Raw genomic sequence first — 57,097 nt, 5'->3', positions numbered from 1 at the left:
TGTGCAGCGCCAGCGTGCCGCCGTTGTCGCTGGCCACCCGCAGGTTGCGCAGGGTGTCGAGATCGCCTTGCTGCGCCTCGGCCAGTTGCACGCGGATCGGTACCTGGCGGTCGGGGAAGTTGAATCGCGCGGAATTGGCATTGATATCCCCCAAGGTGGCGATCCGCGCTACGGTACCGATGGCCTGGGCGCTGACACCGGAGCGGGCGGCCTCATCCAGGCGCGGGCGGATCAACAGTTCCGGGCGCGGCAAGGGCTCATTGACCTGGACATTGGCCAAGCCCTTGATCATGCGCATATCGCCTTGCAGCGCGTAAGCGGCCTGGGACAGTTGCCGGGCATCGGCACCGACGAGAATTACCGAGACGTCCCGCGCCGCACTGTCGCTGCGAAAGGCAAAGCGCACATCGGCGAACTGGCCAAGGATCGGGCGTAGCGCGTGTTCAAACGCCTTCTGGCTCATCTCGCGCTGCTCGGGCGGCACCAGGCGCACCAGCAATTGGCCGCTGGCGACATCGGTGGCGCCGGAGGCATCTTCGCCGCCGGCGGTGCTGAAGACGAACATCACCTGCGGCTGTTGGCGCAGTGTCGCAGCCATCTGTTGCAGCGTCCGGTCGGTTTGCGCCAGGGGCGTGCCAGGCGGCAGGGACACATCGATGCGGCTCAGGCTGGTGTCGCTGACCGGCATGAAGCCCGACGGCAGCAGCGGTACCAGGGCAAACGAGGCGAGCAGGAAAGCCGCCGCAATCACCAGGCTCTTGCGTCGATGCGCCAGTGCCCACTCAAGCAGGCGCAGGTAACGAGCGAGCAAGCCAGTGGGCGCTTGCGTTGCCCGGTGCCGATGCTCGATCGACTTGGGCTTGAGCAAGTAGGCGGCCATCAGTGGCGTCAGTAGCCGGGCCACCAGCAGCGAGGTCAGCACCGCTGCCGACACGGTAATGCCGAAGGGGGTGAAATACTGGCCGACAAAGCCACCGATAAAACTCACCGGCAAGAACACCGCAACAATGGTCGCGGTTATTGCCACCACGGCGAAGCCGATGGCGTCCGAGGCGTCAATGGCGGCCTGGTAAGGGCGCTTGCCCTGGTCCAGGTGACGTTCGATGTTCTCGATTTCGACAATCGCATCGTCGACCAGGATGCCGATCACCAGGGTCAGGGCCAGCAAGGTGATGCTGTTGAGGCTATAGCCAAACCAGGCCATGGCCGCGAAGGTCGGCAGGATCGACAAGGGCAGGGCGATGGCCGCCACCAGGGTCGCGCGCCAGTTGCGCAGGAACAGCAACACCACCAGCACCGTCAGTAGCGCGCCTTCGATCAGGGTCATGATCGCGGCGTTGTAGCTGGCCAGCGTGTAGTCGACCAGCGAGGCAACCTGCTGGATCTCGATGTCCGGATGATGTTGCTGCAGGCGCTGTAGCGCCGCCTCTACCCCTGCGGCCACCTGGGTATCGCTGGAACCTTTGGCACGAAACACGGCAAAGCCGACGACCTGCTCACCGTTCAGGCGCGCCAGCGAGCGCATTTCGCCGGCGCCATCGACCACGCTGGCCAGCTCGTTCAAGCGTGCCCAGCGGCCGTCCGGCAGGGCGATGGGGGTGTCGCCCAGGGCCGTAACGGTCAGAGCGCTGCCCAGTGTGCGTATGGACTGCTCGCTGTCGGCGAGAATCGCCCGCCCGCCTGGCACGTTGCTGTTGCTGTGCAGCAGCTGGGTGTTGACCTGGTCGGCAGAGATGCCCAGTGCCTCAAGGCGCTCGGGCTTGAGTTCGACCCTGACCTCACGCTCCAGGCCGCCCAGGCGCTGCACTTTTTGCACCCCGGGCACGCCGAGCAGTTCCCGGCCGAGTACATCATCGACAAACCAACTCAGGTCCACGGCATTGCGGGCGCCGGATTTGACTGCATAGTTGAGGATCGCCCCGCCCTCGACATCAATGCGGGTGACCAGGGGCTCTTCGATGGTCTGCGGCAGGTCCGCGCGAATTTGCCCGATGGCATCGCGGATGTCATTGGCGGCGCGGTCGGGGTCGACGCCAAGCTGGAACTCCACCGTGGTTACCGAGATGGCATCGGCGATCGTCGAGGTGATGTGACGGATGCCGGCCAGGCCGGACACTGCACGCTCGACCCGCTGGGTGACCGCATGCTCAAGTTCGCTCGGCGCGGCACCGACCTGGACTACGGCAACGGTAATCACTGGAAAGTCGACCCGTGGATTAGCGTTGATCGGCAGGCCGACAAAGGACACCCAGCCGACCACGGCCAGTACCAGGAACAATACCAGGGTAGGGATGGGCCGCCGAATGGCCCAGGACGATATCGCCAGGCTCATTGCCCCGACTCCTGTGCCAGGCTGACCACGTCGCCATCGCGCACGAATGCCGAGGCGCTCGCCACTACCCGCTCACCGGCGTCAAGGCCGCTGCTGACTTGCACCTGCTGGCTGTTGCGCTGGCCGAGGACCACGCTGCGCACGCGCGCCTGGCCATTGATATCAAGGACCATGACGGTGGCGCCGCCATCGTCGGCAAAGGTCACCGCCCGTAGCGGAATGACTACCGCAGCGGCGATGGTGCCGGTGTCGATCCTGCTGCTGGCGAAACTGCCCGCGCGCACATCGGCCGTTGCCGCGAGGCTGATGCGCACGCGCCCGAGCCGGGTGCCCGCATCCACCTTGGGCGCCAGCAAGCGCACCGTGCCGGCGACACTCTCGGCCATGCCGGCGACCTGCACTTGTACCGCTGTACCGACCCGAATCGTCTGCAACGCACTTTGCGCCAGCTCGCCATCGAGCTCAAGTTGCCCGTCACGAATCAGCTTGAACAGCGGCTCACTACCGGCCATGGCGCCCAGCCGGGCGTGGCGTTCGGAGATGATGCCGTTGACCGGGGCAAGGATGTCGGCCTTGTCGCGGCGAGTGCGGGCGTCAGTCAGTTGCGCGATGGCTTGCTGATGTTCGGCCCGCGCCGCAGCCAAGGCGGCGGCGCTGGCGTGGGCCTGGGCTCGCTGTTGGTCCAGCTGCTGGGCGCTGACCGCACCGATGCTGCCCAGCTCATTGATCCGCGCCAGGCTGGCCTGTGCCTCGATGTCGAGCGCTTGCTGCTGCTTGATCAAGGCTGCGTTGCGATTGAGGGCGGCCTCGGCCTGGCGCACCTGGGCGTCGAGGGTATCGGTTTCCAGTTGCGCCAGCAGTTGCCCGGTCGCCACCGTGTCGCCTTCCTCGACCAATACCCTGGCAATGCGCGTGTCTTGCAGTGCGGTACCGATGGCCACCTCGTCACGGGCTACCAGGCTGCCGCTGACGTGCAGGGTCTGGCTCACGCTGCCGGGTTCGGCCAGTACGCTGCTGACCTTGAGCAAAGGCACTTGCGCAGGGGCGCTGTCCGTTGGTTCGCTGGCAGGCATCACCAGCACCCAGCCAATCACGAGCAGTAGCAACAAGCCGAGGATCAGCAGGCGGGGTTTGTCTCGCAGCACAGATAGCATCGCGATCAATCTCGAGTGGGCACAGCAAAGGGGAGGTAACAGCGAGCGCAACAGGCCGATGTCGGAAGGCTTATGGCTGAATCTGCAGGAACCTGCGGATGATCGTACGCAACAGCGGTTTATGGGCTTTGGCCTTGAAGCCCGGCTCAAGCACGACGCGGCCGATGCCGCCTTCGGTCAGGGCGATCAACCAGGTCGCGGCCATCGATGCATCCAGTGTCGGGTCAATCTGCCCGGCGTCGATGCCACGCTTGAGCAAGGCCTGCAGATCGGCCTTGACCTTGGCCTCATTGACGGCAAGCAGGGTGCCGACCTCGGGGTTGCGGATGGCTTCGGCGGCGACTTCGAGGCTGATGCGGGCGTAGATGGGGTCGCTGCACAACTCCATCATGGCGATGGCGATGTTCTCGATTGCCGTGAGGCTGTCCTTGGCTTTGGCGTGGTGGGCGATCAGCTCGGCCATGCCATGCTGGTCGTCCTGGGCAATGGCTTCGATGATCGCGTTCTTGCTGGGGAAGTAGTGGAACAGGTTGCCCGGGCTCATGCCTGCAGCGGCGCAGATTTGCGCTGTCGAGGTTGAGTGAAAGCCATTGCGCGCGAAGCATTCGATGGCTGCATCGAGGATCTGCTTGCGTTTGGCGGCGACTTTTTCCGGGTCTACGGTTCTCATGCTTGGCTCATTAATAGACTGACTGATCGATCTATTATTGGCCTGCCGCCGCACGCCGTCAAGCGAGCAAGGCGGCTGGTTGATTACTGCCGGGTGTCGGGCATGTTCTTGCTCACGCAATGAATCCCGCCGCCACCGGCGGCAATCGGGTCGATATTGACCTGCTCGATGATCCGCCCCGGGTACAACTTGGTGAGCAACTGCTTGCCGTGCTGGTCGGCCTGCGGGTCGCCAAACTGCGGGGCGATCACCGCGCCATTGATCGGCAGGTAGTTGATGTAGCCAGCGGCAAACTCCGGGTTGTCGCGGGTGAAGCGGTTGCTGCGCAGTTTGCTCGGCGGCGGCAGCAGGTGCACGGTCAAGGGGCGGCCGTCGGCGTCGGTGGCCTGCTTGAGGATGTCCAGGTGCTTGCGGGTCACCGGGTAGTCGTAGGAGTTCGGGTCGTTGTCGAGGTTGGCGATTACTACCCCCGGTTTGACGAAGCGCGCGTAGAAGTCGACGTGCGCATCGGTGATGTCCTGGCCCTTGATGCCCGGCAGCCAGATGATCTTGCGCAGGCCAAGGTTAGCCTTGAGCTCAGCCTCGACGTCGCTGCGGCTCCAGTCCGGGTTGCGGTTGGCGTTGACCCAGCAGCTTTCGGTGATGATCGCCGTGCCGTGGCCATCCACTTCGATGCCGCCGCCTTCGCCGGTCAGCTCGCTTTGCAGGTAGGGGATGCCCAGGGTTGCGCTGAGCGTTGCCGCCACGCGGCTGTCGTTGCGGTGGCGTTGCTTGTTGCCCCAGCCGTTGAAGTTGAAGTCTATCAGCGCGCTGTGGTCATCGTCGTCGATCACGAAGCAGCCGCCGTAGTCGCGAATCCAGATGTCATCCAGTGCCAGAGGCAGGAACTCGGTATTGCTAGTGCCGCATTGCTGGCGGGCCAGGTTGAGGTCTTCGGGACGGCACAGCACGGTGACCGGCTGGTACCTGGCGATGGTTCTGGCCAGTTGCGCGATGCAGGTGTTGACCGCGTCTGCCTGGTCTTCCCAGACGTTGTCGGCGGCAGCGAAGGCCAGGAAGATCCTCCGCTGGGCCTGGTCTTCTTCGGGCATGAACCAGCGCTCGTCAGCGGCCATGGCCAGGCGCAGCGGGCCGAGCCCGAAGCCGGCGATGCCGGTGGCTACTGACAAGTGCTTGAGAAAGGTGCGACGGGGTGTCATCGGTGCGGCACTCATGGTGTCGGCTCAATGGGCCGAGGAAGTCTTGAGGGTGGTCCAGGTGCGCATGCGCGCGCGCATGTCTTTCTGGGAAATGTCTTTGCCCGGGATCAGTCGCGCGTAGGTTTCGTCGCTGACGTAGATGTCCGGGTTGTCACGCATCAGTGGCTCGACCAGCGGCCGTGCCTTGGCGCTGGAGGTGGGGTAGCCGGTGAACGAACTGATAGCCGCCATCTGCTGCGGCTGCATGACGAAGTTGATAAAAGCGTAGGCGTATTCCGGGTGGGCGGCGTCGGCGGGGATGGCCATGCTGTCCATCCAGATGGTCGTGCCCTCCACCGGGATGTGGTAGCGGAACTCGACCTTTTTACCGGCTGCGACTGGAACTTGCGGATGTACGGCTTGATCGCCCCCAGCATCTGGCGGGCGGCGAGCAGGTCGTCGGCCTTGCCGCTGCGTGGATCCTTGCCCAGGTAATGGAGCGCCACCGCCAGCACTTCGTCGGGGGAGTCGATCATCGAAATGCCGCAGTCAGCCAGCCGTGCGGCGTTCTCTGGCTTGAACAACAGGTCGAGGCTGTTGACCGGGGCATTGGCGATGCGCTGCTCGATGGCCGCGCGGTTGTAGGTCAGGCCGATGCTGCCCCAGGTGTAGGGCACGGTACTCTCGCGCGAGTTGGGGTAGCGCTGGTGCAGGCGCCGGAGGCCCGGCTCGATATCCGCCAGGTACTCCAGTTTGCCCGGATCGAGCTTTTGCAGGGCGCCGGCGCGGGCCAGGCGCTCGGCCACGGTGTCGCTCGGGAAGATCAGGTCATAGCCGCTGTTGCCCGAGAGCAGCTTGGCCTCGAGGGTTTCGCTGCTGTCCATGACGTCGTAGATGACCTTGATGCCGGTCTGGGCAGTGAAGTCCTTGAGGGTGTCTTCGGCAAAGTAATCGGCCCAGTTGTACAGGCGCAGCACTTTGTCTTCGGCGCCGGCCAGGCTGCAGCTCAGGGCCAGGGAAACGGCGATCAGGGTTCTCAGGCTGTTCATGCGCCTTGCCTCCAGGTGGTGTGCGGGTGACGGCCATCCTGGCTCAACAGCGTGCCGTACATCTCCGGGCGGCGGTCGCGATAGATGCCCCAGGTCAGGCGCTCTTCGCGCATGTGCGCCAGGTCCAGTTCGGCCAGCAGCACGCAGGTGGCGTCGCGATCGGCTGCGGCCAGCAGGCGGCCTTTGTGGTCGGTGATGAACGACGAGCCGTAAAAGCGCATGTGCAGGTCGGCATCGCTATGCGCCACTTCAACGCCGGTGCGGTTGGCGGTGATCACCGGGAGGATATTGGCCGCTGCATGGCCGCGCTGGGTCAGTTGCCAATGATCGCGTGAGTCCAGCGCCGCGGCGCCGGGCTCGGAGCCGATGGCGGTAGGGAACAGGAGGATTTCTGCGCCCTGCAAGGCCAGGCAGCGGGCGGTTTCAGGGAACCACTGATCCCAGCAGATGCCCACGCCGAGGCGCCCGACGGCGGTGTCCCAGACCTTGAAACCGGTATCGCCGGGGCTGAAGTACTCCTTCTCCTGGTAGCCGATGGCGTTGGGGATGTGGGTTTTGCGATAGACGCCGAGCAAGCGCCCGTCGGCATCGGCCACGGTCAGCGAATTGAAGTAGGCATTGCCGGCCTGTTCGAACCAGCTCAGCGGCAGCACCACTTTGAGCTCAGCGGCCAGGGCGGCAAAGCGCTGCAACAGCGGGCTGTGCTCGTAAGGCTCGGCCAGCGCCAGGTGCGAGTGGCATTGTTCGATGCAGAAGTAGGGCGTGGCGAACAGCTCCGGTAGCAGGATCAGCCTGGCTCCGGCGCAGGCCGCCTCGCGCACCCGTTGTTCGGCTTTATCGAGGTTGTCTTCAAGGTTCCAGCTACAGGCCAACTGCACGCTGGCGACGGTCAGCGCGCTCATCGCTTGCCTCCCGCCAGGGGCCAGGCCGGTTGCTGTTGGGTGATGCAATGCACGCCGCCACCGCCGTGGGCCAGCTGGTTGATCTGCACCGGCACCACGGTGCGGCCGGGGAAGGCTTTTTGCAGGGTGGCGGCCGCCTGTTGGTCGGCGTCGATGCCGTAGGCCGGCATGATCACCGCGTCGTTGCACAGGTAGAAGTTGGTGTAGGAGGCGCAGAACACTTCGGCGTCGGTATCGACCGCAGCCGAGGCTTCGTACAGGTCGATCAGCTCGAAGCCACGGCCACGGGCGTCGGTGGCCAGCTCCAGGGCGCGGCGGTTGTCTTTGGCCACCTGGGCGTAGACTGAGGTTTTATCGTGAGTGGCATCGACCAGCAAGACCCCGGGCCGGGCGAACGCGCAGACGCCATCGACGTGGCCATCGGTCATGTCGCCGGTGACGTAATCCGGGTCGCCCGGCAGCCAGACGACCTTGTTCACCCCCAGCAGGCGCAGGAAGATTTCCTCGATGTCCTGTTTGCCCAGGCCCGGGTTGCGGTTGGGGTTGAGCAGTACCGATTCGGTGGTAATCAGCGTGCCGTCGCCATCGACATGAATGGCGCCGCCTTCGTTGGCCAAAAAGCTGCCGAAGCACGGCAGGCCCAGGTCATTGAGCACGCGCCGGGCCAGGCCTTCATCGAGGTCATGGGCCGACTTGCCGCCCCAGGCATTGAAGCGCCAGCTGACCCCGGCCAGGCCTTGTTGCGGGTGGCAGATGAAACTTGGGCCGGAGTCGCGGCACCAGCTGTCGTTGACGGCGATTTCGATCAGCTCGATGTTGGCCCCGCACAGCGCCCGGGCCTGGCTGACCGCGCTGGGGTCGACCACCATCTTTACCGGCTCGAAGCGGGCGATGGCGTTGGCGACCCGGGCGAAATCGACCTGCACATCGGCCAGGGTTACGCCCCAGGTCGACTCCCACAGGGCCTGGTTGTGCGGCCAGACCATCCAGGTGGCGGCGTGCCGGGCCCATTCGGCAGGCATGAACCAGCCGTTGTTGTTGGCGTTGTCGTTGTGCATTGCAATAACCTTAAGTTAAGTAATTGTTTTCAGCAGGACTGCCTGGGAGTCCATGCTATAACTGGGCTTTGCACCTGAACAAACGATGGATTTTGCCGATATATGATTAGCTGGGCTTATCGATCATGCTGAAACACTGGCCACCGTTGAACACCTTGCGCGGCTTTGAAGCGGCCGCGCGCCTGGGCAGTTTTCACAAGGCTGCCGAAGAATTGCACCTGACCCAGTCGGCGATCAGCCAACAGATCCGCAGCCTGGAGAACTACCTGGAGCAACCGTTGTTCTTTCGCGAAGGGCGCAGTGTGTCGCTCACCGATGCCGGTCATGACCTGCTCAGCACCACCCAGGTGATGCTGCAGCAACTGACCGTGGGTATTCGCCGCCTGGAGCAGTACCGCAAGCCCAACCAACTGGTGGTCAACACCACGCCGGCGTTCGCCCGGCACTGGCTGGTGCCGCACCTGGGCGACTTTCACCGCCTGCACCCGGAGGTGGACCTGTGGCTGTTCACCAGCGATGAAATCCCGGACATGAGCACCCAGACCATCGACGTCGCGCTACGTGATGACATCAGCGCCCAGGCTGATTGCAGCTTTCGCGTGTTGTTGCAGGATCGGCTGTATCCGGCTTGTCATCCTGGTGTACTTGAGCTTGCCGCCGATGTCCGAACTACGCTTCACGGCGAACGCGAAATGGACTGGAGCTACTGGAATACTCGAGGCGGTTCGGAGGTAGGGCAGCGATTGAATGGCCTTAACTTTTCAGACCCCGGGCAATTGCTTGACGCTGCCTGTCAAGGGTTGGGAATCGCATTGGTAAGTGAGTTGCTGGCTGAGCGTGCACGGCAAGAGGGCGTACTGGTTGCACTGACAACCCAGGCGATTCGCGGTCCCAAATGGGCGTGGTTGGTACATCGCAACAGTGAAGGCGATGTACTGACACAAAGCTTCTGCCGATGGCTCGAAAACAAGCTGGTCAACTGAGCTAAGTGGTCAGGGGAGCCCCTTCTGCAAGGATTGAATAGAAGGAGATCAGTAGTGCTGAAGGATCGTCTGAAACAAGCACTTGAACTGAAGTGTCGAGGCAAACGGTATGCGCTGGCCGTTGAAATAGGGGTGCATCCCAGTTCAGTCGGTCGATGGCTTCAGGGGGGACCGATAACAGTAGAAAATTTGGTGCAGATCGCCACCGCGCTCGACATTTCACTGGATTGGTTGGTGCTGGGTAGGGACGGAGGATGTTCAAAGGCCGACGCACTTAGTTCAATTGAGGGACGCTTGCTTGCTGAGCTCAGATTGATGAGTCCTGCGTCTATCGAACATTTAGCGGTTTTTGTCGAATCCTTGTCTCAAGGGGGCCGAACGGGTTCAGCCGGCCCCGCCAGAGAGATTGGCTAGATCATGATGCCAATGTGTTTAAGCAGGACGATTAGGTTGCTGCTGGAAAACCAAGGTGAAAACGAAGACTGCGAGTTTTCCACACCAGAACTCTGCATGCCTGCGGCGTAATAGCGATTCTGCAGAGCGTCGTAAACCAGCCAGGGGCTGCCACTGCTTCCTTGTTCCATCGTATTGACGGCCTTTAGTACCACTTCAGTTCCATGGACCCTTGTTTCCAAGAGATCACCGTCACTTTGCCACAGTAACGAGCCATTGAAATCGTAACCATTCGCCGGCTTTGCCGGGTAGCCGGGGTCATAGTAGAAATTGAATGGGGTCTGGGTGGGCTGATAGTCAAAGACCGCATGCAATGACGGTGTCGATGGGGGAACGGGGGTGTCCGGAATAATCGCGCCAAGGTCCCAGTACTCCCGCAGCCCGGTCTGATTGATCCATCCGTTCAGGGTACTTGCGTGTTGTGCAGTGAAGACTTGTGCATAGTCCCCGGCTGAGTATTGGCGCATGACATAAAAATCACTGGACCAGTGTCCCTTATCAAAAACGACATGCCCTGAAGTCAGAATGGCCTTGCCATTGTTGGCCTCGACGATCCAACCGCTGGCGACGTAATCCTGACCGTGGTTGCGGTAGAAAATCTTGCACATCGCGTCATATGGCGGGCGGGAAATATCAGGTGGAACAAAAGTGCGTGCGAACGCTGGGTGTATCGGCTCGGCTTCGCCGAGTAGGTCGGCGCTGGGGGCGGGCAGGCCTCGCTCAATCGCGTTTTTCCGGCGAAGCTCGGTCCAGTCGGGTGTGTTGAGCGATTGCTGTGGGGGAGCGTCGACTGGCCTTGAGGGTTCAGTCGCGTCAGTCACTTGCCAGTTTTTGCGGTGAATGGTCATCCCTGTCACTCCTTTGCTAGAGGGCGCCCCGGGGGGCGCCGGTGAGGCGAATTACTTCAGGAAGCAGAGTTTCACCCCGGGATCTTCAGGCGAAGTCGAAGACCTGGACCAATCATCGACGGATTTCTTATCCAGGTTGGCCAACGACGATGCATAAGTCTTGATCTGGTCCGGTAAGACCAGGTAGGTCGTCATGCGCACTTCATAGTCCTGCTCTTGCACATCTGATTTTCCGTTCTGCTGATGGAACATATGTAGCGAGGTGTAATAAATATAGAGTTTCGGGTTGTGCGGATCGCTCATGTCCAGCGTGGATTGGCTGAACAGGTTTTTCCATTGTTCTGAGCTTTTTTGACCAAATACGGATTTGGCCATGTCGGTGATCGACTTTTTAATCTTGTCGAGATCTTGTGAACCCAAGCTGCTGTACAAATTGCTGATTTGGTCAATGAGCAGGTTGTAGTCTTTGCTGTGGAAGACTTGTTTTGTGCTTTCGTTCGAGTTGAGATGGACAAAGGGGCATTTGTCCATTTCATTGATGTACTGGCTAAAGGCTGCAGCCAGTTTATCCGGGGAGGTGTTGGCAGGGTGGAAGTCGGCCCGAATCTGCACATGGTTCATGATGCTGGCCAGCGCTGTAGGCAGGTTTTGTGCATCCGTATAGATGGCAATGCCAGAGGCTTGGGGGTCTGTACTGTCGTACCCCAGAAATACACCTCGGGCTGTCGCGGCAGATTGATCGGTATCCCCCGGTGTTTTAAGGTCGTAAGATGACGCGCCGCTGCTTACCCAGTTTTGCACAATGTTGCGGATATTAATATTGCTCATGTCCATCTCCTTATGAAGTGTGCACCCTGAACGGTGCAATCGAACTGTCGCAGGGTAGACTTTCGATGAGCAACTAGTGCGTAGTGCGCGGCGCGCAATGTGTACGTGAAGTTGTTGCGCACCACGCAAGATGACACAGTGGGTCCTTCCGAAGTGTTCAGGCTTTTATTGACTGATGCCCAATAGCCAGTGCGCTGATAATGCAGATGGAACCGTCGGTGGCAGGTGTGCTGTCGCTGTAGTCGAGTTGGTTGTAGACCCCGCCATGGAAGTTGAAAGTGCGGCTGTTCCAGCTGGAATCCATCTGCAGCGGGCCGCTGCTGCCGGTGCTGCCATTGCAGGTGGCGGCGAGGGTGACCACGCCCTCGGCGGTGACATCGAGGATGATCTCGAACGTCGCGCCCAGCGGCACATTGGCGTGCAGGGTGACGCTGGCCGGGGCGGCCTGGTTGTAGCTCTGGCGAAAACCATACGTGATCTTGCCCTTGTTCCAGAACACCTTGACCGCCGGGCTGTCGTCGTTTTTGACATGCAATTGCGAGATCACCACCTTCTGCGCCGAGTTGACCTTGGTCAGGCTCATGGTCTGATGGTTGTGGTGTTTGGCGGCGCTGCTGAGTGACCAGTAGGTGGCTTCTTTCCACTCGCAGCGGGTGCGCTGGGTGCTTTTGCTTGAGGCGCCCTTGGTCGGCGCAGTGAAGCGCACCGAACCATCGCTCAAGGTGGCGATCACCTGTGGCAGTAGTTCAAGCGCCTGGGCGCCGGGCAGTTCCAGGGCGGTGGGGTCGGTGCTGGACTTGGGCACCGGGGTGGTGATGGTGAGTCGGTCGATATTGACGCTCATGTGTTTCTCCTTCGGTTTTGGATGTGGGCCCTCTCTGAAATGGAAGTGGGCTTGAGCTAATATTTAGCGTCAAGCTAAAGTTTCGTCAATAGCTAAATTGGTCGTGCTGTGGGGCTTGACCCGCGATGAGGCCAGTCCAGCCAACACATCAAGCGCTGACTGGACTACCACCGCGACTAAAGAAACCAGCGATACTCCCGCGCACTCACCTCATGCATGAACGCCAGGTGGTCCTGGCGCTTGTTCTCGCAGTAGACCATGACGAACTCACTGCCTAGCCGCTCGTTGACCTCCGGGTGATGACGCATCGCCGCCACCGCCGCGAGCATATCTTTGGGGAAGTCGATACCGCTGCTGCGGTCTTCGTTGAGCGGCGCGATCGGTTCCTTGCCGGCCTCCAGGCCATACTCCAGACCACTGAGAATCGCCGCCAGCACCAGGTACGGGTTGGCATCGGCGCCAGGCAGGCGGTGCTCGATGCGCAGGTTGCGCGCATCCGATTCGGGAATGCGGATGCACGCGTCGCGGTCTTCAAAACCCCAGCTGGCGCGGCTGGCGGCATTGACCATGGCACCGTAGCGGCGCATGGCATTGTGGTTGGCGGCAAAAATCGGCATGCAGTGCGGCAGCAGTTCCAGGCAGCCCGCCACGGCGTGGCGCAGCGGGCGCTGGTCATCGGCGGCCAGCAGGTTGTTGCCTTGCTGGTCGTAGAGGCTGACATGCACATGCATGCCGCTGCCCGGCGCCTCCAGGTAGGGTTTGCTCATGAAGCTGGCGCGCAGGCCATGCTTGAGCGCCACGCCACGGGTGCTGCGGCAGAACAGTGCGGCCCAGTCGGCGGCGCGCAGGCCGTCGTCGCAGTGGCCGAAGTTGATTTCGAACTGCCCAGGGCCCAGCTCTGCGGTAATCACGTTGGCGTCCACGCCTTGCTCATTGGCGGCTTCGACCATTTCCCGCAGCACGTCGGAGTAACGCGACAGGCGCTCGATGTGCATGTTCGGCTGATCGTCGGCATCACCGCTGAACGGATCGCGGGGGAACTGCGGCAGGCCGTCTTTAAGCGCGCGATCGAACAGATAGAACTCAAGCTCGAAGGCCACCACCGGACGAATGCCGCGCCGTGCCAGGCGCTGCAACACTCGCGCGAGCACTTCACGCGGCTCGAACTCGATCGGTGCGGCGGTGCCGTCGGAACTGATCAGCATCTGCCCCAACGGCTGGTTCTCCCAGCGTACCGGCTTGAGGGTGCCGGGGATCAGCCGCCGTGGCGCGTCCGGGTCACCGTCGTTGAAGCAATAATCGCCAATCGGGTGCAAGCCGCCCTGAACCCCGAGCAGCACGCAGTTCTGCGGCAGTTTCAGGGCGCTGCCGGCCGCGACTTTTTCGAGCATGTCGATGGGGTAGCGCTTGCCATAAAAATGCCCGGGAATGTCCAGGCTGATCAGGTCGACATAACGCACCTGAGGATGCTCGGCGCGGAATGCGCGTACTTCGCTAAGCAGATCAGGGCAGTCATTTGTTGTTGTCATCACGTGCAATCCTGCGCTTGGTTTCAACGGAATACCCAGAGCACCCGGGTAGTGTGTTCAGTCAAGTTGGCGTAGCGGAACTGGCTGTGCGGCGGTAGCTGGAAGCTGTCGTTGGCGTAGAGGGTGACCGGTGTCTGAGCATCGTCGAGCCAGAGGCTCAACTCGCCTTCGAGGACAAAACCGCCTTGCTCGGAGCTGTCGTCCAGGTGCCCGTCACCGCTGCTGGCGCCCGGCGCCAAGTGGCTTTCGAGCATCGAAAAGCCACCGTTGAGCTTGGGCGAGACCAGCACGTCGGTGACTCCGGCGGCGTAGTACAGGGTGCGCCGTTCGCCGGGGCGGGTGACCCAATCCACTTCCCGCGGCTTGCTCAGGTTGTAGAAGTAGGTGGTGGGCACGCACAAGGTTTCGCTGATGGCGGTGAGGTCGGCCACCGTCGGCCGTGACAGGCCACGCTCGACCTGCGACAAGAAACCCACCGAACGATCAATGCGTTCGGCCAGTTCGCCGAGGGTCAGGTTGCGGTGCTTGCGCAGGTCGCGGATGAGGATCGCCAGGCTTTCGATTTCTTCCTGCATGTCCATAAGTGGGTCTCTCAAATAGTGTCGCGCAGGCGGTACCAGGCTTTGCCGGCGGCTTCCAGCGGCGCGGCGAGCAGGTCGCCGCCGGGGAAGCGGCCGTTGTCGATGGCCTGGTACAACGCCAGCAAATCGTGGTTGCCGAGGATCGCATCGCTCACCGCGCGGGCGCCGGCCAGGGTGGGCAGCACGCCGTGGCCGGAGAAACCCTGCAGCCAGTAGCGCTGGCCCTGGCGGCCGATGTCCGGGGTGCGGCGCAGGCTGCAGTCGATATGGCCGCCCCAGGCGTAGTCGATCGCTACGCCTTGCAGCTGCGGGAAGGCCCGCTCCAGCACCGGGCGGGTGGCGGCGGCAACGTCCTTGGGGATGCCGCCCAGGTAGGTGCAACCGCCGCCAAACAGCAGGCGGTGGTCGGGGGTCAGGCGGAAGTAGTCGGGGACGAACTGGTTGTCGATCACGCAGCTGTTTTGCGGCAGTAGCGAACGGGCCAGGGCTGGGTCCAGGGGCGCGGTGGCCACCTGATAGGAGCCCACCGGCAGCAGGCGTTGTGACAGCGGGCGGTCGAGCTGGTCGATGTAGGCGTTGCAGGCCAGCACCAGCACGTCGCTGCGGATCTCGCCCTTGTCGGTGCGGGCGACAAAGCCTGCCGGGGTGTCGCGGTAGCTGAGCACCCGGCTCTGCTCGAAGATCCGCCCGCCGGCCGCTTCGATGGCGCTGGCCAGGCCCTGGGCCAGTTTCAGCGGGTTGAGGTGGGCGCCTTCGGCGTCATACAGCGCGGCCTGGTAGCGCGGGCTGGCGATCCACTGGGGCAACTCGTCGCGCTCAATCACCCGCAACTGGTCATAGCCCCATTTGGTTTCGGCCTCATGTTGGGCCTCATGGAGCATGGCCACGCGCCGCGGCAGTACCGCCGCCCACAAACTGCCGCGCCGGTAGTCGACCGCAAAGCCATGGCGCTCGGGCAACTCGCGCATCTCGCTGGCGGCCCAGCGCATGCTGTCCCACAGGCGCCGAGTGCGTTCCTGGCCAAGGGATTTTTCCAGGGGCGCCATGTCGCACGACCAGCCCAGCAACGCCTGCCCGCCGTTACGCCCGGACGCCGCCCAGGCCACCCGGCTGGCTTCTACCAGGGTCACCCGCTTGCCGGCCAGGGCCAGGCGCAGGGCGGTGTGCAGGCCGCTGAAACCGGCGCCGATAATCAGCACCTCGGTATCCAGGCGTTCCTGCAGGGTAGGGCGCAGAGGGAGAGCGGCGGGGTAGGTCTGAGCGTAATAGCTGGCGACATGCTGGGCGGATTGCTTGAACACGGCGGACCTCATGAATTTTTATTGGTATTTTTTCATGAAAAACTACCAGATAAATTTCATGAGGCCAAGCGACGCCCGGCCGCGAACAGCGCGCAGGCTCTAGACCGCAGGTTTGTGAGGGTGCTTGCTGCTTTCGATCTCGTCAGCCAGGCGCGGGCTGTAGCTGCGTGTGGGGATGCCGGTCAGGCGTTCGAACATCAGCGCGAACTTCATGTCCAGTGCGCGCTTGCCGGTCATATAGGCATTGAGGGTGGTCACGCTGACACCCAGCTCCGCGGCCATACGCCGCTGGGACACCCGGTCTGTCTGGCGTTGACCGGCCTTGAGTGCGGCAAATGCCTTGCGCAGTGCCAGCAGCTCTTCTTCTTCCCACACCCACAGATTACCGCTCATGATTCGATCTCAGTCACACGGATTCGGTCGAGCAATCCGTTGCTGGAATCGCCACATCCTACTGCTGTTGTTTAGTGTTCATTAACCGACCAGAGCAGTCGGTTGTTTTGTCATCATACTCTTCGCGCGTTCCAAACTAGTAGCACCCGGCCATGAATGTGCAGTTTTTCCAGCACCGCACCCTCGATCAACACCGGCGGATACAGCGGATTATCGGAAATCATCCGCAAGCCGCCATCGGTCAGGCGCTGCAGGCGTTTGACGAACAGATCGCCGTCGAGGCTGAACACGTAGATGGCATCGCTGCGCACCTCGTTGATGCCACGGTCGACCAGCAACGGGTCGCCGTCGTTGAAGGTGCCGGCCATGCTGTCGCCGTCGCCGCTGATGATCGCCAGATTCAGCGCGCTGGAAAAGCTGATGCCTTGGCCGCGCAGCCAGTCCAGGTGCACGGTCAGGTCACGGATCACTTCGACATGGGCGGGCGGGGTCGTGCCCTTGCCCATGGAGCCGCGAATGTCGAAGTGGGCGATGGTGACGAACTCGCCGGCCAGCGCCTTGTTGGCGCTGACCGGCAGCGCCGCCTCGCCCTGCAACACATCCATCCAGCCTGCGGGCAAGCGCTCGGCCTGCTCGATGCGCCGGGCGACTTCATCACCGAGGTTTTTTTCCGTGCGGGTCGAGAGAATCTGGCTCAGGTGCGCAGGGCTCATGCCCCAGCGTTCGGCACAGCTGGCCTTGCGCTGGGTGCCGAGCAACTGCACCAGGTTGTGCTTGCGAATCGCGTAGATATCCATGGGGTGCAGAATGCCACTATTTAGCTCGATGCTAAAGAGGGCCCTACGCATTACTCACGCGGTTACTGCGCCCGAGCCACGCTGACCGGTGTGCTCAGTAGGCGCTGGCGCAGCAGGTCATAGCCCCAGTTGTAGGCCATGGTGTACGGCAGCATGAAGGCGAAGAAACCGATCTCCAGCAAAAACGCCTGCACCAGTGACACATCAAGCATCAATGCCGCGATTGGCACGCCGATCAGCACGAAACCGGTTTCAAAACCGCCGGCGTGCAGGGCGCGGACCTTGACCGTACGCGCGACCCGGCCCACGGGCCAGAGACGGTCGAACGCCGCGTTGTAGACCATGTTCCAGATCATCGCCACGGTCGACAGCATCACCGCCAACGCGCCCATTTCCAGCATCGAGCGGTTCAGCAGCCAGGCGCCGATCGGCGCGCAGATCAGCACGGCGATAACTTCAAAGCCGACGGCGTGGACGACGCGCTCAGCGAAGGATTTTTGGGTGGCTTGCAGTTTCATGACTTCACCTGAAAGTGTGTTTCGGTGAGGTCATTTTCATCGCTTTTTTGATTATATGGAAAATAGGTTCCATCGTAAAAAGCGATGGTTTGTGTGTGCGTACCAGCGGCAGGTGTTGATATCAATACAACTAATATCAGATTTAGTTTTTAACGGATTGCTCGATATCAACCGCCGGAGGAGCATGCACACACCATCCATCACCCAAGAATAACGACACATGACACTCTCTACTGTGGCAGCACTGCAACTGGGCTCGCACCCCGACGGCAAACAGAAAACCCTGGAGGCGATTGTTGCCTACGAGTCTGAAATAAAGGCCGCTGGCGCCCAGTTGGTGGTCATGCCGGAAGCCTTGTTGGGCGGTTATCCAAAAGGGGAAATCTTCGGCACCTACATGGGCTATCGGCTGCCGGAAGGCCGGGAAGCCTTCGAGCGTTATTTTGCCAATGCCATTGATGTTCCGGGTGCTGAAACCGCCGAGCTCGAAGCCTTGTCACAACGCACCGGCGCGCACCTGGTGGTCGGTGTCATCGAACGCAGCGGCAGTTCATTGTTCTGCTCGGCGCTGTTCTTCTCGCCGGAACAGGGCCTGGTGGCCAACCACCGCAAACTCATGCCGACCGGCAGCGAGCGTTTGATCTGGGGCCAGGGCGACGGCTCCACGTTGCCGGTGATCGATACCCCGGTGGGCAAGATCGGCGCGGCGATCTGCTGGGAAAACCACATGCCCCTGTTGCGCACGGCGATGTACGCCAAAGGCATCGAGGTGTGGTGCGCACCGACGGTGGATGAGCGCGAAAACTGGCAAGTATCCATGCGCCATATCGCCCATGAAGGGCGCTGTTTTCTGATCAGTGCCTGCCAGTACCAGCCGTCGCCGCGTGACCTGGGCACCAGCCTGCCGCACTGGGATGACGACCGTCCGTTAATGCAGGGTAACAGCCTGATCATCAGCCCCATGGGCGAGATCATCGCTGGCCCGTTGAAGCACGGCCCCGGTTTGCTGGTGGCCCAGATCGACTCGGCTGAACTGGTCAAGGCGCGTTATGACTTTGATGTGGTCGGCCACTATTCGCGCCCGGATGTCTTCACCTTGCTCGTTGATGAGCGGGCGAAAAGCTTGGTGAAGTTCCAGCAGTAGCGAGCGACCTGGGCGCCAGCCTCAGGTCAGGCAGAAGCTGTCTTCAACCAGTTGAATGATCAGCGACTTGACCGTCTGCAGCGTGCTGTCGTGCTTGCTGCCCACCCGCGTGCCGATTTCCAGGTCGTAGGAGGGCAGGGGCACCGGGCAGGGGAAGGTTTGCAAGGTACTGATGCGTTCCATGGCACGGGCGGCGTGGGTGGGCACCGTGGTGATCAGGTTCGAGCCCACCAGCAGAAACGGCACGGCGGCAAAATGTGAGGTCGAGGCGCGAATGCTGCGCTTGTAGCCGGCAGCATTCAAACCTTCGTCGACGATGCCGACGAAACCGCCCGAGGACACCAACAGGTGCGGCCGCTGGGCATAGTCTTCGGCGCTGGTGGGGATGCTGTTGTTGGCATCGGCGATGCCCAGGTAATTGCCCCGGCCCAGGCGATGGCGGGCAATCAGCGGCGATGACAGCCCGCCTGCAGACACGGCGATATCGATCTGATGGTGCATGAGCATGTCCTGGACCAGGCCGCTATGGGTCTGGCGGAAAATGATGCGCAAGCCGTGCAGCTGTTCATCGATCAGCGCCACCAGGCTTTGCCCCAGGGCGATTTCACTGTCATCGGAGAGGCCGATGGTGATCGTCCGGCCTTTGATGTCTTTGCCCCCCACTGAAAGCGCGAAGGCTTGCCGGCAGCGGTTGAGTGCCTCGCCAATCAGCGGCGCCAGTTCATTCGCGCGCATGGTCGGGCGCAGCCCGCGGCCGGTACGTTCGAACAACGGGTCGGCGTAAATTTCCCTCAGGCGCGCAAGTGCCGCACTGACCGCCGGCTGAGTCACGCCCAGGCGCAGTGCCGCGCGACTGGCGCCGCCTTCTTCAATCAGGGCAACAAACACTCGGAGTAAATTCAAGTCGACAGAGTCGATATCAATACTGTGCATATCAGATATCTTGATAGTTGATTGATTTATAGTATAGGCGTGCGCACAATCCGCAGACAAATACTTCATCAGTGCATGTGCAGTTGTTGATGAGTTGGGCTGTCGAGTTTGGGAGCGTATGAAAGGTTCAGCAGTTGGTAAGTGGTTGTTGTGTGTATTACTTGCACCGTGGTTAGTGGGGAGTGCGTCTTTTTCTGTGAGGGCAGCAGACCTTGTTGCCGCGCCGGGCGTCGCCGCCGAATCCTGGATATTGATGGATTATCAAAGTGGCGAGGCTCTGGCCCAGGGCAATGCCGATGCGCGCATCGACCCCGCCAGCCTGGTGAAGATCATGAGCAGTTATGTGATCGGTTATGCCTTGAAGTCCGGCGTACTCAGCGCCAGTGATCGCGTGACCATCGAGCACGATGCCTGGGCTGCGGGAAATCCGCATTTGCAGGGATCTTCGCTGATGTTCCTCAAGCCCGGTGATCGGGTCTCGGTAGATGACCTCAATAAAGGGGTTGTGGTGCAGTCTGGCAATGACGCCTGTATTGCCCTGGCTAATTACGTTGCCGGCAGCGAGAACGCCTTTGTCGACCTGATGAATGAACAGGCCGGCAAACTTGGCTTGACCAATACCCAGTTCAAGACTGTCCATGGCCTGGCCGCTGAAGGTCAATACAGCAGTGCCCGCGACATGGCCTTGCTCAGCCGGGCGTTGATTGAGCAGTTGCCGGCGGAGTACGCCTTGTACAAACAAAAGGCCTTCGCTTTCAACAACGTTCACCAATACAACCGCAACCGCCTGTTGTGGAGTACCCGCCTGGATGTCGACGGCTTGAAGACCGGCAACTCCAGCGCAGGTGGTTACAGCCTGGTCACCTCTGCGCAGCTCGACGGGCGCCGCTTGATTGCCGTGGTCATGGGCGCCAGGTCGGATCGGCTGCGTTTTCAGGAGTCGGAAAAACTGCTCAAGTGGGGCTTTCGCTCATTCGAGGTGGTTACGCCCATCAAGGCCGATGAAGTGTTCATGAGCAAGCGTGTGTGGTTCGGCGATACCCGCAACGTCAAGCTCAATGCTGGCGCGCAACCGACGATCAGTGTGCCCTACGGGCGCTCGGCCGATGTGCAGGCAAGCGCCATTGTCGATACCCCGGAGCTTCACGCGCCGTTGCAGGCGGGGCAGGTGGTGGGTGTCGTCAACTACCAGATCGGCTCAAGGCATGTCGCCACCAAGCCCCTGGTGGTCATGGAAACGATAGAAGAGGGCGACTGGTTCAGCCGGGCATGGGACTACCTGATGCTCAAAGTGTATCAATGGCTAGGTGTGTGTCTGTTGTGCGCTGGTTAGTACCGATCCTATTGAAGAGTGGCCTATGAACCGTTATCTGCGCTGCATCCTCCCCGTTCTGCTGGTACTGACGGCGACCGGCTGCAAAAGCACTGCAACGTCCACCGAACGCTCGCTGTTTGTCTCAGCGGCCGAGGCTGATGCAAACAACCAGCGCGCCCTGCAAGCGCTGTCGGACGAGCCCGACGTGGCGGGCGGCCTGGTGGTGTATTTCGACACCGACAGCTCGGCGATCGAGCCAGCTTATCAGGCCAGGCTTGCCTATGTGGCGAACTACCTGGTGACCAACCCCGAGGCCGAAGTGTTTGTCGAAGGTCATACCGATGACGTCGGTTCGCCTGAGCAGAACATCGTCCTGGCCCAGGCACGCGCCGCCATGATCGCCTACTACCTGGTCAAGTACGGCGCGTTGTATGAGCAGGTGAATGTGCACGCCTATGGCGAGCACTCACCGGTGTGCGAGGGCAGTGGCAAGGATGACTTGAAGTACAATCGCCGGGGTGTTGTGGAGTGGGTAAGCCACGGGCAAACCCTGGGTTACGAGTTTGAGCGCAGATGATGAGGGCTTCTGTTCAAAGAGCCTTCTTGTTTCTCACGTTCCATGCATCCAGGAAGCCGCTCGCAGGAAAAACGACGGGGTGCTTGTCCATCCTGACCTTCACCGGAACACCCTTGGCGAAGGCGCTATAAATAAAGTTTTGCGCGGCATCCGAGACCGGCAGAAAGATCGAAACTTTAGAACCTGGCTTTTCCTCGCGGCACTCGTACAACACCTTGATCGGCTGATCGTTGACCTCGATAAAGCCCTCATTGGTTAGTGGCTTTGCGCAATCCACAAACTGCGTGAAGATCATTTGAGCGCCCTTGTCAGTGGCATTGATAACAGCGTTGTAGACGACAACGCCGTCCTTGAAACCTTCCGAGTTGCTGAGCGCAATCGCGCTATACGGCGTGTCCTTGCTGAACTCACTGAACAACGCGTAGCGGTACTTTTCGGTGCCAAGGGTTTGCGCCAGCTTTCGCCCTTCATCGCTTTGCATATCGACGACAAACTGCCCAGAAACAGCCTGCGAGGAAATCGCCGCAAGCAGCAGGATGCAAGGCAGTGAGAGAGCTTTTTTCGCGCGTGAGATCATGGAGCAGTTCCTTACTTCGACTCTGACAGCCATGATATCAAATTGATGCTATTGGCGCGGGGCACAGGTGCCAGTATTGCGACAGCGGCGTTCGTTGTCTGCGATGTCGACCGGGCAATTTGTGCCGCCTATGGACAGTTCAGTCTCTTTGGTCTTGCTCAAGCTTGCTGCGCAGCTGGTGCAGAACACGGTAGGTCGTCTCGATGTCCGCAACCTCCAAGCCCTGCGCAAGCTCGTTGATCCAAGGCGCTTGAAGTTTCATTGCAAGAGTGAAGGCGTCTTTCCCCGCGTCGGTAAGCACAACCAGCTGCGCCCTGCGATGGTGAGGGTTGGGCTGAAACTCCAGCATTCCCTCCTTGACCAGATCGTTGACGATGCGCTGAACGTGCGCGATGGCTGCGTCTAAGCGGCCGAGCCTTGAGTGACCAGAACTTGGGATAGCGCCGTAGACTGGTTTACTCTGCGCGGTCAGTTTCAAGGTTAACAAGGACGTCCGTGATTCCTGTCAATCCGCTGGCCATGGTGGTCGGCTACATAATCTTGATCTTCTCCGAGGTCTTCCTCTGGCTGCTGATTGCCTGCCTGGTGGCTTTCCTGATCCCGCGTTGCCGGCGCTACATGCTGGCGCGCCGTTGGCGCTTCGGCTTTCTGGTCGTGGGCCTGGCGGTGGTCAGCGCACCCTACGTCAAGATCGTGGTCGGCCATTGGCTGGACGTGCGTGCGCACACTCCGCGTCTGCAGCACGAGGAGGTGCTGGGCGACCTGGTGCTGCCGGCGGGCACGCAGGTCCGGCTGGAAAACCTGGAGCCCTTCGACAACCTGGCAGGCGAGCCGGTGCCCTTTGGCATGCAGAGCCTGAAGCACGCCGACTTTGATCGCACGCTGGGTAACATCATGGGTATGCGTGTGCGTCGTCTGGAGCTATGGCAAAGCCACGGCACCGCGACAGTCGAGACGGTGTCCACTCACGACCTTGAAGGCTGGACATGTGAGCCAGGCAAGGTCGAGTTCAACTTTCCGTTCGGTGCTCATTTCACATTCTCCCAGTGGAGCCTGCAAGAATGCATGCTGGCGCCAGGCACCCGGTTGGGTGGCATCATCTGGCCGGGGCCGGTGAGGGTGTTTTCCACTGAGCGAGGATGGGAGGCGAGGTCCGAAGATACACCGGTCCAGCTGCTGGGGATGGAACTGCGCGGGCTGCGCATGCGCCTGAACAGGCCTGGCAGTGACGTGTTCATGTGGCAGGGCGCCCTGGACCGTGCAGTCGATTTCGGCTCTGTTCACTATCCGCAAGGGACTCAGGTGCGCAGTGATCAAGGCAATCTGCTCTTCAGCCTGCCGCCGGACATGTAGGCCGTGGATCGGCGCATGCGATAGCGGGAGATTGCGCCAGAAACGCTGCAATCAGTGATGCAATTTGCTGCTGAATCAACCCACGAGCGCGGCCGTTATCGCCATCCTGGCAAATGATGCCATCGCCTGGTACTTCGGCTTCGAGCAAGGACTGCGCGCCAGGTTTGCACACCGACATGAAGGTGAAATGGCTTGCGTCGCTGATCTCGATGTATCGGCTTGACGACGCAGGCAGGCGTTTGGCCAGGTTGGCAGACTCCAACTCAGCGGGAAGTTCGCGCGACGGTACGCCAGCAGCGATTACCAGCGCGGGTACGGGCAGCGCGGCCAGGCTTTCATTGGTTAGGCCCCGTGAAAAGCCTATGTCCAATGCAACCACAGCAGTGACGCGTTTATCGCGCCAATCGGCGGCCAGCGCGGCCTTTGATTCTGAGGTGCTTGCGGGGCTTATCTGTCCGTAAATGGTGCAACTGGCTAACTGCGGGTGGGCTTTGCAGTCCTGGTCGAAGCGATCTGGATCGAAACGAGCACCGGCGATCTCCAGGGCGGTCCAGCCGCCGAGTGAATGGCCCACTACTGCAATTCGGCCATTGGCGACCAGGCCATACTTTTCAGGTTGTGTCGTGACCCTGTCAATGACTCGGCGCACATCAACGGGCCGCTGCCATAGCTGCGCGGCTGCTGCAGGGCTGCGGTCATGAGTCGTGGTGCCCGGGTGATTGATTGCGGCGACGATGTAACCCTTCTGGGCCAACGCACTGGCAAGCCAAATCTGGTTGCTCCAGTTACCCCTGTATCCGTGAGATAGCACCACCAATGGATGTTTGCCGGCAGATGGCGGCGCGTTCCGAGCGGCAGAAGCCCCGACAAACACTGCATTATCGGCGATCAGCTGCGTGTCTGCGGTAGCTAAACTCGGGTACCAGACCACCATTTCCAGGGCGCGGCCATTGTGCAAATCCGCCAGTGTGGAAGATTGGAAGCCGACGGGGTTCTCGTCAGCCAATGCGATTGTCGTCAGCCAAGCCAGCAACAGAGCGCCGAACGCTATTTTCAATATCGTTTCGTCCTTGATTAGAGAAGTGCCAAGCACGTGTTCCTGCCGTCAGGTGCATCCACATTCCGGCAGACTCAAAATCCGTGTGCTTGCTCATAAGCATGGACATTAAAGCCCAGATTCGCTGAAAAAATCACTAAATGGATGTTGATTCTGAGGGGCCTGAGGAGGCCCCTATGTCGATCTCAAGTACCGATAAAGCGTCTGACGACTGATATCAAAATCACGTGCCAATTTAGATTTACTTTCTCCAGCGCACGCACGGTCAATTAAACTTACAACCTGATTGTCAGACAGTTTTTTCTTGCGACCTCTGTAGGACCCGCGGATCTTTGCGGCAGCAATTCCTGCGGCTTGTTTTTCCCTCGCCGTAGCGCGCTCGAACTCTGCGAGCGCCTCCATTACTGCAATGATGGGCTCCACAACTTCAAGGCAGTCATGCCGTAAAACCAGGTTTTCATTCAAAAACTCTAGCGTTACCTGCTTTTCCATCAGCCGGCGAATAAGGGTGCACAGTTGCTCGGTACTGGAGGAGAGCGATGCCATGCTGTCCACTACCACAGTATCCCCGCACTGTATGTAGAGAATGAGCCTTTCAAGGCCTGCGCGAGTCGCGGTATTGTCTGTAGGTTCGTCGAAAAACACGGCGTCAAATACAACATGGCTCGTTGTGTTCTCTACGCTGCCCTCGGATTCTTGTAGAGCGCGCTGGAAATATTTGATGCGATGCAATCTCATGGTGCCTCCTTGGCAATACTTGTACACAGTCGTTCTAGACGTGTGCAAACTGTAACTAAATCCTTAAATCTTAAATCCTTACACAAATGCCTGTCACACTGAGCCCACCCAAAATACACAGTTGCAAAGACGTGTATTTGTCTTATCATTTTGAAGCTTGAAATAATCCTAGCAAATTTTTGCAAGGCAGTCGATTTGGTATTTCTTGAGTGGCGCGCGTGAGTTTGCGCAGTGAATTTGTATGCCTGTTGTTTTATAAGTCAAACAATTAAATTGACCGGCTTGATGAGGCTGGTAATTTTCCGACGCACGCAGAGGATGACGGCATGAAGGTCTTGGAAAAAGCCATCGAAATTGATCACCCAACTACCGATCAGGAAAAGATTGAGCATGTAACCCGGCGTATTACTGAACATGGAAATGAGCTGCGCAAGCGTTATCCGATCTTGCAGTATCAGAATACTCTGGGTGCGAGTGTCATGGTGTTTTCCCTGGTCGGGATGGTCGTCACCGGCGGGCTCTACCTGAAGGGTGTTATCCCCGGATGGCTGTGTATTTTGATCAACGCGCTGCTGACGTCGTTCATTCATGAAATTGAACATGACTTGATTCATCGCCTGTATTTCAGAAAACAGCCGCTGGCCCACAATGCCATGATGTTTTTTTGCTGGCTGGCTCGGCCGGGAATGCCCAGCCCCTGGCTAAGGCGCAGTCTGCATTTTCATCATCATAAGGAGTCCGGAACCGATTCGGATGTCGAGGCGTGGATCACCACCAGTGGCAACCCGTGGGGCATATTGCGCTTATTGAAACTGATGGATGGATTTGTATTTGGTTTTCTAAATGCGATTTTTGCTCCGGGCTGGCGGCAAAAGGTAAGATTGTTAGGCAAAATCATTCGCCTCAATACACCGTTCGGCCTGTTGTATTGGGGGTGCTGGTATGTATTCCTCGGCTACCACCTGTATACCGGGCTCGGGTCACTCATGGGGGCGCAGGTTCAGCCTTCTGCTACGACGCTGGCATTAATGGATGTCGTCAACGGCGCCGTGGTTATTCTTATCGCGCCAAACATGATCCGGCAGTTCTGCCTGTTTTTCATCAGTTCAAACATGCACTATTACGGCGATGTTGCCCCGCGCAATGCGTTACAACAAACCCAGGTCATGAACGCGTGGTGGTTGTGGCCGTTTCAACTGTTCTGCTTCAACTTTGGTAGCACCCACAGTATTCACCACTTCGTTGTCAGGGACCCGTTCTATCTTCGGCAGATGACTGCGCCTTATGCTCATCAAGTCATGGCGCAGGCCGGTGTCCGGTTCAATGACTTCGGCACCTACAAACGCGCAAACCGTTTCTCCATGGGGCACTCTCACACTCGGTCGCGGGGTTGAGTTCGCCACACACAATTTCTATTTGATGGGTGGTCTGCCAGGCGGCGGGATCTTTCTTGTCGTCTGTCAGAGGTGCCAATGGTCAACTTCGGCACGTATCAAGGGCAGCACTTCAACGACGAGGAGTCTTGGAAATGAAAGCACAAGGGATGTGTGCGAAGCCGTTCGAAGCGGTCTGGCAGGCGTTCGAGGAGATGTTTGATGATCCGCAGGAGCGTGGGGCCGGGCTCTGCGTGCAAGTGGGTGGAGAGAGGGTGGTCGACCTGTGGGCTGGTATGGCGGATCAAGAGGGCACCCGGCCTTGGACGCGCGATACGCTGGCCAATACCTTTTGCGTTGTAAAACCCTATGTCGCGGTGGCCGTCCTGATGTTGGTAGAGGCGGGCAAGCTGGAGCTGGATGCGCCAGTGGCCCGGTACTGGCCTGAGTTCGCCCAGAACGGCAAAGCCAAGGTCACCTTGCGTCAGGTGATGAACCACACTGCGGGCCTGCCGGCGCTGCGAGCACCCGACCATAACGCTAAGATGTATGACTGGGAGCATATGGTGCGGGTCCTGGCGGCCGAGCCGCTTTGGTGGGAAGCGGGAACAGACCTGGGGTACGGCACCACCACCTTTGGCTGGATTCTCGGAGAGTTGATTCGGCGTGTGGACGGACGAGATCCCTGTGTCTTTATCCACGAAGAGATTCTGGACCCTCATGATTTGGACGTTCACCTTGGCGTGGACGAAGAGCACTTTCACCGTATCGCGCGTTTCGACAGTGCTACGGGGCGAGTCGGTGATCCTTACTCGCAAGCATTGCGAACCGTGCTGAAAAACGAGCCATCGCACATCGCGACATTCGCCTTCACCAACCCCGGAATGGTGCCCAGACGAACCAGTGACCCTCGCTGGTGGGCCTATCGGCAACCGGCTGTGTGTGGGCATGGCACGGCTCACGGCTTGGCCGGTTTCTATAGTGCATTGCTGGCGGGCAACTTTATCGGTCGCGAACTGCTCAGTGAGTTCACTCGAGAGCACAGTCATGGTATGGACCGGGTATGGATGCGCCCAATGCGTTATGGATTAGGCTGTATGCTGGAGCAGCAAGTCGACCCGGCGGCTTCCCACGCAATGGGCCCGGATACCTTTGGCCATATCGGGCTTGGCGGGCCGATAAGTTTCGCCGATCCCGAAAGGCAAGTGAGCTTTGGTTTTGTCACCACGACCTCGGGCAGCCATTCGATGATTGATCCGCGCCCTAGCCGGCTAGCATCCCTTGTCTATGCGGCGCTTTGAGCGAATGCTCCTTCATACAGGGGGCGTCCTGCGGGCTATGCACCAGCCATCCGCGAAAAGGCCTTCCCAGGAAATGGAGTTGCCTGGCACGGGCTACGCCCGTGTTCGCGGGGCAAGCCCGCTCCCACAGAGACCGCATTTTAAACACCGCCATATTGATACACCGTCGCACTCCAATACTGGCTGCCGTTACGTTTTTGGCGAATCCATCCATCGGCCACCAGTTGTTTGGCGATCATTCGATTCATAAAGCCATGACCGAGCAGCAGAACCGGTCCTTCGCTGGCAAGGGACTGAAGTCGTCGAGCTGCCGTGCTGGCGCGCATCCTCGCAGTGCCGGCGGATTCGACTCTGCGTGAGTAGCCGCACAACCATAAGATTCGAAGGATAAATGCCCAGGTAAACGGCGATAAGCGTGGCAGATTCCAGTGACCATAAGGCAGTTGCGCTTCACAGAAAAGAGCGTCGACGAGGACGGGCTTCAGACCAAGAGCCTGGACGGAGGTCAGCGCACGAGGTGCGCTGCTTGAGACAATTACCGTGGCGGTTGCGGCGAGCTGCATGCTGGCATCCGGCACGGGTTGGTTGGTTATTTCGGACTGGTTGTATTGCTCGATCCAGTCTTTCATATCGATCGCTGACAATTTGTCGGTTGCGACCAGCTTTGGCTGGCCATGACGCATCAGGATTATTTCCCTACTCACAGTATGTTTACGTCCTTGTTCTGGTGTGCGGTCAGTGTGGAAGAAGTACTGTCCCGGGAATTTAAGGTTTGACTCTCAAACCAATCGTGATCGCGGTACCACGCCACCGTGTCGGCGATTGTCAGCTCTAGCGCCCGGAAACTCAGGCCAAGCTCTTGTTCACTCTTGCTGTGGTTGAAACAGGTGCGGCCCTTCTCTCGTATCAACAGGCGCAACGTGGCCATGCTCAGCAGAATGGGCTTGCTGGTAAGGCGCGCATAAATCTCCTGCACAGCCGCCAAGGTGAATAGAAAGGGGAGCGGTAGTTGTCGAACGGGTGTCTTGACGCCCGCTATACGTCCGAGAATAGGCACCAGCTCACGCATTGTCATATGCCGGCCCGCTGCGAGATAGCGCTCACCTCGCCGCCCATGTTTGGCAGCGGCAATCTGCGCTAATGCCACATCGCGGGCATCAACAACGGAGAAGCTACCGGGGATCAGTCCGGGTAATTTACCGTGCACGACATCGTTGACCAACTGTCCCGAGGAGGTCGGACCCATGTCGGCAGGGCCCCACATCCAGCCAGGCAGGACCATGCAGGCATGCATCTGGGGATGGAGCTCCAGGAACGACAAGACGACACGGTCGGCGAGGATCTTGCTTCGGTAGTAGTCATCCGCATCGGCGTCGGCCCGCAGACACGTCTCATCGATGGACATTCCAGGTGCGCCGTCGAGCACGGCAATGGAAGACGTATGGATGAACCGTCGTATACCGGCGCGGTAGGCCTGGTGAATCAAGTCCCGCGTACCGGTGACATTGATCTTTTCGAGTTCCTTCCAGTGGCTGCCGCCCTTGTAGTTGTCGCGAAAGAACGCCGCGGTGTGAAACACCGTATCGCAACCTTGCAGCGATGCTGCGAATGCGTCGACATCGGCCATGTCCCCAACGACCAGCTCCACTCCCGGCAGATTGTTGAACTGCTGTTCACCTTTGGCTCTTGAGCGGACCAGGCCTTTGACCGTATAGCCACGAGCGACCAATTCACGGACTAAATTGTTGCCCAGCAAGCCGGTTGCTCCAGTAACAAATGCACTGCGCATGGCTCAACCCTCACCCTGTTCGGCTAATCCCATACCATCGAGGTAGATGAAGTCTTCGCAAACCAGCGCAAACATCGCCTCCACATCACGGCGATTGAAGGCTCTTGAGGCGCGTTCCGCATAGTCGTTGGGGCCAGTAGTCATACAATCCATTCCATTCGTTTCGAGGGCCTGTAGATATACCTTTGAGGCTTCTCCCGTAAAATAGCGACTACTGCATAATGGGTTTGCACATATGCAGACCAGGGAGGACAGAACGCATGGCGTTGCAAGCAAATTGGGACGATCTTCGTCTGCTGTTGGCAGTCTCGCGGCGTGGCAGCTTCCTTCAGGCCGGCCAGTTGCTGGGTATCGCGGCGTCTACCGTGTCCCGCCGCCTGACCCAACTTGAGGTCGCACTGGGCGAGCCACTTGTCGAGCGGGGCGTTGAAGGATGCTGGTTGACCTCGCGGGGCCAATCTCTCGTGGACGTTGCCCTGGCTGCGGAAGCTGGCTTGAGGCGTCAAACCGCTGCTGGCGTATCCGAGCTACACACAGGGCTATTGGGCAGTGTTCTGGTCAGTGCAGGAGAGGGGTTCTCGTCTTGTGTGCTGGAGGCCGCGAGTCGCTTCACTTCTCTGCACCCGCGTTGCTCGGTGGAGCTGATGGTAACAGCCGACTTTGACAAGATCGTCCGCGGCGTGGCCGACATTGCTGTACGTACAGCTCATCTGGGTGAGCCGTCGCTGATTTATCGACCAATAGGCCGGCTCGCCTACGGAGTCTTCGCCGATGCAGGTTATCTGAAGCGGTTTCCAGGGGTGACCCCGGCCACTGCGGTCAATATTGCCTTGCTTCCCCCGCTGGACACCTTGGCGCAAATGCGTGCGGCAAGAAGCGGTGGTCTGGACCGCGCGCAGATCAGTGTGAACTCGTTCGCGGTTCAGCTCGAATCGGTGAGGCGAGGAATGGGTGTGGCAGTACTGCCCCGTATTCTGGCAAAGGACTTGATCGAGTTGTTCCCGGATCTCCAACTTCCAGATATGGACGTCTATCTGGTGACCCGGCCTCAGGCATTGAAACAGGCTCACATCAAATGTTTTTTTGCCATCCTGGAGCAGGTGCTGCTTGAAGCCCTTTCCATAGCAAATGCGCAAGTTTGCCTCTCGGGGGGCGACCCGGAATGGGGGCATGGGGGCGCTCCAAAGTAGCCACTCGCAGTGGCGCGACAAATGTCCTGCGAGCTTTAATGCCTTACTGCTCCGGCTGCCCTTGCAGATGTCGGTACCCAGCCGCCTGAATGAAATCGGGCAAATGCCAAATCGCTCCGTTGGCTGCCCAGAAGCCATCTCTGACTTCATCAAGGATGATCGAAGTCATGATGATTCGATGGTCGTCTGCTGCTTGCGACCGGGTTACTGCTTGATGCAAACGCTGCACATAGTCGCTTCGCATGGCCGCATTCAGCACACCGCCGGGGACCTTAACCTGCACAATGCAGGGGATGGCTTGAGCGCTGATATCCACTGAGCCGCATGTCCAGGAGCTAGAAGCCACTTCGTCAATGAGAGTCCAGCACAGACCCCGTTGACGTGGATCGTCGCCGATTTGCTCGACCTCGATGGCCACTTTCGTAATCTCTTCGCACAGCAGTACTCGTTGTTCGCAAGAAAAAGAACCTTCAGGCACCTTGATCAATATATTTGGCATACGGGTTAGCGCTCGATGAAATGGAAGCGTTATTAAGCCAACTCTCGACCACTGCAACCAGTGACCGATTCGACATCTTTCGTGCATAATCAGTCAATGAATGACTTCACGATCCTGGTAATGCCTGGCGCCTTTGCCTCCAGTGTCGCACTGACTCTGGATATCCTTTCGACGGCGGCCGTACTCGCCCAGCGACTGGGCACCGCTGTACCTCGCTGGCAAGTCTGTGGGTTGAACACGGATTGCGTGACGCTCGGCCACGGTATGCAGCTTGCGGTTCAGCCCTTGGCCATCAGCCCTGATGACCGCTCTTGCTGGATCATCCCCGGCATCGGAGTGGCTGACGTCCACATGATCGAGCATCGATTACAACAGGCGGATATTGCTCTGCTGGTTCCGGCATTACGCGCGCATGTGCAGGCCGGGGGTAACGTGGCCGCATCATGTTCTGCGGTATTCGTGCTACAGGCTGCAAACCTGCTCGCTGGGCACTGTGTAACCACCTCGTGGTGGATGGCTCCCTTACTCCAGCAGTGGGCACCGCAGTGCCAGGTAGATGCCGAACGCATGGTGATCCTCGACCCGCCGTTGATTACTGCGGGGGCAGCGCTAGGTCATACCGATCTGATGTTGCATCTTCTGCGAAGCCATTTCTCCCCAGCTTTGGCAGATGACGTTGCTCGGGCGCTACTGATCGATGGTCGGCAACTGCAGTCGCCTTTTATGGTTCCGGCAATGATGGCCCAGGGGAACGAATTAATCGCACAATTGACGGCTCATATTGAGGCTTCGCTACCGACGATTATCAGCGTCAGCACACTCGCATCCGACTTTGGTTTGTCAGAGCGGACCCTGTCTCGACATATCCACAAGGCCACCGGATATAGCCCGTTGCGGCTGATTCAGCGTGTCCAGGCCAATAAAGCCCGGGAACTGTTGGCAAACAGTAAATACTCAATCGACACTATTGCCGAACACGTTGGATACAGAGATGCCACATCCCTGCGGCGACTGATGAAAAAAATGCTGAACGCAACACCACGGCAACTGCGTTAACTGCTGCGACGATCTTTTTTCAATTCAATTTTCCGACTTGGCGTGCGACGCAGACCGTTCAATATTGGCTGTTTGCTGCCAGTCGCGCAGGGCTGCTATTGGCCGTTAGCAGCCCAAGACATCTCGATATGGGTACTTGTTTCACCCGTCCAGCGAAACCCCAGACGTTCATACAGCCTCTGCGCCGAGGTGTTGGTGCGCAAAACGCCCAATTGCAAGGGCACCTTGCGGCGCGCGGCGTTCAGCTTCAGCTCTTCTAGCAGGTGGGTGCCGATGCCCTCGCCTTGAAACGCTGCTGCAATCGCGATGTTCTGGACATAGATCCGATCCTCCTCGTCCAGCACCTGAAGGTAGCCGACAATCTGGCCGTCGGCTTCAAGCACCGAAGTGGTCGTGCGTGCGAACTCCGCTGCAAAATTCGAGCGCTGCCAGCCCTCATCCCAGCCCCAGGTTTCTTCGATGAGGGCGTGGAAGGCTGCCCGGTGCAAGTCGAAGAGGGCCGCTCGGTCACTGTCGGTTGCGGGGCGTACCTTCATGCTTGGTAAACCTGGTCGGTCGTCTGTGAGATTGGTAATTGGTCTGGTCGATGACAAAAAAATGGATGGGCAACCCAGACCATTGGCGCGATATAAATAAGTCACCAAGAGGGCTGATGCCTCTTGGTGTCGGTGCTGCACCGTGCGGTATCGACCTGTTCACGTTGGCGTTTTTACCGCCATTAAGGATTGATCATGACAGCACTACAACAGGTTTTATCGGTTCGCCCAGTAGAGCAAAAGGACTTCAACCAGTGGTGCGAGTGCTGGGAAAAGTATCAAGAATTCTACCAGGTGGATGTGGGCATCGAGACCACCCAGTCAACCTGGGCCCGCTTCTTCGACAGCAGCGAGCCCGTGCACTGTGCGGTCGCCTCGATTGGCGAGCAACTCTGCGGTTTCGTCCACTTCGTCTTTCACCGTTCAACCTGGGGCCGCAATGACTTCTGCTATCTGGAAGACCTGTACGTGTGCCCAAGCGTACGCGGCCAGATGATCGGCAAGCAACTGATCGAATACGTGCAAGGGCAAGCCCGCGAGAAAAACTGCGACCGGCTTTACTGGCACACCCAGCAGAGCAACCACACCGCGCAAAGGCTATACGACTGGATTGCCGAAAAGCCCGGCGTTATCGAGTACAGAATGCCGTTGGAGGCCGTTCACGCTCACGCCTGATCCATCACCTCGGCCACCCCCCGATCCTCACCCAGGAACCCGCCACTCTGGTGGTGCCAGAGCTGCGCATAGATGCCGTTTTTTGCCAGCAGTTCTGCGTGGGTACCTTGTTCGATGATGCGGCCGTCATCCATGACAATAAGCCGGTCCATTGCCGCAATCGTCGACAGCCGATGGGCGATGGCAATCACGGTTTTGCCCTGCATCATCTCATCGAGGCTTTCCTGAATGGCCACTTCGACTTCGGAGTCCAGCGCGCTGGTAGCCTCGTCCAGGAGCAGGATCGGGGCGTTCTTGAGCATCACCCGGGCAATCGCGACGCGCTGGCGCTGGCCGCCCGACAGCTTGATGCCGCGCTCGCCCACCAGGGTGTCGTAGCCGGTGTGGCCTTGGCGGTCGCTCAGTTGGCTGATGAACTCATCGGCCTGGGCACTGGCCGCGGCACTGCGGATTTGGGCGTCGCTGGCATCGGGGCGGCCGTAGGCAATGTTGTCGCGAATCGAGCGATGCAACAGTGAAGTATCCTGGGTGACCATGCCGATGGCGCTGCGCAGGCTGTCTTGGGTCACCTGGGCAATGTCTTGTCCGTCAATGCGAATCTGCCCACTGTCGACATCATAGAAGCGCAGCAGCAAGTTGATGAGCGTGGATTTGCCCGCGCCGGAGCGGCCGACCAGGCCGATTTTCTCACCCGGGCGAATATTCAGGTTCAGGCCATCGAGCACCTGGCGTTCGCCACTGTAGTTGAAGCTTACATTGTCGAAGGTGACCGCGCCGCCGGAGGTCACCAGCACACCAGCATCCGGCGCATCCTGCACCTTGGGGCCGCGGGTGAGGGTGGCCATGCCATCCTGCACGGTACCGATGCTCTCGAACAGCGAAGTCATCTGCCACATGATCCAGTGCGACATGCCGTTGATACGCAGCGCCATGGCGGTGATCGCCGCCACGGCACCTGCGCCGACCTCACCCTGGTGCCACAGCCACAGGGCGTAACCACCTGCTGCCATGATCAACGCGACTACCAAGGCCTGGTTGACGATCTCGAACTGGCTGACCAGACGCATCTGGCGAAAGCCGGTTTGTTTGAAGTCCTCCATCGCTGCGCGTGCGAAGTGCGCTTCACGACTGGAGTGGGAGAACAGCTTCACCGTGGTGATGTTGGTGTAGGCGTCCGAGATACGCCCGGTCATCATCGAGCGCGCATTGGCCTGTTCCTGGCCGACTTTGCCCAGGCGGGGCACGAAGTACAGCATGGCCAGGCCGAACAACACGACCCAGGCAACGAAAGGCAGCATCAGTTTCAGCGCGAAACCGCCCGCCAGGGCGATGATCGCAATGAAATACACGCCAATGCCGGGGAGGATCTCGATCAGAGTGAACAGCAGGTCGCGCACGGCCAGCGCCGTCTGCATGACCTTGGTGGTGACCCGGCCGGAAAACTCATCGGAAAAGAACGAAAGGCTTTGCCGTAGCATCAAGCGGTGGAAGTCCCAACGCAGTCGCAACGGCAGGTTTATCGCCAATATCTGGTGCTGCACCATGGTCCGCAATGCCACCAGCCCGACGCTGGCCAGCATTATCAAACCCATGCCCCACAACACGCGGCTTTCCTGCGCGGCCGCATCACCACCGGCCTGCCAGGTCGAGAGCAGATCGACGACCTGACCGAGGAAAGCAAACAGCCAGGCTTCGTAGATCGACACGCCCGCACTCAACAGCGCAAACGCGAGAATATAGCCGCGCGCGCCCCGTGTGCACGCCCACAGGAAGCGCGCCAGGCCCTCGGGCGGTGGGGGGACCTCGTCAGGAGGAAAGGGGTCGAGCCTTCGTTCAAACGCACGAAGCATGGTGGTCTCCACAACGATCAAATTGAGCAGATTCTGCCACCGAACGGTGGCTTTGAGGGATTTGCCATGGGGCGTTTTCTGCCTGGAGCATTAACAACCCGCACGCTTGCTCGCTAAACCTACCGGCTGGCTGTGCACGGTTGCGGGTGGAGCAAACCCGGCCTATGGTCGATGCGAGGCTTTACCTGCGCAGCGAGGTGACTCCATGGCGAACGATTCCCGCCCGGCCGTGCTCGAACTGATCGGCAATACGCCGCTGGTGCGTGTCAGCCGCTTCGATACCGGCCCGTGCACCCTGTTCCTCAAGCTCGAATCGCAAAACCCCGGCGGTTCGATCAAGGATCGCATCGGCCTGGCGATGATCGACGCCGCCGAGCGCGATGGTCGCCTGCGCCCCGGCGGCACCATCGTCGAAGCCACCGCCGGTAACACCGGCCTGGGCCTGGCCCTGGTCGGCCGCGCCAAGGGCTACCGGGTGGTGCTGGTGGTGCCCGACAAGATGTCCACCGAGAAGGTCCTGCACCTCAAGGCCATGGGCGCCGAGGTGCACATCACCCGCTCCGACGTCGGCAAGGGCCATCCCGACTACTACCAGGATGTTGCCGCGCGGCTGGCGCAGGAGATCCCCGACGCATTCTTCGCCGACCAGTTCAACAACCCGGCCAATCCGCTGGCCCACGAGTGCAGCACCGCGCCGGAGATCTGGGCGCAGACCCAGCATGATGTCGATGCCATCGTCGTCGGCGTCGGCTCGGCCGGCACCCTGACCGGGCTGACTCGGTTCTTTCGCCGCCTGCAGCCGAACCTGGTGATGGTGCTGGCCGACCCGGTTGGCTCGGTGGTTGCCGAGTACAGCCGCAGCGGCACCCTCGGCACGCCCGGCTCCTGGGCGGTGGAGGGCATCGGCGAGGACTTCATTCCGTCGATTGCCGACCTCTCCAGTGTGCGCCAGGCCTACTCCATCAGCGACGAGGAGAGCTTCGATCATGCCCGCCAGCTGCTGCGTGCCGAAGGTATTCTTGGCGGCTCTTCGACCGGCACCTTGCTGGCGGCGGCGCTGCGCTACTGCCGTGAGCAAACCGAGCCGAAGCGGGTGGTGAGTTTTGTCTGCGACACCGGCACCCGCTACCTGTCGAAGGTCTACAACGACCAGTGGATGACCGATCAGGGGTTGCTGGCGCGCAAGCGTTATGGCGACTTGCGCGACCTGATCGCGCGGCGCTTCGAGGATGGCCGGGTGATCAGCGTCGGCCCCGACGACACATTGCTTACTGCCTTTCAGCGCATGCGCCTGGCCGATGTGTCGCAACTGCCGGTGTTGGTCAATGGACAGAATTTGGTCGGAGTGATCGATGAGTCCGACATTCTGCTCGGCGTGCACCAGGACGCTTCGCACTTTCACATGACCGTCGCCAGCGCGATGACCGACAAACTCAAGCTGGAAACCCTGGCGCCCGGCGCCAGCCTGGCTGAACTGCAGGCCGAGCTCGACCGTGGGCTGGTGGCGATTATTGAAGACGCTGCGGGCTTTCACGGCGTGATTACCCGCGTCGATTTGCTCAATCACTTACGCAGGTCCTTACCATGAGTCAGCACGATGAAAGCGGCGCGCCACGCGCCTTCGCCACCCGCGTGATCCATGCCGGGCAAGCGCCGGACCCCTCCACCGGGGCACTGATGCCGCCGATCTACGCCAACTCCACTTATTTGCAGCAGAGCCCCGGGGTGCACAAGGGCCTCGACTACGGCCGCTCGCACAACCCCACGCGCTGGGCCCTGGAGCGCTGCGTGGCGGACCTTGAGGGCGGCACCCAGGCCTTCGCCTTCGCCTCCGGGCTGGCGGCGATCGCCAACGTGCTGGAACTGCTCGACGCCGGCGCGCACATCGTCTCGGGCAATGACCTGTACGGTGGTACCTTCCGCCTGTTCGAACGGGTGCGCCGGCGCAGTGCCGGGCATCGTTTCAGCTTCGTCGACCTGGCGGACCTGACGGCATTCGAAGCGGCGCTGGAGGCAGACACGCGGATGGTCTGGGTCGAGACCCCGAGCAACCCCTTGCTGCGCCTGACCGACCTTGCCGCCGTCGCGCGCATCTGTCGCGAGCGCGGCATCCTCTGCGTGGCCGACAACACCTTTGCCAGCCCGTGGGTCCAGCGCCCACTGGAGCTGGGTTTCGATATCGTCCTGCACTCGACCACCAAATACCTCAATGGCCACTCCGACGTGATCGGCGGCATTGCCGTGGTCGGGCAGAACCCGGAACTGGCCGAACGCCTGGGCTTTTTGCAGAACTCGGTGGGGGCGATCGCCGGGCCGTTCGACGCGTTCCTCACCCTGCGCGGGGTGAAGACCCTGGCCCTGCGCATGGAGCGTCATTGCAGCAATGCCCTGGAACTGGCGCAATGGCTTGAGCGTCAGCCGCAGGTGGCGCGGGTCTACTACCCGGGCCTGGCCTCGCACCCGCAGCACGAGCTGGCGCGGCGGCAGATGCGTGGTTTTGGCGGGATGATTTCCCTCGACCTGAACAGCGACCTGGCCGGCGCCAAGCGCTTCCTTGAAACGGTGCAGATCTTCGCCCTGGCCGAGAGCCTGGGTGGTGTCGAAAGCCTGATCGAACACCCGGCAATCATGACCCACGCCAGCATCCCGGCAGAGAACCGCGCGCAACTGGGCATCGGTGATGCCCTGGTGCGCTTGTCGGTGGGGGTCGAGGATGTCGAGGACCTGCGGGGTGACCTGGCTCAGGCGCTGGCGCGGGTTTGAGCGGTGGCTGCTGGGTGTGAAGGGAAGCTATCGGATACCTGCTCGTGACAGGCAGAAAACGGCCAGAAGCGGACGTCCTCAATCCTCTACAGAATCAGCTCTGCTCCCTGGACAGCCAACTTGATTACCCCCCAAGCCATCAAATCCCCCTTTACCTGTCTATAACTTCATAGTTTATGGTCGCAGGCCAAAGAGCGAGGTAAGGGTTATGTATCGCATCTCCGAACTGGCGACGAAGGTGGGTTTGAGCCGTTCCACGCTGCTTTATTACGAAAAATTGGGGCTGATCTCATCGACGCGCCAAGCCAACGGCTACCGCGCGTGCTCAGATCAGGATCTACAGCAGCTGAAGTTGTTGCAACAGCTTCAATCTGCTGGCTTGACCTTGAAAGAGTGTCAGGCGTGCCTGGATACGCGTATCGACAGGTCGTTACTGCTTCAACGTCTAATGCGGTGTCTGCGACAGCTCTTTTCGTACAGAGCCTAGAGATAAACCATCGCTTCAAACGAGGCTTATAACAAGATGGAGAGCTAAATAATGTAGGAAAATTCCTAAATAGCGCAGGAGTAATCTAAAGAGTGATTCTGTTTGTAACTATTCGTGTCGCGCCATCATGTAGGCGTGAGCTGCTGTCGTGAGGTCTTCCTATTTTGAGTTGGGATGTAATGCGCTTTCGGAAATACTACTTGGCAGTATTTTTTCGCATTAGATGGATGCGTAATTGGGGAAGGCTGTCTGTCGTTTCCTGTTTGAGCACTAGGTGGTTTGGGGCGTTGGTTGGCTCTGCTGGAGTGCTCGGTCTGAATAGTCTGTCGGGTAGTCGCGAGCCTTCTCGGCATTCTGGGTGGTGTTTGAATAGCGTGCGCAGGCACTCCGTGGGACTGGCTCCACCTCCACTAAAAGTACTTTGAGTGGGGCATGTTATTGCCGCGCCGATCAATATCAGACAAATCTCATAGACTTTAGGAAAAATCCCACATACAAAACAAAATTTATAAGGATTCGTAACGCTTGAATATTTAGGTTGTTTTTAAGCTTGCGAGCTGACTAGAATTTCTCTCTGCAGTTTCCTACTCTGCGGTACACCAAGTATTGCTTTTTCTCTGCGCTGCTTGGTTTTTGTGATGGGGTTTTTCCGTCTCGTAGAATTGTGTCTGGAGGATTTATGGCGTCAAACAGCTTTCAAAATGAAGTGCCCAAGGCGCGGGTCAATATCAAGCTCGACTTACACACCGGTGGCGCACAGAAGAAAATTGAGTTGCCGCTTAAGCTGATGGTGATGGGGGATTACAGTAACGGTAAAGAGCAGCGCCCGTTGTCTGAAAGAAACAAAGTTTGCATCAATAAAAACAACTTCGACAGCGTACTGGCAGAGTTCTCTCCGCGCCTGAAACTGGCGGTTGAAAATACCTTGGCCGATGACAACGTCGACACCGCTGTCGAATTGAGTTTCCAAGACATGAAAGATTTCGAACCCGAGCAGGTGGCGCGGCAAATTCCGCAGCTGCGAGCCCTGCTGGCGATGCGCAATCTGCTGCGCGACCTCAAATCCAACCTGTTGGATAACGCCACCTTTCGCCATGAACTGGAGCGCATCCTCAAGGACGACGCGCTGAGTGACGAGCTACGAACCGAACTGGCTGCTCTGGCCCCACAAGACGTTCGTTAATTGCCCTCGGTTCGTTAATAAGGAAGTTTTTCACCATGTCCGCAGAACAATCATCCGCACCCTCGCAACAGACTAAAACCCACGACGCAGACTGTGGCCAAGGTGTCTATGGCGCGTTGTTCGCCAAGATCAATCTCAGCCCGGTTGCGCAGTTGAGTGGCATCGAAGCGTTTCAAAATTCCGAGGCCCTGTCCGAAGCGTCTGCAGATGAGCGAGTCACTGCGGCCGTCAGTGTCTTCCTGGATTTGCTCAAACAGTCGTTGCATAAAGTCGAGCGTCTGGACAAAACCCTGCTGGATGAGCACATCGCATCCCTGGATGCACAGATCAGCCGTCAACTCGACGCGGTCATGCATCATCCCGACTTTCAGCGTGTCGAGTCGACTTGGCGCGGTGTGAAATCGCTGATCGACCAGACCGATTTCCGTCAGAACGTGCGTATCGAACTGTTGGATATCAGTAAGGACCATCTGGTCCAAGACTTCGAAGACGCACCTGAGATTGCCCAGAGCGGTCTGTATCTGCACACTTACACCCAAGAATACGACACCCCGGGTGGCGAGCCGATTGCGGCGGCTATTTCCAATTACGAGTTCGACCGTGGCCCGCAGGACATTGCTCTGCTGCGCAATATTTCCAAAGTGTCGGCAGCGGCGCACATGCCGTTCATTGGTTCCGTAGGTCCTGCGTTCTTTGGCAAGCAGTCGATGGAAGAAGTGGCGGAGATCAAAGATATCGGCAACTACTTTGACCGGGCCGAATACATTAAGTGGAAGGCGTTCCGCGAAAGCGACGACTCCCGTTATATCGGTTTGCTCATGCCCCGCGTGCTGGGTCGTCTGCCGTATGGCCCGGACACTGTCCCGGTGCGCAGCTTCAACTACATCGAAAGCGTCAAGGGCTCGGATCACGAGAAATACCTGTGGACTAACGCTTCGTTCGCCTTCGCGGCCAACATGGTCAAGAGCTTTATCACCAACGGTTGGTGCGTGCAGATTCGCGGGCCACAATCGGGTGGGGCGGTCACCGATCTGCCCATTCACCTGTACGACCTGGGCACCGGCAATCAGGTGAAGATCCCTTCCGAAGTGATGATCCCGGAAACCCGCGAATTCGAATTCGCCAATCTTGGTTTTATCCCGCTGTCGTACTACAAGAACCGCGACTATGCGTGTTTCTTCTCGGCCAACTCGGCCCAGAAACCAGCGCTGTATGACACCGCCGATGCCACGGCCAACAGCCGTATCAACGCACGCCTGCCATACATCTTCTTGCTCTCACGTATCGCCCATTACCTGAAACTGATCCAGCGTGAAAACATCGGGACCACCAAGGACCGTCGTTTGCTGGAGCTGGAACTGAACAAGTGGATCGGTGGCCTGGTCACTGAAATGACTGACCCTGGCGATGACCTGCAAGCCTCCCACCCGCTGCGTGATGCCAAGGTGACGGTCGAAGACATCGAAGACAACCCCGGCTTCTTCCGCGTCAAGCTGTACGCGGTGCCGCACTTCCAGGTCGAAGGCATGGACGTCAACTTGTCGCTGGTTTCGCAGATGCCCAAGGCCAAAGCCTAAGCCACTTCGTAGGGAAACGATGACATGAAAATCGACCGCCCCCTATGGGCTGCGGGGGCCTTACTGTCCCCGCAACAATTCCAGCAGCAGGCACGCTGGGAGGCCTGGGCTAACGAGAGTGTGGCCCATCTGTCGCTGGTACACCCCTGGGGTGTTCAGGGGGTGGCGTTCGACCTGCAAGCCTTACGCCTGGGTAAGCTTAAGGCCACTCATGTGCGGGTGCGTATGCCTGATGGCACGTTGGTTGATACCGACCACGCAGATCGACTGCCGCCCGCTTTGGAACTGGCCCGTCTGCTGCCCGATGATGCCCAGGAGACTACGTTGCTCTTGGCGTTGCCGCTGGAGCAAGCCAATGGCAACAACTGTGTGCTCGACGGCACACGTGCTGACCGTCCGACTCGTTATCGCCAGGACTGGCGGCAAGTGCAGGATGTCTACGCCGACGAGGTGCAGTCGATGGGGGTGCTGGAGTACGTCCTGACCCTGCGCCTGGCTGACGACGAGAATGCTGTTTACCTGACCTGCCCGGTCGCACGCCTGGTGCGCGATGGGCAGGGTGCCTGGAATCTTGATTCTGATTACGTGCCGCCGTTGCTCAGCTTCGCGGCCCATCCAGGGCTGCTGACTCAACTGGATAATCTGCTGACTCAGTTGTCTGCCAAGCGCCAACGGCTGATGGGCATGCGCCGCGAGAGCAACCAGCGCATGGCGGATTTCGCCGTGGCTGATGTGTCGTTGTTCTGGCTGCTCAATGCCTTGAACACCTATCAACCGGTACTGGCCGACCTCAAGGCGCATCCAGCACGGCACCCCGAGCAGGTGTACCTGGAGCTGATCAAGCTGGCCGGCAGCCTGCTGACGTTTTCGCTGGAACAGGATCTGGACTGTATTCCTGCTTACCGACACGAACAGTTGGAAAGCGTATTCCCACCCCTGATGCGCACCATTTCCACCTTGCTGGAAGCCAGCCTGCCGTCGCGGGTTATTGCCCTGGAGTTGGAGGAAGTGGGGGCCAATCGCTGGCAAGTCACACTCAACGATGCACGCCTGCGTGAGAGGGACGGTGCCGACTTCTACCTGTCGGTGCGTTGCCGCATGCCGGCCGCACAGTTGCAGAGCCAGTTCCCGCGCCTGTGCAAGGTGGGGACGCCGGACGATGTCAATCACCTGGTCAACGCCGCCCTCGACGGTGTTCCTTTGCAGCCACTCAGCCATGTGCCGGCAGCCATTCCGCTGCGCCTGGAGAACCAGTATTTCGCCCTCGATCTAGGGCATGCCACCCTGATCGGCGCCGGCAATCAGGCCGGCGGTGCTGACGCCGCCAACTTGCTCAAGCCCGCCCTGGCGCGCGGCGAGTTGCGTACCATCGCCGCCACCACCTGGAGCGAATACAAACAGTATTTTGAGCGCGACGCCGCCCTGGAACGACGTTTCCAGATGGTCAAGGTCGATGAACCGGATGACGCCAACGCCAGTCTGATGCTACGCGGCCTCAAGGCGCGTTATGCCAGCCACCATGGCGTGCATATTTTGGACGCGGCGGTCCAGGCGGCGGTCAACCTCTCGCGGCGCTACCTGACCGGTCGCCAACTACCGGACAAGGCCGTCGACCTGCTCGACACCGCCAGCGCACGGGTGCGCATGAGCCTTGATTGCGAGCCCCAGCCGTTGGTCCGCCTCAAGGCCCGACAGACCGCCCTGGAGTTGGAACGTCAGGCCCTGAAAGAAGACCAGCAACTGAGCGGCAGCCCCGCTGACGAGCGTCTGGCGATCATCGCCGCGCAACACACCGAGCTGAACCACCAGCAACTTGAGCTTGAGGAGCAATACCGCCACGAACTCGACCTTACCCAACAATTGCTCGATGCGCGTCAGGCCGAACCGCCACGGATGGACGCCTGCCGGCACCTGCAACAACAACTGAGCGACGCCCAGGGCAACCAGCCATTGCTGTCCCTTGACGTCAACGCCCGCAGCGTGGCCGAAGTGATTGCCGACTGGACCGGCGTGCCCCTGGGCAGCTTGCTCAAGGACGAACAAGCCAACCTGCTGGAGCTGGAGCAACAACTGGGTGAACAGGTGATCGGCCAGGACCACGCCCTCTGTGCCTTGGCTCAACGCCTGCGTGCCGCCAAGACTGGCCTGACAGACGAAAAAGCGCCACTGGGCGTGTTCCTGCTGGTGGGTACCAGCGGCGTCGGCAAGACCGAAACCGCTCTGGCTCTGGCCGACAAGCTGTTTGGCGGTGAAAAGTCCCTCATCACCATCAACCTCTCGGAATACCAGGAAGCCCACACGGTCAGCCAGCTCAAAGGCTCGCCGCCCGGCTATGTGGGTTATGGCCAGGGCGGTGTGCTCACCGAAGCGGTGCGCCAACGTCCTTACAGCGTGGTGCTGCTCGATGAGGTAGAAAAAGCGCACCGTGACGTCCTCAACCTGTTTTATCAAGTCTTCGACCGTGGCTGCATGCGCGATGGCGAAGGCCGGGAAATCGATTTTCGTAACACCGTCATCCTCATGACCTCCAACCTGGGCAGCGATGAACTGCAAGCCTGCCTGCAAGAGTTCCCCGGCGCGCCGGACAGCACCCTGCACGAGTTGCTGCGCCCGATCCTGCGGGAACACTTCCAGCCGGCCTTGTTGGCGCGCTTCCAGACTTTGATCTACCGCCCGCTGCAAGCCGATGCCCTCAAACGCATCGTCGCGATCAAGCTCGCTCAGGTTGCCAAGCGTTTGCAACGTCACTATGGGTTGACCTGCCAGATCGACGCCGCCCTCAACGAGGCCCTGGTGGCCGCCTGCCTGCTACCCGACACGGGCGCACGCAACATCGACAGCTTGCTCAACCAGCAGATCCTGCCGGTGCTCAGCCAGCAATTGCTGCAGCGCCAGGCCGCCCAGCAGAAAACCCTCGGTGTCACCCTGGGGTACAGCGATGAAGAAGGCATTGTCCTGCATTTCACCGACGCCCAAGGCACTGCGTCGCCCGTAGCCATGGAGGCCTGAACATGCTCAACGAACTGCGCACTTTTTTCGATCACAGCCGTCACACACTGAGTGTTGGCGACGTTGACGCACGGCTCGATGTCCTCGCTTTCGAGGGCAAAGAAGCCCTGAGCCAACCGTTCAACTACCGTGTTGAATTCACCTGCTTCGACAGCGACATCGACGCCGAAAAAGTCCTCGGCCAGAACGCCAGTTTCAGCCTGCATGGTGCACCGCACAACCTGCCGTTTTTGGGCCTGAGTGCGCCCAAGGTCAAGCCACTGCGCACGCTGCACGGCGTGGTCACCGGATTTAAACGCCTGTCTGGCTCCGTCGATGAAGCCCGCTACGAAATTACCCTGGAACCGCACCTGGCCTTGCTTGGCCAAGGCAGGCAATTTCGGATCTACCAGCACCAATCGGTGCCGCAGATCGTTGAAAGTATTCTGCGTACCCGCCACGACTTCGAAGGCCAGGACTTTCTCTTCAACCTAGTGCGTGAATACCCCAAGCGCGAACAGGTCATGCAGTATGGCGAAAGCGACCTAGCCTTCATCTCCCGCCTGCTGGCCGACGTCGGCATCTGGTACCGCTTTACCTGCGACGAACGCCTGAAAATCGATGTGGTGGAGTTCCACGATGACCAGCGTCACTACCAATTCGACGTCGCACTGGCGTATCGCCCGCAATCAGGTCTGAGCAGCAGCGGGCAAGACGGGGCGTGGAGCCTGCAATCGAGCCATCAAGTGGTGGAGCAGCACGTTAACATTCGTGCTTACCACCACCGTACCGCTAATGCCCACCTGAATGGCGACGTCGACCAAACCCGTGGTGCGAGTACCACCTACGGCGAGGCTTATCACTACGCTGAACCGTACACCGTACTGGGCGACCCTTATGCCCATGACGAAGACCTGCAAAGCGAAAGCGGTTATTTTTATGCACGCTTGCGTCACGAGCGTTATCTCAATGGCCAGACTCAACTCAGCGGCATCAGTAGCAGTGCCACCCTGGCGCCTGGTCAGGTGCTCAAAATATCCGGTGGCGCGCCACAGGCCTTTGCGCCTGGCGCGGTGGTCACCCAACTGATCACCCGTGCCGCTCGGGATCGCAGTTTTGAAGTCAGTTTTGAGGCCATTCCCTACTCGGAAACGGTGTGCTTTCGCCCAGCGCTGCAAGACAAGCCGCAAATCGCTGGTACCGTCCCGGCCCGCGTCACCAGCCCGCAGGAACACGACCCCTACGGCCACATCGACATTGAAGGACGCTACAAAGTCAATTTTCTGTTTGACCGCGACAGTTGGAAACCCGGTGAAGAAAGCCTCTGGCTGCGTCTGGCCCGACCGTACGCGGGCGACACCCACGGCCTGCACCTGCCGCTGATCCCCGGCACCGAAGTAGCCATCGCCTTCGAACAAGGTGACCCTGACCGTCCGTACATCGCCCACGCCCTGCACGACAGCCAGCACCCCGACCACGTGACGTTGGGTAAACGCGACTACACGCGCAATGTGTTGCGCACGCCAGCCAACAATAAGCTGCGCATGGAAGACCTGCGCGGGCAGGAGCACATCAAGCTCAGTACCGAGCACAGCGGCAAGAGCCAACTCAACCTCGGGCACCTGGTCGATGCGCAGAAGCACAAGCGCGGTGAAGGCTTTGAGCTGCGCACCGATGGCTGGGGCGCAATTCGGGGCGGGAAAGGGTTGTTTATCAGTGCTGATGAACAGGCCAAGGCCATCGGTGACGTACTGACCATGGAGCCGGCTTCCAGTCAGGTCCAGGGAGCCAAACAGCAAATCGCCGACTGGCAGGAAATCGCTCAGGCCCACCATAGCCGCCAGCCCGCCATCGTCGGCTTGCAGCAGTTTCAGGACAGCGCCAAAGACCTGAATGCCTCGGCCATCCTGCTCAGTGCCCCAAAAGGTATTGGTGCGGTGACCCCTGCCAGCCTGCTGCTCAAAAGCGGCGATGCGATGTACGTGCAAAGCAACGACGAAATCAACCTGGCCGCCGCGCAGCGGCTGTCCCTCCACGCGAATCAGGCCATCTCGCTGCTGGCCCAGCAGGAAGGCATGCGCCTAGTGTCCGGCAAGGGACCGCTGGAAATCGAATCCCACGGCGACGTGTTGAATCTGATTGCCCAGCAAGACATCACCATGCAGTCGGTACAGGGCCACCTGCAACTGACCGCCAAAAACGGCATCACCCTGGCTTGCGGCGGCGGCTACATCCGTATCACTCCTGCCGGCGCCATCGACATCCACAGCCCCGGCAAGCTTAACCTCAAGGGCCAGCATGTCTGGGAAACGACGGCCAGCCAGAGTTTCCCCATGCCCGAATTGCCGCAGTCGGTGTGCGAAGAATGTCTGAAAATTGCTCAAACGCAAGCGGCGGGCGCAGTCATGCGCACTGCCGGCTGAGGGTAGAAAAATGCAAGAGCACTACACACGCTGGATCGAGCAGATAGAAAGCCTTTGCGGCTCCGCGAACGTGGGGCATGTCGATGTCATGGTTGATCAAGCAGGCTGGGATATATCCATATTACCGGCCCTTCGTCTCATGGAGCCGGGCATGTCCTGGTTTTCTTTGTTCAGCGCAACACCAGAGGAGGCACTGTTGACGCAGGCGCCCATTCTGATGCGAATCAACCTCGACGACTGGCGGCATAAAGCCTGGCTGGAAGAACTGGTTGAACAGGTTGGGCATCTACCTCGCCTCATGCTGTTGATTTCACCTATGCCGTTTGATGTTTTGGTTAAGTCCCTTCAGGGGCTCTCACAGCTTGAGTGGGGAGGCCAGTCTGGATTGCTGCGCTTTTATGACCCTCGTGTAATGCCTGAAGTGTTGTCCAGCGTATTGAGCCCTGAACAGAAAGAGCAATTCCTGCGCGTGGCCCTGTTCTGGAGTTGGCTAGACCGGGACCAGCAGCCTGTTTGGCAGCCTGGCACCTATCGGTCGAATCAGACCTTGGCTGAAACCTTTCCTCCCATTAGCTTGGCTGACGCTCAATTTGACCGGTTGGGAAGCATCAGTGATGCACAAAACCTGATCGAAGTTGCCAGGGTGAAGTTTCCGGAACTTTCTCGTGAACAATGTTTTGCAAGTTGCTATCGCGTAGTACTTCAAGCGAGTCGGGAAAACTACTTTGGTGATTTGAAACTATACGCAAGGCTGCATTTTGGCCGCGACGATAGGCCTAGCTGAAGCGGTTAGTCGGTTGTCGAGTAAAGCAGGTGTTTTTGCACTGAATTCGTACGGAATTTAACCACAAGGAAGAGCTGAGTTGATGCGTATTTTAAAGGTTTTCACGTTATGCCAGTGGATAGGAGGGAGCTTGCTTTTACTGTTGGCAGGGTGCTCCGTAGGGGAGTCAAAATTTTTGGGCTCAGGTTTGAATGCGATTAATCATACTTCGGCGGCTATTAATCATTTTTTCGTGAATGGCTCTGGAGGGGGGAATGTCAGTCCTTTTGGTTATGGGGGAGGAATGGGTGGTGTGATGTTACCAAGGCAATGGCAGCCAGGCTTGAAGCTTGAAGTGGAGTGGGAAACTGATCCGAATCCATATGCGAGACTCAAGCGAAAAACCTCCGGGTACGGTCCTGATGAAGAGGCTTACGCCAAACATAAAGCCAACTACCAACAACACAGGGCCATAGTAGATCTCCCACCTTATGAGGATAGACTGTGTGCGTTGGAAGTGCATTTTTTGCCCTGTAATCAAGTCAAGGTTTCCACTTCCTGTTGGCGCTATCCATCACCCAACAGCCCAATCAAGGAGCCATTGGAAATGAAGGAGCCAGCCATATGTCCGAAGTGAAGAACATTGGGCCGGTTTATGTGCCGGCCATATTTCCAAATAAAGGGCGTTTGCCCAGTGATCCGCAAATCGTAATCAATAATTACGACCTACAAATGGCCGAGACAGAGAAGTATCGCCAGAAGTTAAATGCCCAACGTGGTTTGCGTGGTGATTCCAGGGACGTACAGAATCTGTTTATTGAAAGTGAAAACGAACAGTTCCGGGCACAACCGATCCAGGTTTTGAACGAAAGGCGCTTGGGATCGGCGCTTTCCGTACCGAACTTGATAGCAAAAATAAGGAGTAGGGGATGAGCTATTTAAAAGGCAGTGCTGTGTGCAAATGGGTGGGCGGTTGTTTACTTGCGTTACTGGCCGGGTGCTCGGTGGGAGAGTCAAAGTTTTTGGCGGGTAATTTGGGCGGGGTTAATCATACGTCGGCAGCCATTAATCATTTTTCCGTGAATGGCTATGGTGGCCCCAATATATCTCCACATGGCAATCGTGGTGGGATGTGTTGTGCGATGTTGCCAAGGCAATGGCAGCCAGGCTTGAAGCTTAAAGTGGAGTGGGAAACTGATCCGAATCCTAATGCGCATTTACCCGCCTTGGGAACCGACGCGTACAGAGCGGCTTACGCCAAACACAAAGCCAACTACCAACAACACAGTGCCATAGTAGATCTCCCATCTTATGAGACAGAAAAACTGTGCTCATTAAAGGTTCACTTTCTACCGTGCAATCAAGTCAAGGTCACAACTGCCTGTATGGCTTATGGCCAACCTGGATATCCAATTAAAGAACCGTTGGAAATGAAGGAGCCAGCCGTATGTCCGAAGTGAAGAACACCGAGTCGGTTTATGTGCCGGCCTTGTTTCCAAAAAAAGGGCGTCTGCCCAGTGACATGCAGAGCGTAATTGATAATTACGACCTACAAATGGCCGAGACAGAGAAGTATCGCCAGGAGTTAAATGCCCAACGTGGTTTGCGTGGTGCTTCCACCTGCGCACGCAGTCTGCATATCAGCTTGTTCTTTGACGGTACCAACAACAACGAACCTTACGATACCCATAAGGCCACACCGCCCCATCCGACCAATATCGCCCGGCTCTACCACGCCAGCCTGGAGCAGCAGGAAACCGGTTATTTTAGTTATTACATCCCCGGCGTGGGTACTCCCTTCCCCGAAATCGGTGAGATGGACTTCAGCACGTTCGGGCTGGCCTTCGCCAATCGAGGCGAGGATAGGATCAATTGGGGGTTGCTTCAGGTAGCCAATGCCTTGTCATTTGCCCTGACCAAAGATGAATTGTCCTTGGCGATCATGCAGGCCAAGCTCAAGACAATGGCCACTACCTGGCCGCTGACTGCGTTGGGAAAAAGCAGCCGACGCCAAGCCATGGCCTCGCTGTTGGAGCCCTTGAGGATCAAGGTTGAGACGACACAGCCAAAGGTGCTGGCGATCAAGCTGTTCGTCTATGGTTTTTCCCGTGGGGCTGCGGAGGCACGCACTTTCGTTACCTGGTTGAGCGAGCTGTTCGATACCCCGGAAGGTGCCGAAGACCTGGAGCAGGCATTATTGGGACTGCCGTTGACCATCGAGTTTCTTGGCCTGCTGGACACCGTGGCCTCGGTGGGCAGCGCCCGTGCCGCGCCCTTTGCTGACGGGCATATGGACTGGGCTGATGGCACGCAGCAGTTGCCCGATGTCAAAACATTCCCCGAGTGGATCAAGGTCTGCCGGCATTTTGTCGCCGCCCACGAACAACGCTTGTGCTTCCCGCTGGACTCGATCCGTTATGCCGATGGCCTTTATCCCCCTTACGCCCGGGAGGTGGTCTATCCCGGCGTGCACTCGGATGTGGGCGGTGGTTATCCGCCGGGGGACCAGGGCAAGGCCCGAGGCGGGTCGGGCGAGTTGCTGTCGCAGATTGTGCTGCATGACCTGTATGCGGAGGCTTTTGCGGCTGGTGCACCGTTAACGGTGCCTGAGGCGGTGTTGTCAGATAAGTTGCGGCAGATTCAACCTTCGCGAAAAATGGACCCTGGTACGGGGAATGAGTTCGACTTCTCGCCGATTTTGATCGACCGCTTCAATGCCTGGCGCAGCACCCTGGGCCTAGTCGAAGAGAGCACCGCACAAACTCCGCCGAACGACGAATCCCTACGTCTGGGGCATTCCCTCGAAGACGCCATGGCCGCGCAATTATCCTGGCTCACCGGATGGCGCATCGAGCGTCTGGCCCGTGGCAGTTACGCCAATGAACCCTTCTACGGCAAGGCCATACAGACCAATGCATCGCTGCAAGAGGCGCAAAAAGCCGAACGTGAGGCTGAGATCGCCGACGCCAAACGCAAGCGAAAGGAGGCCCGAGGTCAGGAAAACGAAGCGCAGCTTCTGTTGGGGACGGCCAGTCCGCCCACTTATGAGCCGGTAAAGGATCAGCAGCAGATCCGCGAAGCCGCCGTGGAGTTCGAACACGACTATCAAGATTGGCGGCGCGATCAGAGCAGCGTGACGGGCTGGGTAGTCGATGTAGCGCTCAGGGACACGGTGTACCTGCTCAATGATGACGACGAGCAGCAAGAGTACGAGCGGATCAAGGCTGAGGGGGAGGTGCGCGCCAAGGAGCTCTTTGTTGAAGTTGGGACCAACAGCAATAAGTTTCGCGTCACCGATTCGCCGCAGAAAGCTGCGGTGGTAGCGCTGTTTGACGACCAGGTGCATGACTCGCGTGCCTGGTTTTTGCACGATGCTATGAGTTCACGGGAGTTGTGGGGGGATTATTTCCGTTACCGCATGGTGTATTTCGGCGGCGAGACTAATAAGCGCATGACCCCGGTGGTGGTGGCTGGGCGTGTGGTGGGCATCGCGCTGGTACTGGGCGGGGTTTACAGCATCCGTCGTCATGGCTGGAAAGGCCTTGCTGGCACGCTGGGCGCTGCGTCGGTGGGTTATCAGGTGATCAATGTCGTCAGTGGCAAAGTGGAGCCTTTCCTGCCAGGGGCGGAGAAAGTCCTGCAACCGACCTTTGCAATTGGTGAGGTGGTGGCGCAGCAAACGCAAGCCATTATTGAGGGTGAAGAAGCCCTGCGCATGCAGAGCATGCTGGACTATCTGAAGCGCACTGGTGGCTTGGTCGAGCAGGCTAAGGAGCTGGTGTCATGATGCCCCTAGTACGCATGGGCGACCCATTGCATCCCTTCGGCGGTGAGGTGTTGTCGGGACACTACGAGGCCTTCGGTAAGCCGGTGGCCTGTGTGGACGATCAAGTCCGTTGCAATCTGCATGGCATGACGCACATTGTCGAAGGTACGTCGATTTCTACCATGGACGGCAAACCTGTGGCGCTGGACGGCCATCGTTGCGCGTGCGGTTGCCAGTTGGTCAGCACCCTGGCGGCAACTTCAATGATTGTCGCACCATGAACCGGCCCCCTGAGTACCCCGACTTCGTTGAACCGGGCGCGCCGCGTTGGCGAGGTTGGTGGTTGGGGTTGGGGCTGCTGTTCGGGGTGCAATCGACAGCCTTGCTGATGCTCTGGCCCCAGGAACAACCGCGCCTGGAGTTGTGGCTGTGGAGTGCGGTGCTGCCACTGTGCTGGGCGTTGCTCCTGGCGGTGCGTGTGTTGGTGTGGCAGATCGAACTGTTCAACCGCAAGGTGTATCTGCGCACCCTGGAGGCCGCCATGCAGCGTTGGTGGCATCGGCGTTCTCTCAGTTTGCCGGTGCAGGACGTGTTGTTGCTAGGACCTGCGGGTGACATGCAAGAGGATTACCTGAACTTGATGAAAGGCATCTCATCACCCTTGGCGATACCCGGCGCCACACAGCCCATGTTGCGTTGCCCGTTGTCGTTGGGTGTGATCACCGAGCGCACCCCAGCCTTGGCCCGACACCTGGCCCGCTTGACCCTGGCACTCCCAGGGCTAATCGAGTGCGGGCCTCATCTGCGGGCGATTGCCTGGGTGGGGGATGAGAGCAGCCAGGCTGCTTTCGTTGAGGTGCTGGCCCGAGCGGGAGTGGTGTTGCCCGAGGCCCGTTTGTCATTACAGAACCTGACTGATCTGGACGATTTGATCGATACCTTCCACCGCGATTGCCGTGGCGAGGACGACTGGCTGTTGTGTGCCGGCGTGGTGTCGGTGGAGGGCGCTGAAGAGAACGAGGTGCCCGGTGAAGCTGCTTTTCTCTGGCGGGTAAGCCGACAGGGTCGGCAGTTGTTGCACCGGGGTGAATACCAGGCAGGTGAGTTGCCTGCCGAGCTCTGCACGCAGTTGCAGCGTTACGCCGGATTGAAAACGCCTCCGGCCACCTGCCTGGCGTTGGATAAAGCCAGCCAGGAAGCATTTGTTGCGGGCGGTTGGTCGGCGGTCGAGCATCAACTGACGGGGCAATGGGGTGTGCTGGCGCATCTGGCTCCGTTTATCGGTATGTCCCTGGCATTGCTGCAAGCGGGGGAGGCAGGCCAGCCATGTGGTTGGCTGAGCCAGGATGGGAACAAACGATTGGCGATTGGAGTGGCGGTGCCTCATGGCAACAATTAAGGACGTGGGTAAGGGCTCGTTGGTTCGCGTGGGGTTGGGCTATCTGCTGATCATGACGCTGCTAGTGCTGCTTGGTGGCCTGTTGTACAGCTTGTGTGGCGGCTATTTGGGTTGGCCGCAACTTCCGCTCAAACAGTTGGTGCTGTGGAGCCTGGGCGTGTGGTTCGCGCTTTGCTGGTTCTGCCCGGTCATTTTGCTAGCCTGGGATCGCTTGGCGGCTCGCCAAGCGCTGAGAGTAGTGGGGCTGGATGCCGAAGCGTCGATCTCTCCATTGAGTCCAGTATCCTCATCCCCAGACGCGTTAGCGGTAGGAGAGCTGCGCGATCACCTGCGTGATCGCTACGGTTTCTTCTGGCGCCGCAAAGTCCGTCTACTACTAGTTATTGGCGAACCCGCGCAAATCGAAGCCATCGCCCCGACCCTCGCCGAGCAGCGCTGGCTGGAAGGCCAAGGCACCGTCCTATTGTGGGGCGGCAGTGCCCAGGCGACGCTGGAGCAGTCATTCCCCGCGCAATGGCGTGGGCTGAGTCGGTGGCGTGCATTGGACGGCGTGGTCTGGGCACTGAACAACACCCAGGCCGCCGATGATGCCGCGATGGGCGCGGGCGTGCACCAGTTGCAGCGCCTGGCCCGTGGCCTGAACTGGCAGTTGCCGTTGTACCTGTGGCAGGTCTGCGACAGTGCTTGGTCGCAGGACACCCGCAAGGCACGGCCGGTAGGCTGCTTGTTGCCGGCACGCTTTGATGCGCAAGTGTTGCAAGGTCGTTTGAATAATTTGCTGGAGCCTTTGCGTCGCGAAGGCCTGGCGCAGATCAACAATGTGATGGGCCATGACTTTCTGCTGCGCCTGTCCCGCGATTTGCAGGCCGAGGGCATAGGCCGTTGGCGTCACACGCTCGCCCCGTTGGCCGGCGAGTTTGCCCGTGGTGTGCCGTTGCGTGGGCTGTGGTTCAGCCTGCCGGTGCAGCGCACGCAACATGACTTAAAACATGACTGGCCGGTGGCCTCGGTGTGGCACGGCGTGCTCGACGATAATGCCACTAGCGGCCGTCGACTGGGCTGGAGCGTTCCCCGCGTCGGCTATGCACTGGTGCTGGGGTTGGGAGTGTTGTGGGGGGCGGGGTTATTGCTGTCGTTTGTCAGTAACCGTGTGCAGATTGCCCAAGTGCAAACCTCGTTGGCGGCATTGCAGCAGCCGGGGAATAGCGACGAGCAACTGAACGCATTCAACGACCTGGTGCGCGAACTGGCACGTCTGGATTACCGCGCCAAACACGGCATGCCCTGGTACCAGCGTTTCGGCTTGAATCAAAATCAAGCCCTGCTCGATGCCCTGTGGCCACGTTATGTTGACGCCAACAACCGCTTGATCCGTGACCCGGCGGCGGCCAATTTACAACGTCAGCTCAACGCCTTGATCAGTCTGCCCCCGGGCAGCGAGCAACGGGCCGAGCAGGCCCTGGGCGCCTACGAGCAATTGAAGGCGTACCTGATGATGGCGCGCCCGCAAAAAGCTGACGCGACCTTCCTGACCAAAGCCTTGACCAACGCCGAGCCGTCGCGCATTGGGGTATCTCCGGGGCTCTGGCAAGGCCTGTCACCGAACCTGTGGCGGTTCTATGGCGAGCACCTGGCGGCGCATCCGGATTGGGCCATCAAGGCTGATCCGACGCTGGTGGCGCTAACCCGACAAGTACTGCTCGGCCAGTTGGGCCAGCGCAATGCCGAAACTACCCTGTACCAGCAGGTTCTCGACCTGGCAGCTAACCAATACCCTGAGTTGGGTGTGCAAGGCATGGTCGGTGAAACCGACGCCCTGGCGTTGTTCTACACCGAAGCCAGCGTGCCAGGGGTGTTCACCCGCCAGGCCTGGGAAGGTCAGGTGCGCCGGGCCATCGACGACATCGCCGAAGCGCGCCGCGAGGAAATTGATTGGGTACTCAGCGACAAGCAGACCGACATCGCCGCCGAGCTGACCCCTGGTGTGCTCAAGGAGCGCCTCACTGAACGCTACTTTCAGGACTACGCCAACGCCTGGCTGGATTTTCTCAACAGCCTGCGCTGGCATCAGACCGTCAGCCTGCCTGATGTGATTGATCAGTTGACCCTGATGACCGATGTCCGCCAGTCGCCACTGATTGCCCTGATGAACACCTTGGCCTATCAGGGACAGGCCGGCACTCGCAGCCAGGCGCTGGCCGACTCGCTGATCAAGTCCGCACAAAAGCTGATAGACCAAGACAAGGTGCCGGTGATCGACCAGCAAACCCAGGCGCCGCGCAGTCCTCTGGATGCAACCTTCGGTCCGCTGCTGACGCTGCTGGGCAAAGACCTCAAGGGCAATGTCGATAATGACCGCTTGAGCCTGCATGCATTCCTCACCCGGGTCACGCGTGTGCGTTTGAAACTGCAGTAAGTGAGCAATGCACCCGACCCGCAGGAAATGACTCAGGCCTTGGCGCAGACGGTTTTTCAGGGCAAGAGCGTCGATCTGACCGACACCCAGTCCTACGGCAGCCTGATTGCCGCCAGCCTTGGGGCGGAGTGGAGTGGGGTCGGCCATACGCTCTTTGTGCAGCCGCTGGATCAAGCCTGGCAGCGAGTTTTGCAACCCTCTGCGGCGGGGCTCAACAATCAGTGGCAGCGGGCGATTGTCACGGACTGGCAAGACGCTTTCGCCGGTCGCTACCCGTTTGCAGATACCGCCAGTGACTCCTCGTTGCCGATGCTGGGGCAGATGATCCGCGCCGACTCTGGGCGCATCGAGCAGTTTTTGCAGCGCCAACTGAGCGGTGTGCTGAGCAAGGAAGGCAGCCGCTGGGTAGCCGACCCTCGTCATAGTCAGGGCTTGCGCTTCAATCCGCAGTTCCTGTCGGCAATCAACCAACTCAGTCACTTGGCTGACGTGATCTATACCGACGGAGGAATGGGCCTGAGCTTCGAGCTGCAAGGCAAACCGGTGCGCGATGTGGTGCAAACCACCTTTATTCTCAACGGTGTGCAACATCAGTACTTCAACCAGAAAGAGCTCTGGCAACGTTTCAGTTGGCCTGGACGTGGTGACCATCCGGGCGCCAGCCTGAGTTGGACCAGCATTCACACAGGAGAGCGTCTGTTCGGCGACTACCAGGGCACTTGGGGCCTGATTCGCTTATTGGAAAAAGCTCGAATCACCCCTTTGGACGACGGCGACAGCCGCTACCGCATGGTCCTCAAGGCCCCCGATGGCGCGAATCTCACTTGGAACCTACGCACCGAACTGGGCGCGGGGCCGCTGGCTTTGCTCAAGCTGCGTGATTTCACGCTGCCGTCGCAGATTTTTCTCAACGAAGGTGCCGCAGAAGTGCCCTATGCGCAAAACGGGAGCTTCGAATGAGCCTGCGCACCCTGATCACCCATTGCTTGGGTGAGCGCGATGCCTTGGCCCTGGCCCGCGACCAGGCCGAACGCTGGCAACCGTGGCGTCTGCCCATCAGTACGGACTCACCCGTGGGCGAAGACCCAGGTTATGACGATGACTTTCAGCGCATGCGCGAGGAGGTCAATAAACTCTCCGGGGCGGATGCCGAGCGGGTGGTTCAGATGGCAGAAAAGCTGCTGACTCACACCTGCAAGGACTTGCGCGTGGCCACGTATTACCTGTGGGCGCGTTTGCAAAAGGATGGTGAGGCGGGGCTGGCCGACGGGCTGACGTTGTTGGCCGCGTTGGTGGAGCGTTACGCCGCCGACATACTGCCGGCCCGGCCCAATAGCCGCAAGATGGCCCTGGAATGGTTGGCCAGCAGCAAGGTGCTGGACAGCTTGTCGCTGTACCCGGAAGTGGTGCGCAGCGAGGCGGAACGTACGGTCGCGGCGCTGGCCTGGCTGGAGCGTGGGCTTGAGGCCTGGCCGCAGGACCAGCGCCCGGCCCTGGGGGCGTTGTATGGCGCGTTGTCCGCCCGGTTGACGCAGTCTGGCGGGGTGGATGCGCTGGTGCCGCAGCACAGCGCCAGTCACGACGCGAACGTACAGCCGGCGCCCACTGCCACGGCGATCAAGTCCGGGCGTGACCTGCTGGACAACGGTCGGGCGCTGGCGAGCTATTTGCGCGAACAGCCTCAAGGCTGGCTCGCGGCTCATCGGCTGATGAAGAGCCTGCGCTGGGACACCGTACACCAGGCACCGCCCGAGGAGGCCAGCGGCAACACGCGCCTGGCCTCGCCCCGTGGCGATTATCGGGCACAACTCAAGCGCCTGTACTTGCAACAGAGCTGGAGCGAATTGCTCGATCAGGTCGAGCGGGTGTACGCCGAAGGGGTGAACCATTTCTGGCTGGACTTGCAGTGGTACCTGTACCAGGCGCTGAGTAAACAACCGGCGCCGCAAGA

The 57,097-nt window shown here is 59.5% G+C and carries 51 protein-coding genes and 3 pseudogenes (2 of these 54 running past the window's edge); 27 read left to right on the top strand and 27 right to left on the bottom strand.

All coding sequences use genetic code 11. The annotated features are described in order from the left end of the window. The 7 genes and pseudogenes from F8N82_RS14570 to F8N82_RS14540 form a co-directional block, all read right to left on the bottom strand. Positions 1-2,332, bottom strand: the 5' portion of a protein-coding gene (locus F8N82_RS14570; RefSeq protein WP_038995994.1) for an efflux RND transporter permease subunit. 797 nt of this gene lie to the left of the window's left edge; the window shows 2,332 of its 3,129 coding nt (coding positions 1-2,332); its start codon is at positions 2,330-2,332; the stop codon falls past the left edge of the window. Next, a complete protein-coding gene (locus tag F8N82_RS14565) occupies positions 2,329-3,477 on the bottom strand; it encodes an efflux RND transporter periplasmic adaptor subunit (protein ID WP_338918752.1) in 1,149 nt (382 codons plus the stop codon). Before F8N82_RS14565 ends, F8N82_RS14570 begins: the two co-directional genes overlap by 4 nt. 79 nt (positions 3,478-3,556) lie before the next feature. Then, on the bottom strand, positions 3,557-4,156 hold the full coding sequence (locus F8N82_RS14560; protein WP_038995993.1) for a TetR/AcrR family transcriptional regulator: 600 nt from the start codon (positions 4,154-4,156) through the stop codon (positions 3,557-3,559). Positions 4,157-4,239: 83 nt separating this feature from the next. After that, positions 4,240-5,355, bottom strand: coding sequence for an agmatine deiminase family protein (locus F8N82_RS14555; RefSeq protein ID WP_038995992.1), 1,116 nt, complete (start codon positions 5,353-5,355; stop codon positions 4,240-4,242). A 24-nt stretch (positions 5,356-5,379) separates the two neighbouring features. Further along, positions 5,380-6,383, bottom strand: a pseudogene (locus F8N82_RS14550) (extracellular solute-binding protein). Next, complete coding sequence (gene aguB, locus F8N82_RS14545) at positions 6,380-7,285, bottom strand: N-carbamoylputrescine amidase (protein ID WP_038995990.1); 906 nt, start codon at positions 7,283-7,285, stop codon at positions 6,380-6,382. Before aguB ends, F8N82_RS14550 begins: the two are co-directional and overlap by 4 nt. Further along, positions 7,282-8,343, bottom strand: a complete 1,062-nt coding sequence (locus tag F8N82_RS14540) for an agmatine deiminase family protein (RefSeq protein ID WP_038995989.1) — start codon at positions 8,341-8,343, stop codon at positions 7,282-7,284. Before F8N82_RS14540 ends, aguB begins: the two co-directional genes overlap by 4 nt. A gap of 125 nt (positions 8,344-8,468) precedes the next feature. Here F8N82_RS14540 and F8N82_RS14535 point away from each other — a divergent pair, with 125 nt between their 5' ends. Together F8N82_RS14535 and F8N82_RS27605 are read left to right on the top strand one after the other, a co-directional pair. After that, the gene (locus F8N82_RS14535; RefSeq protein WP_038995988.1) at positions 8,469-9,326 is read left to right on the top strand and encodes a LysR family transcriptional regulator; all 858 of its coding nucleotides are present in this window, start codon (positions 8,469-8,471) and stop codon (positions 9,324-9,326) included. 54 nt (positions 9,327-9,380) lie between these two features. Then, a complete protein-coding gene (locus tag F8N82_RS27605; RefSeq protein WP_157771865.1) occupies positions 9,381-9,740 on the top strand; it encodes a helix-turn-helix domain-containing protein in 360 nt (119 codons plus the stop codon). Here F8N82_RS27605 and F8N82_RS14530 read toward each other — a convergent pair. The 9 genes from F8N82_RS14530 to F8N82_RS14490 form a co-directional block, all read right to left on the bottom strand. Further along, positions 9,737-10,627, bottom strand: a complete 891-nt coding sequence (locus F8N82_RS14530) for a trypsin-like serine peptidase (RefSeq protein WP_038995987.1) — start codon at positions 10,625-10,627, stop codon at positions 9,737-9,739. The genes F8N82_RS27605 and F8N82_RS14530 overlap by 4 nt on opposite strands. Positions 10,628-10,678: 51 nt before the next feature. Then, positions 10,679-11,455 carry a hypothetical protein gene (locus tag F8N82_RS14525; RefSeq protein WP_038995986.1) on the bottom strand — a complete coding sequence of 259 codons (777 nt, stop codon included), beginning with the start codon at positions 11,453-11,455 and terminating at the stop codon, positions 10,679-10,681. A 157-nt stretch (positions 11,456-11,612) separates the two neighbouring features. Next, positions 11,613-12,299: a polysaccharide lyase family 7 protein gene (locus F8N82_RS14520; protein ID WP_038995985.1), complete on the bottom strand. Its 687-nt coding sequence runs from the start codon at positions 12,297-12,299 to the stop codon at positions 11,613-11,615. A gap of 176 nt (positions 12,300-12,475) precedes the next feature. Continuing rightward, positions 12,476-13,828 (bottom strand): glutamine synthetase family protein, encoded by a 1,353-nt coding sequence (locus F8N82_RS14515; RefSeq protein WP_038995984.1) that lies wholly within the window; start codon positions 13,826-13,828, stop codon positions 12,476-12,478. 23 nt (positions 13,829-13,851) lie between these two features. After that, positions 13,852-14,409 (bottom strand): helix-turn-helix domain-containing protein, encoded by a 558-nt coding sequence (locus F8N82_RS14510; RefSeq protein WP_080764770.1) that lies wholly within the window; start codon positions 14,407-14,409, stop codon positions 13,852-13,854. A gap of 11 nt (positions 14,410-14,420) precedes the next feature. Further along, positions 14,421-15,710, bottom strand: a complete 1,290-nt coding sequence (locus tag F8N82_RS14505) for an NAD(P)/FAD-dependent oxidoreductase (RefSeq protein WP_038995983.1) — start codon at positions 15,708-15,710, stop codon at positions 14,421-14,423. Positions 15,711-15,809: 99 nt separating this feature from the next. Further along, positions 15,810-16,103, bottom strand: coding sequence for a helix-turn-helix domain-containing protein (locus tag F8N82_RS14500; protein WP_038995982.1), 294 nt, complete (start codon positions 16,101-16,103; stop codon positions 15,810-15,812). A 113-nt stretch (positions 16,104-16,216) separates the two neighbouring features. Continuing rightward, positions 16,217-16,900, bottom strand: a complete 684-nt coding sequence (locus tag F8N82_RS14495; protein ID WP_038995981.1) for a S24 family peptidase — start codon at positions 16,898-16,900, stop codon at positions 16,217-16,219. A gap of 62 nt (positions 16,901-16,962) precedes the next feature. Continuing rightward, positions 16,963-17,418, bottom strand: coding sequence for a multidrug/biocide efflux PACE transporter (locus F8N82_RS14490; RefSeq protein WP_099050693.1), 456 nt, complete (start codon positions 17,416-17,418; stop codon positions 16,963-16,965). A 220-nt stretch (positions 17,419-17,638) separates the two neighbouring features. Here F8N82_RS14490 and F8N82_RS14485 point away from each other — a divergent pair, with 220 nt between their 5' ends. After that, entirely contained in the window at positions 17,639-18,562 is a 924-nt protein-coding gene (locus tag F8N82_RS14485; RefSeq protein WP_038995980.1) for a carbon-nitrogen hydrolase family protein, read from the top strand. A gap of 21 nt (positions 18,563-18,583) precedes the next feature. Here the strand turns inward: F8N82_RS14485 and F8N82_RS14480 are convergent, their stop codons facing one another. After that, entirely contained in the window at positions 18,584-19,495 is a 912-nt protein-coding gene (locus F8N82_RS14480) for a LysR family transcriptional regulator (protein WP_038995979.1), read from the bottom strand. A 118-nt stretch (positions 19,496-19,613) separates the two neighbouring features. On the opposite strand from F8N82_RS14480, the gene F8N82_RS14475 reads away from it, so the two are divergent. Together F8N82_RS14475 and F8N82_RS14470 are read left to right on the top strand one after the other, a co-directional pair. Beyond that, the gene (locus F8N82_RS14475; RefSeq protein WP_038995978.1) at positions 19,614-20,828 is read left to right on the top strand and encodes a serine hydrolase; all 1,215 of its coding nucleotides are present in this window, start codon (positions 19,614-19,616) and stop codon (positions 20,826-20,828) included. A 25-nt stretch (positions 20,829-20,853) separates the two neighbouring features. After that, on the top strand, positions 20,854-21,387 hold the full coding sequence (locus tag F8N82_RS14470) for an OmpA family protein (protein ID WP_052251536.1): 534 nt from the start codon (positions 20,854-20,856) through the stop codon (positions 21,385-21,387). Between the two features lie 13 nt (positions 21,388-21,400). Here F8N82_RS14470 and F8N82_RS14465 read toward each other — a convergent pair whose 3' ends face one another. Together F8N82_RS14465 and F8N82_RS14460 are read right to left on the bottom strand one after the other, a co-directional pair. After that, the gene (locus F8N82_RS14465; protein WP_038995977.1) at positions 21,401-21,964 is read right to left on the bottom strand and encodes a hypothetical protein; all 564 of its coding nucleotides are present in this window, start codon (positions 21,962-21,964) and stop codon (positions 21,401-21,403) included. A 139-nt stretch (positions 21,965-22,103) separates the two neighbouring features. Further along, complete coding sequence (locus F8N82_RS14460; protein ID WP_224793836.1) at positions 22,104-22,451, bottom strand: MarR family winged helix-turn-helix transcriptional regulator; 348 nt, start codon at positions 22,449-22,451, stop codon at positions 22,104-22,106. Positions 22,452-22,459: 8 nt separating this feature from the next. Here F8N82_RS14460 and F8N82_RS14455 point away from each other — a divergent pair, with 8 nt between their 5' ends. Continuing rightward, on the top strand, positions 22,460-23,317 hold the full coding sequence (locus F8N82_RS14455; RefSeq protein WP_038999466.1) for a hypothetical protein: 858 nt from the start codon (positions 22,460-22,462) through the stop codon (positions 23,315-23,317). Here the strand turns inward: F8N82_RS14455 and F8N82_RS14450 are convergent. Together F8N82_RS14450 and F8N82_RS14445 are read right to left on the bottom strand one after the other, a co-directional pair. After that, positions 23,295-24,374 carry an alpha/beta hydrolase family protein gene (locus F8N82_RS14450; protein ID WP_038999465.1) on the bottom strand — a complete coding sequence of 360 codons (1,080 nt, stop codon included), beginning with the start codon at positions 24,372-24,374 and terminating at the stop codon, positions 23,295-23,297. The genes F8N82_RS14455 and F8N82_RS14450 overlap by 23 nt on opposite strands. Before the next feature lie 174 nt (positions 24,375-24,548). After that, positions 24,549-25,112, bottom strand: a complete 564-nt coding sequence (locus F8N82_RS14445; protein ID WP_038995976.1) for a recombinase family protein — start codon at positions 25,110-25,112, stop codon at positions 24,549-24,551. 326 nt (positions 25,113-25,438) lie between these two features. Between F8N82_RS14445 and F8N82_RS14440 the strand changes: the two genes are divergently transcribed. Together F8N82_RS14440 and F8N82_RS14435 are read left to right on the top strand one after the other, a co-directional pair. Next, positions 25,439-26,506, top strand: a complete 1,068-nt coding sequence (locus F8N82_RS14440) for a fatty acid desaturase (RefSeq protein ID WP_052251535.1) — start codon at positions 25,439-25,441, stop codon at positions 26,504-26,506. Positions 26,507-26,640: 134 nt separating this feature from the next. Next, complete coding sequence (locus F8N82_RS14435) at positions 26,641-27,786, top strand: EstA family serine hydrolase (RefSeq protein WP_038995975.1); 1,146 nt, start codon at positions 26,641-26,643, stop codon at positions 27,784-27,786. Positions 27,787-27,926: 140 nt separating this feature from the next. On the opposite strand, the gene F8N82_RS14430 is transcribed toward F8N82_RS14435, so the two are convergent. The 3 genes and pseudogenes from F8N82_RS14430 to F8N82_RS14420 all read right to left on the bottom strand — a co-directional run. Then, the gene (locus F8N82_RS14430) at positions 27,927-28,469 is read right to left on the bottom strand and encodes a hypothetical protein (RefSeq protein WP_038999463.1); all 543 of its coding nucleotides are present in this window, start codon (positions 28,467-28,469) and stop codon (positions 27,927-27,929) included. A 17-nt stretch (positions 28,470-28,486) separates the two neighbouring features. Beyond that, entirely contained in the window at positions 28,487-29,575 is a 1,089-nt protein-coding gene (locus tag F8N82_RS14425) for an SDR family oxidoreductase (RefSeq protein ID WP_038995974.1), read from the bottom strand. A gap of 24 nt (positions 29,576-29,599) precedes the next feature. Further along, positions 29,600-29,719, bottom strand: a pseudogene (locus tag F8N82_RS14420) (nuclear transport factor 2 family protein); the annotation flags it as partial. Between the two features lie 116 nt (positions 29,720-29,835). Here F8N82_RS14420 and F8N82_RS14415 point away from each other — a divergent pair. Next, positions 29,836-30,765: a LysR family transcriptional regulator gene (locus F8N82_RS14415; RefSeq protein WP_038995973.1), complete on the top strand. Its 930-nt coding sequence runs from the start codon at positions 29,836-29,838 to the stop codon at positions 30,763-30,765. 43 nt (positions 30,766-30,808) lie between these two features. Here F8N82_RS14415 and F8N82_RS14410 read toward each other — a convergent pair whose 3' ends face one another. Continuing rightward, positions 30,809-31,264, bottom strand: coding sequence for a tautomerase (locus tag F8N82_RS14410; RefSeq protein ID WP_038995972.1), 456 nt, complete (start codon positions 31,262-31,264; stop codon positions 30,809-30,811). Positions 31,265-31,360: 96 nt separating this feature from the next. Between F8N82_RS14410 and F8N82_RS14405 the strand changes: the two genes are divergently transcribed. After that, complete coding sequence (locus tag F8N82_RS14405) at positions 31,361-32,320, top strand: GlxA family transcriptional regulator (RefSeq protein WP_038995971.1); 960 nt, start codon at positions 31,361-31,363, stop codon at positions 32,318-32,320. Between the two features lie 95 nt (positions 32,321-32,415). Here F8N82_RS14405 and F8N82_RS14400 read toward each other — a convergent pair whose 3' ends face one another. Then, on the bottom strand, positions 32,416-32,856 hold the full coding sequence (locus F8N82_RS14400; protein ID WP_038995970.1) for a GNAT family N-acetyltransferase: 441 nt from the start codon (positions 32,854-32,856) through the stop codon (positions 32,416-32,418). 195 nt (positions 32,857-33,051) lie between these two features. Between F8N82_RS14400 and F8N82_RS14395 the strand changes: the two genes are divergently transcribed. After that, entirely contained in the window at positions 33,052-33,531 is a 480-nt protein-coding gene (locus F8N82_RS14395) for a GNAT family N-acetyltransferase (RefSeq protein ID WP_038995969.1), read from the top strand. On the opposite strand, the gene F8N82_RS14390 is transcribed toward F8N82_RS14395, so the two are convergent. Beyond that, positions 33,522-35,381, bottom strand: coding sequence for an ABC transporter ATP-binding protein (locus tag F8N82_RS14390; protein WP_038995968.1), 1,860 nt, complete (start codon positions 35,379-35,381; stop codon positions 33,522-33,524). The genes F8N82_RS14395 and F8N82_RS14390 overlap by 10 nt on opposite strands. Positions 35,382-35,586: 205 nt before the next feature. On the opposite strand from F8N82_RS14390, the gene F8N82_RS14385 reads away from it, so the two are divergent. The 16 genes and pseudogenes from F8N82_RS14385 to tssA form a co-directional block, all read left to right on the top strand. Then, entirely contained in the window at positions 35,587-36,969 is a 1,383-nt protein-coding gene (locus F8N82_RS14385; protein ID WP_038995967.1) for a pyridoxal-phosphate dependent enzyme, read from the top strand. Beyond that, entirely contained in the window at positions 36,966-38,144 is a 1,179-nt protein-coding gene (locus tag F8N82_RS14380; protein ID WP_038995966.1) for a trans-sulfuration enzyme family protein, read from the top strand. Before F8N82_RS14385 ends, F8N82_RS14380 begins: the two co-directional genes overlap by 4 nt. A 208-nt stretch (positions 38,145-38,352) precedes the next feature. Next, a complete protein-coding gene (locus tag F8N82_RS14375; protein ID WP_038995965.1) occupies positions 38,353-38,631 on the top strand; it encodes a MerR family transcriptional regulator in 279 nt (92 codons plus the stop codon). A 679-nt stretch (positions 38,632-39,310) separates the two neighbouring features. Next, the gene (gene tssB / locus F8N82_RS14370) at positions 39,311-39,814 is read left to right on the top strand and encodes a type VI secretion system contractile sheath small subunit (protein WP_038995964.1); all 504 of its coding nucleotides are present in this window, start codon (positions 39,311-39,313) and stop codon (positions 39,812-39,814) included. Between the two features lie 35 nt (positions 39,815-39,849). Continuing rightward, positions 39,850-41,391 (top strand): type VI secretion system contractile sheath large subunit, encoded by a 1,542-nt coding sequence (tssC, locus tag F8N82_RS14365; RefSeq protein WP_038995963.1) that lies wholly within the window; start codon positions 39,850-39,852, stop codon positions 41,389-41,391. A gap of 24 nt (positions 41,392-41,415) precedes the next feature. Beyond that, positions 41,416-44,400, top strand: coding sequence for a type VI secretion system baseplate subunit TssK (tssK, locus tag F8N82_RS14360; RefSeq protein ID WP_080764769.1), 2,985 nt, complete (start codon positions 41,416-41,418; stop codon positions 44,398-44,400). A 2-nt stretch (positions 44,401-44,402) separates the two neighbouring features. Beyond that, the gene (locus F8N82_RS14355; protein WP_038995962.1) at positions 44,403-46,802 is read left to right on the top strand and encodes a type VI secretion system Vgr family protein; all 2,400 of its coding nucleotides are present in this window, start codon (positions 44,403-44,405) and stop codon (positions 46,800-46,802) included. A 10-nt stretch (positions 46,803-46,812) separates the two neighbouring features. Then, the gene (locus tag F8N82_RS14350; protein ID WP_038995961.1) at positions 46,813-47,586 is read left to right on the top strand and encodes a DUF4123 domain-containing protein; all 774 of its coding nucleotides are present in this window, start codon (positions 46,813-46,815) and stop codon (positions 47,584-47,586) included. A gap of 82 nt (positions 47,587-47,668) precedes the next feature. Next, positions 47,669-48,202 (top strand): DUF3304 domain-containing protein, encoded by a 534-nt coding sequence (locus F8N82_RS14345; protein ID WP_080764768.1) that lies wholly within the window; start codon positions 47,669-47,671, stop codon positions 48,200-48,202. Next, positions 48,190-48,498, top strand: a complete 309-nt coding sequence (locus F8N82_RS14340; protein ID WP_038995959.1) for a hypothetical protein — start codon at positions 48,190-48,192, stop codon at positions 48,496-48,498. The genes F8N82_RS14345 and F8N82_RS14340 overlap by 13 nt, the downstream gene beginning before the upstream one ends. Continuing rightward, entirely contained in the window at positions 48,495-49,025 is a 531-nt protein-coding gene (locus F8N82_RS14335) for a DUF3304 domain-containing protein (RefSeq protein WP_080764767.1), read from the top strand. Before F8N82_RS14340 ends, F8N82_RS14335 begins: the two co-directional genes overlap by 4 nt. Beyond that, positions 49,013-51,352, top strand: a complete 2,340-nt coding sequence (locus F8N82_RS14330; protein WP_338918750.1) for a DUF2235 domain-containing protein — start codon at positions 49,013-49,015, stop codon at positions 51,350-51,352. The genes F8N82_RS14335 and F8N82_RS14330 overlap by 13 nt, the downstream gene beginning before the upstream one ends. Beyond that, positions 51,349-51,612 carry a PAAR domain-containing protein gene (locus F8N82_RS14325; protein WP_038995957.1) on the top strand — a complete coding sequence of 88 codons (264 nt, stop codon included), beginning with the start codon at positions 51,349-51,351 and terminating at the stop codon, positions 51,610-51,612. Before F8N82_RS14330 ends, F8N82_RS14325 begins: the two co-directional genes overlap by 4 nt. 140 nt (positions 51,613-51,752) lie before the next feature. Further along, positions 51,753-52,730 (top strand): hypothetical protein, encoded by a 978-nt coding sequence (locus tag F8N82_RS14320; RefSeq protein ID WP_038999460.1) that lies wholly within the window; start codon positions 51,753-51,755, stop codon positions 52,728-52,730. After that, positions 52,717-56,106 (top strand): annotated as a pseudogene (locus tag F8N82_RS14315) (ImcF-related family protein). Before F8N82_RS14320 ends, F8N82_RS14315 begins: the two are co-directional and overlap by 14 nt. Then, positions 56,103-57,097, top strand: partial view of a type VI secretion system protein TssA gene (gene tssA, locus F8N82_RS14310; protein ID WP_038995955.1) — the 5' portion only. Its footprint extends 589 nt past the window's final position; the window shows 995 of its 1,584 coding nt (coding positions 1-995); it begins with the start codon at positions 56,103-56,105; the stop codon falls past the right edge of the window. The pseudogene F8N82_RS14315 and the gene tssA overlap by 4 nt, the downstream one beginning before the upstream one ends.

Origin of the sequence: Pseudomonas fluorescens (genome assembly GCF_902497775.2) — a bacterium.
Taxonomy (GTDB): Bacteria; Pseudomonadota; Gammaproteobacteria; order Pseudomonadales; family Pseudomonadaceae; genus Aquipseudomonas; species Aquipseudomonas putida_F.
Note: the sequence above shows the minus strand (reverse complement) of the source record. Positions and strands in the feature narration are given on the sequence as shown.

What these genes read in the sequence shown, in the direction of transcription:
- F8N82_RS14560 (WP_038995993.1), bottom strand. Translation starts at nt 4,156, where the DNA reads ATGAGAACCGTAGACCCGGAAAAAGTCGCCGCCAAACGCAAGCAGATC.
- F8N82_RS14555 (WP_038995992.1), bottom strand. Translation starts at nt 5,355, where the DNA reads ATGACACCCCGTCGCACCTTTCTCAAGCACTTGTCAGTAGCCACCGGC.
- aguB (WP_038995990.1), bottom strand. Translation starts at nt 7,285, where the DNA reads ATGAGCGCGCTGACCGTCGCCAGCGTGCAGTTGGCCTGTAGCTGGAAC.
- F8N82_RS14540 (WP_038995989.1), bottom strand. Translation starts at nt 8,343, where the DNA reads ATGCACAACGACAACGCCAACAACAACGGCTGGTTCATGCCTGCCGAA.
- F8N82_RS14535 (WP_038995988.1), top strand. Translation starts at nt 8,469, where the DNA reads ATGCTGAAACACTGGCCACCGTTGAACACCTTGCGCGGCTTTGAAGCG.
- F8N82_RS14530 (WP_038995987.1), bottom strand. Translation starts at nt 10,627, where the DNA reads ATGACCATTCACCGCAAAAACTGGCAAGTGACTGACGCGACTGAACCC.
- F8N82_RS14525 (WP_038995986.1), bottom strand. Translation starts at nt 11,455, where the DNA reads ATGAGCAATATTAATATCCGCAACATTGTGCAAAACTGGGTAAGCAGC.
- F8N82_RS14520 (WP_038995985.1), bottom strand. Translation starts at nt 12,299, where the DNA reads ATGAGCGTCAATATCGACCGACTCACCATCACCACCCCGGTGCCCAAG.
- F8N82_RS14515 (WP_038995984.1), bottom strand. Translation starts at nt 13,828, where the DNA reads ATGACAACAACAAATGACTGCCCTGATCTGCTTAGCGAAGTACGCGCA.
- F8N82_RS14510 (WP_080764770.1), bottom strand. Translation starts at nt 14,409, where the DNA reads ATGGACATGCAGGAAGAAATCGAAAGCCTGGCGATCCTCATCCGCGAC.
- F8N82_RS14500 (WP_038995982.1), bottom strand. Translation starts at nt 16,103, where the DNA reads ATGAGCGGTAATCTGTGGGTGTGGGAAGAAGAAGAGCTGCTGGCACTG.
- F8N82_RS14495 (WP_038995981.1), bottom strand. Translation starts at nt 16,900, where the DNA reads ATGGATATCTACGCGATTCGCAAGCACAACCTGGTGCAGTTGCTCGGC.
- F8N82_RS14490 (WP_099050693.1), bottom strand. Translation starts at nt 17,418, where the DNA reads ATGAAACTGCAAGCCACCCAAAAATCCTTCGCTGAGCGCGTCGTCCAC.
- F8N82_RS14485 (WP_038995980.1), top strand. Translation starts at nt 17,639, where the DNA reads ATGACACTCTCTACTGTGGCAGCACTGCAACTGGGCTCGCACCCCGAC.
- F8N82_RS14480 (WP_038995979.1), bottom strand. Translation starts at nt 19,495, where the DNA reads ATGCACAGTATTGATATCGACTCTGTCGACTTGAATTTACTCCGAGTG.
- F8N82_RS14475 (WP_038995978.1), top strand. Translation starts at nt 19,614, where the DNA reads ATGAAAGGTTCAGCAGTTGGTAAGTGGTTGTTGTGTGTATTACTTGCA.
- F8N82_RS14470 (WP_052251536.1), top strand. Translation starts at nt 20,854, where the DNA reads ATGAACCGTTATCTGCGCTGCATCCTCCCCGTTCTGCTGGTACTGACG.
- F8N82_RS14465 (WP_038995977.1), bottom strand. Translation starts at nt 21,964, where the DNA reads ATGATCTCACGCGCGAAAAAAGCTCTCTCACTGCCTTGCATCCTGCTG.
- F8N82_RS14445 (WP_038995976.1), bottom strand. Translation starts at nt 25,112, where the DNA reads ATGAGATTGCATCGCATCAAATATTTCCAGCGCGCTCTACAAGAATCC.
- F8N82_RS14440 (WP_052251535.1), top strand. Translation starts at nt 25,439, where the DNA reads ATGAAGGTCTTGGAAAAAGCCATCGAAATTGATCACCCAACTACCGAT.
- F8N82_RS14435 (WP_038995975.1), top strand. Translation starts at nt 26,641, where the DNA reads ATGAAAGCACAAGGGATGTGTGCGAAGCCGTTCGAAGCGGTCTGGCAG.
- F8N82_RS14430 (WP_038999463.1), bottom strand. Translation starts at nt 28,469, where the DNA reads ATGCGTCATGGCCAGCCAAAGCTGGTCGCAACCGACAAATTGTCAGCG.
- F8N82_RS14425 (WP_038995974.1), bottom strand. Translation starts at nt 29,575, where the DNA reads ATGCGCAGTGCATTTGTTACTGGAGCAACCGGCTTGCTGGGCAACAAT.
- F8N82_RS14415 (WP_038995973.1), top strand. Translation starts at nt 29,836, where the DNA reads ATGGCGTTGCAAGCAAATTGGGACGATCTTCGTCTGCTGTTGGCAGTC.
- F8N82_RS14410 (WP_038995972.1), bottom strand. Translation starts at nt 31,264, where the DNA reads ATGCCAAATATATTGATCAAGGTGCCTGAAGGTTCTTTTTCTTGCGAA.
- F8N82_RS14405 (WP_038995971.1), top strand. Translation starts at nt 31,361, where the DNA reads ATGAATGACTTCACGATCCTGGTAATGCCTGGCGCCTTTGCCTCCAGT.
- F8N82_RS14400 (WP_038995970.1), bottom strand. Translation starts at nt 32,856, where the DNA reads ATGAAGGTACGCCCCGCAACCGACAGTGACCGAGCGGCCCTCTTCGAC.
- F8N82_RS14395 (WP_038995969.1), top strand. Translation starts at nt 33,052, where the DNA reads ATGACAGCACTACAACAGGTTTTATCGGTTCGCCCAGTAGAGCAAAAG.
- F8N82_RS14390 (WP_038995968.1), bottom strand. Translation starts at nt 35,381, where the DNA reads ATGCTTCGTGCGTTTGAACGAAGGCTCGACCCCTTTCCTCCTGACGAG.
- F8N82_RS14385 (WP_038995967.1), top strand. Translation starts at nt 35,587, where the DNA reads ATGGCGAACGATTCCCGCCCGGCCGTGCTCGAACTGATCGGCAATACG.
- F8N82_RS14380 (WP_038995966.1), top strand. Translation starts at nt 36,966, where the DNA reads ATGAGTCAGCACGATGAAAGCGGCGCGCCACGCGCCTTCGCCACCCGC.
- F8N82_RS14375 (WP_038995965.1), top strand. Translation starts at nt 38,353, where the DNA reads ATGTATCGCATCTCCGAACTGGCGACGAAGGTGGGTTTGAGCCGTTCC.
- tssB (WP_038995964.1), top strand. Translation starts at nt 39,311, where the DNA reads ATGGCGTCAAACAGCTTTCAAAATGAAGTGCCCAAGGCGCGGGTCAAT.
- tssC (WP_038995963.1), top strand. Translation starts at nt 39,850, where the DNA reads ATGTCCGCAGAACAATCATCCGCACCCTCGCAACAGACTAAAACCCAC.
- tssK (WP_080764769.1), top strand. Translation starts at nt 41,416, where the DNA reads ATGAAAATCGACCGCCCCCTATGGGCTGCGGGGGCCTTACTGTCCCCG.
- F8N82_RS14355 (WP_038995962.1), top strand. Translation starts at nt 44,403, where the DNA reads ATGCTCAACGAACTGCGCACTTTTTTCGATCACAGCCGTCACACACTG.
- F8N82_RS14350 (WP_038995961.1), top strand. Translation starts at nt 46,813, where the DNA reads ATGCAAGAGCACTACACACGCTGGATCGAGCAGATAGAAAGCCTTTGC.
- F8N82_RS14345 (WP_080764768.1), top strand. Translation starts at nt 47,669, where the DNA reads ATGCGTATTTTAAAGGTTTTCACGTTATGCCAGTGGATAGGAGGGAGC.
- F8N82_RS14340 (WP_038995959.1), top strand. Translation starts at nt 48,190, where the DNA reads ATGTCCGAAGTGAAGAACATTGGGCCGGTTTATGTGCCGGCCATATTT.
- F8N82_RS14335 (WP_080764767.1), top strand. Translation starts at nt 48,495, where the DNA reads ATGAGCTATTTAAAAGGCAGTGCTGTGTGCAAATGGGTGGGCGGTTGT.
- F8N82_RS14330 (WP_338918750.1), top strand. Translation starts at nt 49,013, where the DNA reads ATGTCCGAAGTGAAGAACACCGAGTCGGTTTATGTGCCGGCCTTGTTT.
- F8N82_RS14325 (WP_038995957.1), top strand. Translation starts at nt 51,349, where the DNA reads ATGATGCCCCTAGTACGCATGGGCGACCCATTGCATCCCTTCGGCGGT.